The organism is Mesorhizobium sp. AR07 (assembly GCF_024746815.1).
Taxonomy (GTDB): Bacteria; Pseudomonadota; Alphaproteobacteria; order Rhizobiales; family Rhizobiaceae; genus Mesorhizobium.
This window is the reverse complement of record NZ_CP080526.1, coordinates 228,665-285,159: the sequence shown is the minus strand read 5'-3', so window position 1 is coordinate 285,159 and position 56,495 is coordinate 228,665. Positions and strand designations below refer to the sequence as shown.

48 protein-coding genes and 9 pseudogenes (1 of these 57 cut by a window edge) are annotated in these 56,495 nt (G+C 60.3%); 30 read left to right on the top strand and 27 right to left on the bottom strand.

The genetic code is table 11. The features are described 5' to 3' along the window. The first annotated feature begins 3 nt into the window (after positions 1–3). Entirely contained in the window at positions 4–522 is a 519-nt protein-coding gene (locus BPNPMPFG_RS34075; RefSeq protein WP_258597231.1) for an acyl-CoA thioesterase, read from the top strand. A 7-nt stretch (positions 523–529) separates the two neighbouring features. Here the strand turns inward: BPNPMPFG_RS34075 and BPNPMPFG_RS34070 are convergent, their stop codons facing one another. From BPNPMPFG_RS34070 to paaG, 4 genes are all read right to left on the bottom strand, one after another. Next, positions 530–1,126, bottom strand: coding sequence for a TetR/AcrR family transcriptional regulator (locus BPNPMPFG_RS34070; protein WP_258597229.1), 597 nt, complete (start codon positions 1,124–1,126; stop codon positions 530–532). A 105-nt stretch (positions 1,127–1,231) separates the two neighbouring features. Then, positions 1,232–2,542 (bottom strand): phenylacetate--CoA ligase PaaK, encoded by a 1,311-nt coding sequence (gene paaK / locus BPNPMPFG_RS34065; RefSeq protein ID WP_258597228.1) that lies wholly within the window; start codon positions 2,540–2,542, stop codon positions 1,232–1,234. A 34-nt stretch (positions 2,543–2,576) separates the two neighbouring features. After that, positions 2,577–3,017, bottom strand: a complete 441-nt coding sequence (paaI, locus tag BPNPMPFG_RS34060; RefSeq protein ID WP_258597227.1) for a hydroxyphenylacetyl-CoA thioesterase PaaI — start codon at positions 3,015–3,017, stop codon at positions 2,577–2,579. After that, entirely contained in the window at positions 3,014–3,802 is a 789-nt protein-coding gene (gene paaG / locus BPNPMPFG_RS34055; RefSeq protein ID WP_258597226.1) for a 2-(1,2-epoxy-1,2-dihydrophenyl)acetyl-CoA isomerase PaaG, read from the bottom strand. Before paaG ends, paaI begins: the two co-directional genes overlap by 4 nt. A gap of 102 nt (positions 3,803–3,904) precedes the next feature. Here paaG and paaN point away from each other — a divergent pair, with 102 nt between their 5' ends. The 8 genes from paaN (at position 3,905) to BPNPMPFG_RS34015 (ending at position 13,189) form a co-directional block, all read left to right on the top strand. Next, positions 3,905–5,566, top strand: a complete 1,662-nt coding sequence (paaN, locus tag BPNPMPFG_RS34050) for a phenylacetic acid degradation protein PaaN (RefSeq protein ID WP_258597225.1) — start codon at positions 3,905–3,907, stop codon at positions 5,564–5,566. A gap of 49 nt (positions 5,567–5,615) precedes the next feature. After that, positions 5,616–6,755, top strand: coding sequence for an ABC transporter substrate-binding protein (locus BPNPMPFG_RS34045; RefSeq protein WP_258597224.1), 1,140 nt, complete (start codon positions 5,616–5,618; stop codon positions 6,753–6,755). Positions 6,756–6,823: 68 nt separating this feature from the next. After that, the gene (locus tag BPNPMPFG_RS34040; protein ID WP_258597222.1) at positions 6,824–7,696 is read left to right on the top strand and encodes a branched-chain amino acid ABC transporter permease; all 873 of its coding nucleotides are present in this window, start codon (positions 6,824–6,826) and stop codon (positions 7,694–7,696) included. A gap of 2 nt (positions 7,697–7,698) precedes the next feature. Beyond that, a complete protein-coding gene (locus tag BPNPMPFG_RS34035) occupies positions 7,699–8,655 on the top strand; it encodes a branched-chain amino acid ABC transporter permease (protein ID WP_258597220.1) in 957 nt (318 codons plus the stop codon). Then, complete coding sequence (locus BPNPMPFG_RS34030; RefSeq protein ID WP_258597219.1) at positions 8,652–9,437, top strand: ABC transporter ATP-binding protein; 786 nt, start codon at positions 8,652–8,654, stop codon at positions 9,435–9,437. The genes BPNPMPFG_RS34035 and BPNPMPFG_RS34030 overlap by 4 nt, the downstream gene beginning before the upstream one ends. Continuing rightward, positions 9,424–10,125 (top strand): ABC transporter ATP-binding protein, encoded by a 702-nt coding sequence (locus BPNPMPFG_RS34025; RefSeq protein WP_258597218.1) that lies wholly within the window; start codon positions 9,424–9,426, stop codon positions 10,123–10,125. Before BPNPMPFG_RS34030 ends, BPNPMPFG_RS34025 begins: the two co-directional genes overlap by 14 nt. 4 nt (positions 10,126–10,129) lie before the next feature. Next, on the top strand, positions 10,130–12,214 hold the full coding sequence (locus BPNPMPFG_RS34020; RefSeq protein ID WP_258597217.1) for a 3-hydroxyacyl-CoA dehydrogenase NAD-binding domain-containing protein: 2,085 nt from the start codon (positions 10,130–10,132) through the stop codon (positions 12,212–12,214). A 48-nt stretch (positions 12,215–12,262) separates the two neighbouring features. Continuing rightward, positions 12,263–13,189 (top strand): helix-turn-helix domain-containing protein, encoded by a 927-nt coding sequence (locus BPNPMPFG_RS34015; RefSeq protein ID WP_258597216.1) that lies wholly within the window; start codon positions 12,263–12,265, stop codon positions 13,187–13,189. Between the two features lie 100 nt (positions 13,190–13,289). On the opposite strand, the pseudogene BPNPMPFG_RS34010 reads toward BPNPMPFG_RS34015, so the two are convergent. Then, positions 13,290–13,433: pseudogene (locus BPNPMPFG_RS34010) on the bottom strand (ISKra4 family transposase); the annotation flags it as partial. Between the two features lie 118 nt (positions 13,434–13,551). Here BPNPMPFG_RS34010 and BPNPMPFG_RS34005 point away from each other — a divergent pair. The 3 genes and pseudogenes from BPNPMPFG_RS34005 (at position 13,552) to BPNPMPFG_RS33995 (ending at position 15,676) form a co-directional block, all read left to right on the top strand. Beyond that, the gene (locus BPNPMPFG_RS34005; RefSeq protein ID WP_258597215.1) at positions 13,552–13,938 is read left to right on the top strand and encodes a hypothetical protein; all 387 of its coding nucleotides are present in this window, start codon (positions 13,552–13,554) and stop codon (positions 13,936–13,938) included. A gap of 8 nt (positions 13,939–13,946) precedes the next feature. After that, the gene (locus tag BPNPMPFG_RS34000; RefSeq protein WP_258597213.1) at positions 13,947–14,921 is read left to right on the top strand and encodes a LysR family transcriptional regulator; all 975 of its coding nucleotides are present in this window, start codon (positions 13,947–13,949) and stop codon (positions 14,919–14,921) included. A 59-nt stretch (positions 14,922–14,980) separates the two neighbouring features. Then, a pseudogene (locus BPNPMPFG_RS33995) lies at positions 14,981–15,676 on the top strand (IS6 family transposase). A gap of 242 nt (positions 15,677–15,918) precedes the next feature. On the opposite strand, the gene BPNPMPFG_RS33990 reads toward BPNPMPFG_RS33995, so the two are convergent. Continuing rightward, positions 15,919–16,083 (bottom strand): hypothetical protein, encoded by a 165-nt coding sequence (locus BPNPMPFG_RS33990; protein WP_258597212.1) that lies wholly within the window; start codon positions 16,081–16,083, stop codon positions 15,919–15,921. A gap of 83 nt (positions 16,084–16,166) precedes the next feature. On the opposite strand from BPNPMPFG_RS33990, the pseudogene BPNPMPFG_RS33985 reads away from it, so the two are divergent. After that, a pseudogene (locus BPNPMPFG_RS33985) lies at positions 16,167–16,361 on the top strand (IS110 family transposase); the annotation flags it as partial. Positions 16,362–17,952: 1,591 nt separating this feature from the next. Here the strand turns inward: BPNPMPFG_RS33985 and BPNPMPFG_RS33980 are convergent. From BPNPMPFG_RS33980 to BPNPMPFG_RS33950, 7 genes are all read right to left on the bottom strand, one after another. Further along, positions 17,953–18,357 (bottom strand): c-type cytochrome, encoded by a 405-nt coding sequence (locus tag BPNPMPFG_RS33980; protein WP_183455384.1) that lies wholly within the window; start codon positions 18,355–18,357, stop codon positions 17,953–17,955. Positions 18,358–18,408: 51 nt separating this feature from the next. Then, a complete protein-coding gene (locus tag BPNPMPFG_RS33975; protein ID WP_258597210.1) occupies positions 18,409–19,995 on the bottom strand; it encodes an NAD(P)/FAD-dependent oxidoreductase in 1,587 nt (528 codons plus the stop codon). Between the two features lie 537 nt (positions 19,996–20,532). Next, positions 20,533–20,958, bottom strand: coding sequence for a hypothetical protein (locus BPNPMPFG_RS33970; protein WP_258597208.1), 426 nt, complete (start codon positions 20,956–20,958; stop codon positions 20,533–20,535). Beyond that, entirely contained in the window at positions 20,955–21,506 is a 552-nt protein-coding gene (locus tag BPNPMPFG_RS33965) for a recombinase family protein (protein WP_183454862.1), read from the bottom strand. Before BPNPMPFG_RS33965 ends, BPNPMPFG_RS33970 begins: the two co-directional genes overlap by 4 nt. 144 nt (positions 21,507–21,650) lie before the next feature. Then, complete coding sequence (locus BPNPMPFG_RS33960) at positions 21,651–23,216, bottom strand: Y4lR C-terminal helical domain-containing protein (protein WP_258597205.1); 1,566 nt, start codon at positions 23,214–23,216, stop codon at positions 21,651–21,653. Between the two features lie 15 nt (positions 23,217–23,231). After that, a complete protein-coding gene (locus BPNPMPFG_RS33955; RefSeq protein WP_258597204.1) occupies positions 23,232–24,833 on the bottom strand; it encodes a Tn3 family transposase in 1,602 nt (533 codons plus the stop codon). Further along, the gene (locus BPNPMPFG_RS33950) at positions 24,830–26,140 is read right to left on the bottom strand and encodes a DUF4158 domain-containing protein (protein ID WP_258597202.1); all 1,311 of its coding nucleotides are present in this window, start codon (positions 26,138–26,140) and stop codon (positions 24,830–24,832) included. The genes BPNPMPFG_RS33955 and BPNPMPFG_RS33950 overlap by 4 nt, the downstream gene beginning before the upstream one ends. 233 nt (positions 26,141–26,373) lie before the next feature. On the opposite strand from BPNPMPFG_RS33950, the gene BPNPMPFG_RS33945 reads away from it, so the two are divergent. The 5 genes from BPNPMPFG_RS33945 to BPNPMPFG_RS33930 all read left to right on the top strand — a co-directional run bounded on the left by BPNPMPFG_RS33945 (position 26,374) and on the right by BPNPMPFG_RS33930 (position 28,171). Next, the gene (locus BPNPMPFG_RS33945; RefSeq protein ID WP_183465778.1) at positions 26,374–26,775 is read left to right on the top strand and encodes a TrbM/KikA/MpfK family conjugal transfer protein; all 402 of its coding nucleotides are present in this window, start codon (positions 26,374–26,376) and stop codon (positions 26,773–26,775) included. Positions 26,776–26,902: 127 nt separating this feature from the next. Beyond that, the gene (locus BPNPMPFG_RS33940; RefSeq protein ID WP_183455380.1) at positions 26,903–27,328 is read left to right on the top strand and encodes a TA system antitoxin ParD family protein; all 426 of its coding nucleotides are present in this window, start codon (positions 26,903–26,905) and stop codon (positions 27,326–27,328) included. After that, the gene (locus tag BPNPMPFG_RS43280; RefSeq protein WP_413776901.1) at positions 27,325–27,597 is read left to right on the top strand and encodes an AAA family ATPase; all 273 of its coding nucleotides are present in this window, start codon (positions 27,325–27,327) and stop codon (positions 27,595–27,597) included. The genes BPNPMPFG_RS33940 and BPNPMPFG_RS43280 overlap by 4 nt, the downstream gene beginning before the upstream one ends. A gap of 5 nt (positions 27,598–27,602) precedes the next feature. Continuing rightward, positions 27,603–27,764, top strand: coding sequence for a zeta toxin family protein (locus BPNPMPFG_RS33935; RefSeq protein ID WP_258597200.1), 162 nt, complete (start codon positions 27,603–27,605; stop codon positions 27,762–27,764). A 77-nt stretch (positions 27,765–27,841) separates the two neighbouring features. Beyond that, complete coding sequence (locus tag BPNPMPFG_RS33930) at positions 27,842–28,171, top strand: KfrB domain-containing protein (protein ID WP_258597198.1); 330 nt, start codon at positions 27,842–27,844, stop codon at positions 28,169–28,171. Positions 28,172–28,305: 134 nt separating this feature from the next. On the opposite strand, the gene BPNPMPFG_RS33925 is transcribed toward BPNPMPFG_RS33930, so the two are convergent. Continuing rightward, positions 28,306–29,646: an IS1380 family transposase gene (locus BPNPMPFG_RS33925; RefSeq protein ID WP_258597197.1), complete on the bottom strand. Its 1,341-nt coding sequence runs from the start codon at positions 29,644–29,646 to the stop codon at positions 28,306–28,308. Positions 29,647–30,185: 539 nt separating this feature from the next. On the opposite strand from BPNPMPFG_RS33925, the gene BPNPMPFG_RS33920 reads away from it, so the two are divergent. Next, positions 30,186–30,446: a hypothetical protein gene (locus tag BPNPMPFG_RS33920; protein ID WP_258597196.1), complete on the top strand. Its 261-nt coding sequence runs from the start codon at positions 30,186–30,188 to the stop codon at positions 30,444–30,446. 489 nt (positions 30,447–30,935) lie between these two features. Continuing rightward, positions 30,936–32,564 carry an IS1634 family transposase gene (locus tag BPNPMPFG_RS33915; RefSeq protein WP_258597195.1) on the top strand — a complete coding sequence of 543 codons (1,629 nt, stop codon included), beginning with the start codon at positions 30,936–30,938 and terminating at the stop codon, positions 32,562–32,564. Positions 32,565–32,896: 332 nt separating this feature from the next. Here the strand turns inward: BPNPMPFG_RS33915 and xopAI are convergent. From xopAI to BPNPMPFG_RS33870, 9 genes and pseudogenes are all read right to left on the bottom strand, one after another. Further along, a pseudogene (gene xopAI / locus BPNPMPFG_RS33910) lies at positions 32,897–33,772 on the bottom strand (type III secretion system effector XopAI). A gap of 256 nt (positions 33,773–34,028) precedes the next feature. Then, on the bottom strand, positions 34,029–36,116 hold the full coding sequence (xopAA, locus tag BPNPMPFG_RS33905) for a type III secretion system effector XopAA (protein ID WP_183455378.1): 2,088 nt from the start codon (positions 36,114–36,116) through the stop codon (positions 34,029–34,031). 44 nt (positions 36,117–36,160) lie between these two features. Continuing rightward, a complete protein-coding gene (locus tag BPNPMPFG_RS33900; protein ID WP_183455377.1) occupies positions 36,161–36,859 on the bottom strand; it encodes a recombinase family protein in 699 nt (232 codons plus the stop codon). A gap of 46 nt (positions 36,860–36,905) precedes the next feature. Continuing rightward, positions 36,906–37,187 (bottom strand): annotated as a pseudogene (locus BPNPMPFG_RS33895) (group II intron reverse transcriptase/maturase); the annotation flags it as partial. 541 nt (positions 37,188–37,728) lie between these two features. After that, a pseudogene (locus BPNPMPFG_RS33890) lies at positions 37,729–37,971 on the bottom strand (IS6 family transposase); the annotation flags it as partial. 59 nt (positions 37,972–38,030) lie between these two features. After that, positions 38,031–39,053, bottom strand: a complete 1,023-nt coding sequence (locus BPNPMPFG_RS33885) for an ATP-binding response regulator (protein ID WP_258597192.1) — start codon at positions 39,051–39,053, stop codon at positions 38,031–38,033. Positions 39,054–39,107: 54 nt separating this feature from the next. Further along, positions 39,108–40,727 (bottom strand): IS66 family transposase, encoded by a 1,620-nt coding sequence (tnpC, locus tag BPNPMPFG_RS33880; protein WP_258597191.1) that lies wholly within the window; start codon positions 40,725–40,727, stop codon positions 39,108–39,110. A gap of 76 nt (positions 40,728–40,803) precedes the next feature. Beyond that, positions 40,804–41,148, bottom strand: coding sequence for an IS66 family insertion sequence element accessory protein TnpB (gene tnpB, locus BPNPMPFG_RS33875; protein ID WP_258597190.1), 345 nt, complete (start codon positions 41,146–41,148; stop codon positions 40,804–40,806). Continuing rightward, entirely contained in the window at positions 41,145–41,531 is a 387-nt protein-coding gene (locus BPNPMPFG_RS33870) for a transposase (protein ID WP_258597189.1), read from the bottom strand. Before BPNPMPFG_RS33870 ends, tnpB begins: the two co-directional genes overlap by 4 nt. Before the next feature lie 290 nt (positions 41,532–41,821). Here BPNPMPFG_RS33870 and BPNPMPFG_RS33865 point away from each other — a divergent pair, with 290 nt between their 5' ends. Together BPNPMPFG_RS33865 and BPNPMPFG_RS33860 are read left to right on the top strand one after the other, a co-directional pair. Further along, the gene (locus BPNPMPFG_RS33865) at positions 41,822–42,847 is read left to right on the top strand and encodes an IS110 family RNA-guided transposase (RefSeq protein WP_258597186.1); all 1,026 of its coding nucleotides are present in this window, start codon (positions 41,822–41,824) and stop codon (positions 42,845–42,847) included. A gap of 327 nt (positions 42,848–43,174) precedes the next feature. Next, positions 43,175–44,148: pseudogene (locus BPNPMPFG_RS33860) on the top strand (IS5 family transposase). A 259-nt stretch (positions 44,149–44,407) separates the two neighbouring features. Here BPNPMPFG_RS33860 and BPNPMPFG_RS33855 read toward each other — a convergent pair. The 3 genes and pseudogenes from BPNPMPFG_RS33855 to BPNPMPFG_RS33845 form a co-directional block, all read right to left on the bottom strand. Then, a complete protein-coding gene (locus tag BPNPMPFG_RS33855) occupies positions 44,408–46,096 on the bottom strand; it encodes a UbiA family prenyltransferase (RefSeq protein ID WP_258597185.1) in 1,689 nt (562 codons plus the stop codon). 209 nt (positions 46,097–46,305) lie between these two features. Beyond that, positions 46,306–46,784 (bottom strand): annotated as a pseudogene (locus tag BPNPMPFG_RS33850) (recombinase family protein); the annotation flags it as partial. After that, positions 46,771–47,046 carry a hypothetical protein gene (locus tag BPNPMPFG_RS33845; protein WP_258597183.1) on the bottom strand — a complete coding sequence of 92 codons (276 nt, stop codon included), beginning with the start codon at positions 47,044–47,046 and terminating at the stop codon, positions 46,771–46,773. The pseudogene BPNPMPFG_RS33850 and the gene BPNPMPFG_RS33845, both read right to left, overlap by 14 nt. A 542-nt stretch (positions 47,047–47,588) precedes the next feature. On the opposite strand from BPNPMPFG_RS33845, the gene BPNPMPFG_RS33840 reads away from it, so the two are divergent. Together BPNPMPFG_RS33840 and BPNPMPFG_RS43625 are read left to right on the top strand one after the other, a co-directional pair. Next, positions 47,589–48,074: a hypothetical protein gene (locus BPNPMPFG_RS33840; protein ID WP_258597181.1), complete on the top strand. Its 486-nt coding sequence runs from the start codon at positions 47,589–47,591 to the stop codon at positions 48,072–48,074. A 210-nt stretch (positions 48,075–48,284) separates the two neighbouring features. Continuing rightward, a pseudogene (locus BPNPMPFG_RS43625) lies at positions 48,285–48,452 on the top strand (ISL3-like element ISAzs13 family transposase); the annotation flags it as partial. A 485-nt stretch (positions 48,453–48,937) separates the two neighbouring features. Here BPNPMPFG_RS43625 and BPNPMPFG_RS33830 read toward each other — a convergent pair. Beyond that, complete coding sequence (locus BPNPMPFG_RS33830; RefSeq protein ID WP_258597179.1) at positions 48,938–49,528, bottom strand: phosphoenolpyruvate hydrolase family protein; 591 nt, start codon at positions 49,526–49,528, stop codon at positions 48,938–48,940. A gap of 128 nt (positions 49,529–49,656) precedes the next feature. On the opposite strand from BPNPMPFG_RS33830, the gene BPNPMPFG_RS33825 reads away from it, so the two are divergent. The 6 genes from BPNPMPFG_RS33825 to BPNPMPFG_RS33800 all read left to right on the top strand — a co-directional run. After that, entirely contained in the window at positions 49,657–50,868 is a 1,212-nt protein-coding gene (locus BPNPMPFG_RS33825; protein ID WP_258597177.1) for a Tm-1-like ATP-binding domain-containing protein, read from the top strand. After that, on the top strand, positions 50,858–51,715 hold the full coding sequence (locus BPNPMPFG_RS33820) for a phosphoenolpyruvate hydrolase family protein (protein ID WP_258597175.1): 858 nt from the start codon (positions 50,858–50,860) through the stop codon (positions 51,713–51,715). The genes BPNPMPFG_RS33825 and BPNPMPFG_RS33820 overlap by 11 nt, the downstream gene beginning before the upstream one ends. 22 nt (positions 51,716–51,737) lie before the next feature. Continuing rightward, entirely contained in the window at positions 51,738–52,367 is a 630-nt protein-coding gene (locus BPNPMPFG_RS33815; protein ID WP_258597174.1) for a cupin domain-containing protein, read from the top strand. A 37-nt stretch (positions 52,368–52,404) separates the two neighbouring features. Next, entirely contained in the window at positions 52,405–53,493 is a 1,089-nt protein-coding gene (locus BPNPMPFG_RS33810) for a Gfo/Idh/MocA family protein (protein WP_258597172.1), read from the top strand. 22 nt (positions 53,494–53,515) lie between these two features. Further along, complete coding sequence (locus tag BPNPMPFG_RS33805) at positions 53,516–55,345, top strand: phosphoenolpyruvate hydrolase family protein (RefSeq protein ID WP_258597171.1); 1,830 nt, start codon at positions 53,516–53,518, stop codon at positions 55,343–55,345. A 730-nt stretch (positions 55,346–56,075) separates the two neighbouring features. Further along, on the top strand, positions 56,076–56,495 hold the beginning of the coding sequence (locus tag BPNPMPFG_RS33800) for a transporter substrate-binding domain-containing protein (protein ID WP_258597170.1). 618 nt of this gene lie beyond the right edge of the window; 420 of the gene's 1,038 nt are visible here — the first part of the coding sequence; it begins with the start codon at positions 56,076–56,078; its stop codon lies off the right edge, out of view.

Sequence of the window (56,495 nt, the reverse complement as noted above, 5' to 3'; positions counted from 1 at the left end):
CGCATGACGCCGATCGAGCAAGACCCGCGCCGCTTGGAAATGACCGTCTTGATGACGCCCGACATGGCGAATTTTTCCGGAAAGGTTCATGGCGGCGCGCTGCTCAACCTGCTCGATCGCGTCGCCTTCTCCTGCGCGTCCCGCTATTCGCAGCAATATGCGGTGACGCTTTCGGTCGACCAGGTGATGTTCAAGGAGCCGATCAACGTCGGCGAACTCGTCACCTTCCGCGCCTCGATCAACCATACGGGGCGCACCTCCATGGAAGTCGGCATCCGCGTGGAGGCGGAAAACATCCGCACCGGCCACCGCCGGCACACCAATTCCTGTTATTTCACGATGGTTGCTGTGGACGAGGCCAGCCGTCCGGTGCGCGTGCCGGAACTGGAGCCGAAGAGCACGGTCGATATCCGGCGCTACAAGGCGGCCGAATTGCGTCGCACGTTGCGGCGCGAGTTCGCGGAGCGGCTGGAGTCGGTCGCCGCGACGGGCAAGGATGTCGAGCGGCCAGAAGACGGTTAGTTAAAACTTACGTAACGGCTTTGACGCCCTCAAGGATCAGGGTTGTCGCGATATCCGCATATTCGTCGCGCGTAATCGGCCCGTTCGGGCGGAACCACATGTAGACCCAGTTCATCATGCCGAAGAGCGACATGGTGACGGGCATTAGGAGCGGCCGGTCCTTGTTAAGATCCGGGTTGATGTCGCGGATAACGCCGGAGAAGCGCTTGACGATCTGCCGCTCGATCGCCTGCAATTCGGCGAGCTGCGCCTCCGACAGCGCGCTGGTGCCGTTCAGCTGCACCTTGTGCTCGTTGTCGCGGCCCTCGTAGTTCGCCAGCACGGCCTTGACCAGCAGGCGCAGCCGCTCTTGCGGGGTGACGTCGGTGCGGTCGGCCGCCTCGACTGCCTCTTCCAGCTCGGACAGGTGCGTGCGCACGATGTCGAAGATCAGCGCGTCCTTGCTCGGATAATAGTGGTAGAGCAGGGCCTTCGAGACGTTGCTGTGCGAGGCGATCAGCGACATGGAGGCTTTCTCCATGCCCATCTCGGCGAACACCGCCGCGGCACTCGACAGAATGCCCCGCTGTTTTTCCTCGAAATCCAGTGCGCGCGTGCGTGCCATGTCGTCCTGCTCTGCTTATTTCGGGCTGACACCCGCCATGGGAGGGCGATTGCCTTCCCTATACACAGTCAACCCGGTGCCGGGCTATACCGGCGCTGCGTTCGTTCATTCTTTCGGGCGGTTGTCGACCACCCGCTTTGCCTTGCCCTCGGAGCGCGCCACGCCGCCCGGTTCATGCACGAGGATCTTGGTGGAGATGCCGACTACGCTCTTGATGTGGTGGGCGAGTTCCTTCGCCGATCCTGCGCGTGCGCCCTCGTCGGTCGCTTCCAGTGTACATTCGACATGCACGGTCATGTTGTCCATACGGCCGGAACGGGTCAGCTCGATCTGGAAATGCGGGGCAAGACCGCGACATTTCAGGATCTGCTCCTCGATCTGCGTCGGGAAGACGTTGACGCCGCGGAGAATCATCATGTCGTCGGAGCGGCCGGTGATCTTTTCCATGCGGCGCATGGCGCGCGCGGTGCCGGGCAGAAGCCTCGTCAGGTCGCGCGTGCGGTAGCGGATTATCGGCAGGCCTTCCTTGGTGAGCGTGGTGAAGACAAGCTCGCCCATTTCGCCATCCGGCAGCACGTCGCCCGTCACCGGATCGATGATCTCGGGGTAGAAATGGTCTTCCCAGATGTGCAGGCCGTCCTTTGTCTCGACGCATTCGTTGGCGACGCCCGGGCCCATGACTTCCGACAGGCCGTAGATGTCGACGGCATGCATGTCGAAGGCCTGCTCGATCTCTTCGCGCATGGCGTTGGTCCAGGGCTCGGCGCCGAAGATGCCGACGGCGAGCGAGCTTTCGCGCGGGTCGATGCCGTGCTTACGGAACTCATCGAGGATGGAGAGCATGTAGGAGGGGGTGACCATGATGATGCGCGGCTTGAAATCCTGCATCAGCGTGACCTGGCGTTCCGTCATGCCGCCCGAAATCGGCACCACGGTGCAGCCGAGCTTTTCCGCGCCGTAGTGCGCGCCGAGGCCGCCGGTAAACAGGCCATAGCCATAGGCGACATGCACGATATCGCCGGCCCGGCCGCCCGAGGCGCGGATCGAGCGGGCGACGACGGTCGCCCATGTGTCGATATCGTTCTTGGTGTAACCGACGACGGTCGGCTTGCCGGTCGTGCCGGAGGAGGCGTGGATGCGCGCGAGCTTTTCGCGGGGTACGGCGAACATGCCGAAGGGATAGGTATCGCGCAGGTCCTTCTTGGTGGTGAAGGGGAATTTCGCGAGGTCCGACAGGGTCTTCAGGTCGGAGGGATGCACGCCGGCCTCGTCGAAGCGCTGGCGATAGAAGGGGGAATTCTCGTAGGCGTGGGTCAGCGACCACTTCATGCGCTGAAGCTGTAGCGCGGAAATCTCGTCGCGCGACGCTGTCTCGATCGCTTCGAGGTCGCCGGGGCGGGGGGACAGGTCTTCCATGAAATTCTCCTCCAAGAATGCGGGATGGTCTGCCTCACTCCGGCAGGTGCGTACCCTTGACTGTTCGCGAGTGGCCGCGGAACTCCGCGACGTGCTCGCCCTCCTGATTGGTGATGCGGATATCGTAGATGCCACCGCGCCCCCGGCGCGACACTTCTTGAGCTGTCGCCGTCAGCCGGTCGCCCCGGAACGCCGGTGCGATGAATGTGACCGAACAGTGCTGGGCGACGGTGCGCTGGTTGTAGGTGTTGCAGGCAAAGGCGAAGGCCGAATCCGCCAGCGTGAATATGTAGCCGCCGTGACAGGTGCCGTGGCCGTTCGTCATGCTGTCCGCGATCGTCATGGTGATCGTCGCTTCGCCGGGGGCGACGGAGATCAGTTCCATGCCGAGATGGCGGGTGGCATTGTCGTCGTCCCACATGGCCTTGGCACAGGCTTCGGCCAGCGCTTGGGGGGAAAGGTTGGCAGCGCTCATTTGCCTGAAAACTCCGGCTTGCGCTTTTCGAGGAAGGCGGAGACGCCCTCGGCATAGTCGGCACTGCGGCCGGCCTCGCGTTGCAGGTCGCGTTCGAGGTCGAGCTGTTGGTCCAGCGAATTGGTGGCGGCGGCCTGGATGGCGCGCTTCGTCATGCCGAGGCCGCGGGTCGGGCCGGCGGCGAGGCGGGTGGCAAGTGCCATTGCCTCGTCCATCAGCGTGTCGTCGTCGACGGCGCGCCAGATCAGGCCCCAGTCGGCGGCGGTTTCCGCGCCGAGCGGTTCGGCGGTGAGCGTGAGCGCCTTGGCGCGGGCCTCGCCGATGAGGCGCGGCAGGCTCCAGGTGCCGCCGGAATCCGGCACGAGGCCGATCTTGGCAAAAGCCTGGATGAAGCGGGCCGAGCGGGCGGCGAGCGTGATGTCACAGGCAAAGGCGATGTTGGCGCCGGCGCCGGCGGCAACGCCGTTGACGGCGCAGATCACCGGCTTTTCGAGGCTGCGGATGAGGCGGAGCAGCGGGTTATAATAGGTCTCGATCGTGTGGCCGAGGTCTGGCACACCCTTCTTGGAATCGCGGTCGCCGAGATCCTGGCCCGCGCAGAAGCCGCGGCCGGCGCCGGTAAGCAGCACGGCGCGGACAGTCTCATCCGCATGGGCCCGCTCGAAACCGGCGCGCAGCGCAAGGTGCATCTCTTCGTCGAAGGCGTTGAGCTTGTCCGGGCGGTTCAGCGTGAGGCTCAGAACGCCATCGGCAATCGCCGACAGAATGGTGTCGGATGTGGACATTTTTCCTCCCTGTCGCCCTTCCCAGCGGCGACCGTAAAAAAAACTCTTGCATAAACCGAACGGCCGGTCAATTATAAAATCACTGACTGGGAGGAGCCAGAGATGACCGAACTTTTCGAGCGCCATCGCCCGACGCTGGATGCAGCTTTGCAAGCGGCCACCAAGCGTGACTTCTGGTCCGCCTATCCCGAAGTGCCGAGCGGCAAGATCTATGGCGAGACCGCCAAGGACGACGGGTTCGTTGCCTACAAGGCTCGGCTCGGCAAGGCCTTCGTTCTCGCCGATCATCCGGCAGAGGGCTCTGTGGGTGCGGAAGTGTCGCCTTACGGGCCATCTCTTGGCATCACGTATCCAGCAGCCTCCGTCGACATGCTGATCATGGCTTCCCGTGCCGCCGCTCCGCAATGGGCCGCGGCCTCGCCGGAGGTGCGCACCGGCATCTGTCTCGAGATCCTCGCCCGCCTCAATGCTCGCAGTTTCGAAATGGCCAATGCCGTCATGCATACGACGGGCCAGTCTTTCGCCATGGCCTTCCAGGCTGGCGGCCCGCATGCGCAGGACCGCGGCCTCGAAGCCGTCACTTACGCCTATGCCGAGATGACCCGCACGCCGGCCCAGGCGATCTGGACGAAGCCGCAGGGCAAGGGCGAGCCGATCGTCATGGAAAAACACTGGCGCGTCGTGCCGCGCGGCGTTTCGCTGGTCATCGGCTGCAACACTTTCCCGACCTGGAACAGCTATCCCGGCCTCTTTGCCAGCCTTGCCACCGGCAACACCGTCATCGTCAAGCCGCATCCGGCAGCCATCCTGCCGCTTGCCATTACCGTCGAGATTATCAGGCAGGTGCTGGTGGAAGGGGGTTTTGCTGCCGATATCGTGCTGCTCGCTGCCGATGCGCCCGGTTCCGAAATCACCAAGGATCTCGTGCAGCACCCGGCGGTCGCCATCATCGACTATACCGGTTCCAACACATTCGGCAGTTGGGTGCGCGAAAATGCCGGCGGGGCCGACGTCTATACGGAAGAGGCCGGCGTCAACTCCATCGTCATCGGCGCCACCGATGATTTCGCCGGCATGTGCAGCAACATCGCCTTCTCGCTCTCGCTCTATTCCGGCCAGATGTGCACCGCCCCGCAGGATATCTTTGTCCCACGCGACGGCATCGAGACGAACGGGGGCCGCAAGACATTCGACGCGGTCGCTGCCGGCATCGCCGCGGCTGTCGATAGCCTGCTCGCCGACCCGGCCCGCGCGGCCGGCGTCTGCGGTGCCATTGCCAACCCGGCGACGCTCGCACGCATCGCGACAGTCCGTTCGCTCGGCCGCGTCGTGCGGGACTCCGCACCCGTCGAGGGCCTTGACGACGCGCGCACCGCAACGCCGTTGATCCTCGCCGTCGACGCGGCGGATAGCGCGGCCTATGCGGAAGAACGTTTCGGTCCCATCGCCTTCGTTGTCGCGGTCGATGACGCGACCGATGGCGTAGACCGCGCGGCCGAGCTCGCCGAGCGCAAGGGCGCGATCACCGCTGCCCTCTACGCCACCGACGAAGCGCAGATCCTTGCCGCCGCCGAGCGGTTCGCCACGGCCGGCGTCAATCTTTCGGTCAACCTGACCGGCGGCATCTACGTCAACCAGAGTGCCGCCTTCAGCGATTTCCACGTCACCGGTGCGAACCCGGCAGGCAATGCCAGCCTGACGGATGCGGCTTTCGTCGCGAACCGGTTCCGCGTGGTGATGTGGCGCCGCCCCGTGGTGGCGTAAGAGGAGTTTTCGCTTTAACCCTTTGTCTTTGTTGGGAGGAGAAACCGACATGAAATTTGCGCTCACCACCACAGCACTTGCCCTGGTCCTGGGCCTTGCGGCGCCCGCCTTTGCCGATATCAAGATCGGCGCAACCATTTCCGAAACCGGCCCCGCCTCCTTCCTTGGCGATCCGGAAGCCAAGACGCTGAAGCTGCTGGTCGAAGAGATCAATGCGGCCGGCGGCGTCAATGGCGAGAAGCTGGAACTCGTCATCTATGACGACGGCGGCGACCCGAACAAGGCGCGCACCTTCGCGACCCGCCTCGTGGAAGACGACGAAGTGGTGGCCGTGATCGGCGGCACGACGACCGGCACTTCCATGGCGATCATCCCGGTCTTCGAGGATGCGGAAGTGCCCTTCATCTCGCTTGCCGGCGCCATCGAGATTATCGATCCCGTAAAGCCCTACACCTTCAAGACGCCCCACACCGACCGCATGGCCTGTGCGAAGATTTTTGAAGACATGAAGAAGAACGCCATCACCAAGATCGGCATGATCTCGGGTTCCGATGGCTTTGGTGCTTCCATGCACAAGCAGTGCCTTTCGATCGTCGGCGACTACGGCATCGAGGTTCTCGCCGACGAGACCTATGGCCCGACCGACGCCGACATGACGCCGCAGCTCACCAACATCAAGGGCAAGGACGGCATCCAGGCTGTGCTGAACCCCGGCTTTGGCCAGGGCCCGGCGATCGTCACGCGCAACTACGCCCAGCTCGCTGTCGGCTTGCCGCTCTACCAGTCGCACGGCGTCGCGTCGGATGGTTTCATCGAGCTTGCCGGCGCGGAAGCCGCGGAAGGCGTTCGCCTGCCGGGTACGGCGCTGCTCGTGGCAAAGCTGCTGCCGGAAAGCGATCCGCAGCGCCCTGTCGTCACGGCTTACAAGGACGCCTATGAGAAGGCGACCGGCAAGCCGGTCTCGACCTTCGGCGGTTATGCCCAAGATGCGCTGCGTATCCTTGTCGATGCCATCAAGCGGGCGGGCAGTGCCGAGCCGTCGGCGATCCGCGATGCGATCGAGGGCACGAAGGGTCTCGTCGGCACAACAGGCACCGTCACCATGACGGCCGAGGATCACCTCGGCCTCGATCTCTCGGCCTTCCGCATGCTGCAGATCGAAAAGGGCGGCTGGAAGATCGTCGAGTAATCGAACCGCCAGCCTGCGCCCTCGTGGCATGGGCTGGCGGAAACGTCGTGCGCGAAGCGGAGGCCTCCATGCCCGAACTGCTGCAATTCCTTCTGTCCGGGATCACGGTCGGCGCCGTCTATGCGCTGGTCGCCCTCGGCTTCACGATCATCTATAATGCGTCCGACGTCGTGAACTTCGCGCAGGGCGAGTTCGTCATGCTCGGCGGCATGATCACCTTTTTCGCGCATGCCGCCGGCCTGCCGCTGCCGCTTGCGGCGCTCATCGCCATCATCGTTACGGCGGCGATCGGTGTCGCGCTCAACAAGCTGGCGATCGAGCCCGCGCGCGGTGCGCCGGTCGTCTCGCTGATCATCATCACGATCGGCGCCTCCATCTTCATCCGTGGTGCGACGCAGCTCGTCTTCGACAAGCAGATCCACCGCTTTCCGGCCTTTTCCGGTGACCAGCCGATCCTTATCGGCGGCGCGACGATCCTGCCGCAGAGCCTGTGGGTGATTGCCGGCGCGCTCGCCGTCTTCGTCTGTCTGTGGCTGTTCTTTACACGCACGCTGATCGGCCGCGCGGTGCTGGCAACGGCGAACAACCGCGTCGCCGCGCAGCTCGTCGGCATCAACACCAACTATGTGATGACGCTCTCCTTCGCCATGTCCGCCGCCATCGGGGCGCTCGCCGGCGTGCTGGTGACGCCGATCACGCTGACCAGCTACGATGTCGGCCTGGCGCTGGCGCTGAAGGGCTTTGCCGCCGCCATGCTCGGCGGCATGGGCAACCCCAAGGGCGCGCTGGTCGGCGGGCTGCTGCTCGGTATTCTTGAGGCGATGACGGCCGGCTATATCAGCTCGCAATACAAGGATGCCGCCGCCTTCATCGTCATCCTCGCCGTGCTCTTCGCCATGCCGCAGGGCCTGTTCGGCCGCAAGTCGACGGATCGGGTGTGACCATGCGGCTCTCCAGCAAGGCAACCACGCTCCTCATCCTCGCGGCGGTCATCGCGATTGCGCCTATCTTCTTCCCATCGTCCTACTATTTCCGCGTCGGCTCGCTGATTTTCGTCAACGGCCTCGCTGTGACGGGTCTCGTCATCCTCATCGGTTATGCCGGCCAGATTAGCCTCGGCCATGCAGGCTTCGCCGGCATCGGCGCCTATGCCTGCGCGCTGGCACCTGTTCATCTAGGCCTGCATCCGGCGCTCGCCGCCCTGCTCGGCGCGCTTTTGTCCGCCGCCATCGCCTATCTCGTCGGCCGGCCGATCCTGCGGCTCAAGGGCTATTATCTCGCGGTCGCCAGCCTCGGTTTCGGCATTCTCGTCTCCATGGTGCTCTCGAACGAGGCGCAGCTGACCGGCGGGCCGGATGGCATGGCGGTGCCGGAACTGGGCTTGCGCGCCGTGCTGAAGGCAATCGGCATCGATCTTTCCAACACCGAATTCTGGTATGCCTTCTCCGGCCTCGTGCTGGTGAGCGGCGCATGGCTGGCGCTCAACCTCTACCATAGCCCGACCGGCCGGGCGCTCAGGGCGCTGCACGGTTCGGAAGTCGCGGCTCGCACGGTCGGCGTCGACGTCGCGCATTACAAGCTTGTCGCCTTCGTTATCTCGGCGGTCTATGCCTCGGTGTCCGGCTCGTTGCTGGCGCTGCAAAACAAGTTCATCACGCCGGATGTCGCGGGTTTCATGCATTCGATCGAGATGGTCACCATGACGGTTCTGGGCGGGGCTGGCTCGGTGCTCGGCGCCATCCTGGGTGCTGCGATCCTGACGACCCTGCCGCAGGTGCTGACGATCTTTCAGGAATACGAACAGCTCATGCTCGGCCTCGTCATGATGCTCGTCATGATCTTCATGCGCGAGGGCCTGTTGCCTTCGATCGCGCGCCGCATCCGGGGGAGGGGAGAATGAGCCTGCTTCAGATCGAAGGCCTCGGCATCGATTTCGGCGGCCTGCGCGCCGTCAATGATGTCGGATTCTCCTTGAAACCCGGCGAGATCGTCTCCGTCATCGGCCCGAACGGCGCCGGCAAGACGACGCTGTTCAACATGATCTCCGGCGTCTATGCCCCGGCCCGTGGCCGCGTCGTGCTGGATGGCGAGGACGTCACCCGCATGCCGCCGCATCTGCTGGCGCGGCGCGGTCTGTCGCGCACCTTCCAGAATTTGCAGATTTTCCAGTCGATGAGTGTTCTGGAAAACGCCATCGCCGGCCATCACCTGCATGAGCGCGGTTCGGTTTTTGCCGATCTCTTCTCGCTGCCCGCCGCGCGCCGCCGCAGCCAGGCATCGGAGGAAAGCGCTCGCGCGCTTCTCGACCGCGTCGGCCTCGGCCGTGCCGCCGAGCAGGAGGCAGGCTCGCTCTCCTACGGCGCGCTGAAGCGGCTGGAAATCGCCCGCGCGCTCGCGTTAAAGCCCCGCGTGCTGCTGCTCGATGAACCGGCGGCCGGCTGCAACGCGGTCGAAACGGAAGAGATCGATCACCTCATTGCACAGGTCGCGGCCGAAGGCGTATCGATCCTGCTGGTGGAGCACGACATGAAGATGGTCATGCGCATTTCCAATCATATCGTGGTGCTCGATCACGGCGAAAAGATCGCCGAGGGGGAGCCGACGGCGATTTCACGCAACCCGCGCGTCATCGAAGCCTATCTCGGCGTCCAGGCAACGGAGGCTCAGCATGCTGATGGTTGAGGGACTGCGCTCGCGCTACGGCCGCATCGAGGTGCTGCATGGCATCGATCTCGACGTGGCCTCCGGCGAGATCGTCACGGTGGTCGGCGCGAACGGCGCCGGCAAGACGACGCTGCTCAAATGCCTCTCCGGCATCCAGTCGGTTTCGTCCGGCTCCATCGTCTTCCGCGGCGAGACGCTGACATCAGTGCCGGCGCATGCCCGCGTTCGGCGCGGCCTCGCCCAGTCGCCGGAGGGACGGCAGATTTTCACCAACCTGACGGTGGAGGAGAATCTCCGGCTCGGCGCCTATCTCTTCGCCGACGACAAGGTGGAGCGCGACATGCAGGACGCCTTTGCGATGTTCCCGATCCTCAAGGAGAAGCGTAATTTAGCGGCGGGCGGTCTTTCCGGCGGGCAGCAGCAGATGCTGGCGATTGCCCGCGCGCTGATGGCGCGCCCCTCCTGCCTGCTGCTCGACGAGCCGAGCATGGGTCTTGCGCCGATACTCGTTGGGCAGATCTTCGACGTGGTCAAGAGCTTGAAGGCGCTCGACGTCACCGTTCTTCTCGTCGAGCAGAACGCGTTTGGCGCGCTGTCCGTCGCCGATCGGGGCTATGTCATGGAGACGGGGCGCATCATCATCTCCGGCCCCGCCACGGAATTGATCGCGGACGAACGCATCCGCGCCGCATATTTGGGAATATGAGTCCATGACCGTCACCATCGCCCGCGAAGGCGCCATCGCCGTCGTTACCGTCGACAACCCGCCCGTCAATGCCCTGTCGCAGGCGTTGCGCCAAGCCCTGGTGGAGGCGGTGGCGGAACTCAACGCGGACGAGGCTGTAAAGGCTGTCGTCCTGATCTGCGCCGGCCGCACCTTCATCGCCGGGGCGGATGTCAGCGAATTCGGCAAGCCGCCGCGGCCGCCGCATCTGCCAGATGTGGTGGCATGCATCGAGGACGCTAAGCGGCCCTGGGTCGCGGCGATCCATGGCAGTGCACTCGGCGGCGGTCTCGAAGTGGCGCTCGGTTGTGCCTACCGGGTTGCCGTAGCCTCAGCCAGCCTCGGCCTGCCGGAGGTGAAGCTCGGCATTATTCCCGGCGCCGGCGGCACCGTCCGCCTGCCCCGCCTGATCGGCCCCGCCGCCGCCGTCGATATGGTGACGAGTGGCAGTCCGGTCGGTGCAAAAAAGGCGGAAATGTTAGGCCTCATCGATGCTGTGATCGATGGTGATCTGCGCACGGGTGCGATTGCCTTCGCAAACGATGTCGCTGAAAAGCCTCTGCCCGAGCCGATCTCCCGCCGCGCCGTACCGGCGGTCGAAGCCGGATTCTGGGAAAGTGCTGAAACGGAAGTGACTGCAAAGGCGAAACGCGAAGTCGCTCCCCTCAAGGCGCTCTCCTCCATCCGCAACGCCAGCGAAACGGATTTCGCAGACGCCATGGCCTTCGAGCGCGAGACCTTCCTTGAGCTCCGAGGCTCCTCTCAGGCAGCCGCACTGCGCCACGTCTTCTTCGCAGAGCGCGCCGCCCCCCGCCCCCCCGAGCTATCCGGTGTCACGCCGCGCAACGTCCGCTCGGCCGCTGTCGTCGGCGGCGGCACGATGGGCGCCGGCATTGCCGTCGCACTCCGCGATGCCGGCTTGCCGGTCGTTCTCGTCGAGCGCGATAAGGCGGCGGTCGAGCGAGGCCTGGCCAATATCCGCGCGATCTTCGACGGCTCAGTGAAACGCGGCCGCATCACCCAGGAAGCCGCGGTCGAACGCATGGCCGGTGTGACCGGCAGCGAGGACTATGGCCTGCTTTCCGATACGGATCTCGTCATCGAAGCGGTCTTCGAGGATATCGCCGTCAAGCGTACCGTCTTCACAAAGCTCTCTGAGGTCTGCCGGCCGGATGCTGTACTGGCCACCAATACCTCCTATCTCGATCCGAACGTCATCAGCGGAGGCGCAAGCCATCCCGAGCGCTTCCTAGGCTTGCATTTCTTCAGCCCGGCCAATGTCATGAAGCTCCTGGAGATCGTTCCGACGGCGACCACAGCGCCGGACGTTCTGGCGACCGGCTTCGCACTCGCCCGCCTGCTCGGGAAAATCCCGGTCCGCGCCGGCATTTGCGACGGCTTCATCGGCAACCGCATCCTGAAGGTCACGCGAGCACAGGCCGAGCGCCTGCTGCTCTGCGGTGCGACACCGTCCGCTGTCGATGCCGCCATGCGCGCCTTCGGCCTACCGATGGGACCGTTCGAGGCGCAGGATCTCGGCGGCCTCGACATCGCCGCCTTCCAGCGCAAGGCGGCCCGCGAGCGGGGCGAAGCGCCCTTCGCGCCGGTCGCCGACCGGCTCTGCGCGATGGAGCGCCACGGCCAGAAATCCGGCGGCGGCTGGTACGATTACCACCCGGGCGACCGCACGCCCAAAGCGTCCGACATCGTGGCGGCGATTATCGCCGAAGAGTCGGCGGTCATGCCGCAGCGCAACTGGGCACAAGGCGAGCTTGCCGATTGCATCGTGTTGCCGATGGTCAACGAGGCGGCAGGGATCCTGGAGGAAGGCGTCGCGCTCCGGGCCTCCGACATCGATCTCGTCAAGATCCACGGTTACGGCTTCCCGCGCTGCCGCGGCGGGCCGATCCAGTATGCGAAACACCGGGGGCTTAAAACAGTCGTCGCGTTGCTGGAGCGTCTCTCCGTCGAAGGGTTGGCAGACGCGCCGTGCAAGCTACTGCGGCGTGCCGCTGAATCCGGCGGTTTTACGACTGTCGCGGGTGGAACGGTGATAGGCAACGGGTCATAGCGTTCGAGGATAATTGACAAGCAGTCAGCAAAAGCTAGGGAGGCCAGGATGCAATCACTTATGACGCCAGTGCACAAGCCGACCGCGGTGGAGGTGCTGCGGGAGGAAATCCGTAAGGCCTGTGGCGCTTTCGATCTGGAGCCGATGGCACGAGCCCAGATGGTGGCCGGCGACGTCACCACGCGCCGCATCAGCTTTTTCGATACCGCGATCGTGGCGCTGGATGCGCGCTACGTGCAGCGCAGTGCCCGATCGATCCGTCAGGACCCCGGCGAACATCTGTTCCTGCTCATTCAGGACGAGGGCCATTGCCGCGTCGAGCAGGGCGAGCGTTCCGCCCAGCTGGCGCAAGGTGATATGTTTCTGGTCGATTCCGTCCGTCCATCCTCCTTCGTTTATGACGGTAAGCGCTCCAACCAGGTTTCCATCCACATGCCGCGCGCCGAAATGCTACATCGCCTGGGCAAAGGCTGCACCAACGGCGTGCCCATTAGCCGCAACGATCCCCTCTGGCTGGCGATGCGGGCGGTGATCACCAAGATGGTGGCGGAACCGAGTGCGCCATCCCAGCTCGGCGAGGCCTTGTTGTGTCTGCTCGGGGCGTATTTGCATGGCATCGAAGAGAACGGCGCCGTGCAGCACGCCGAAACGCTGCTGTCGCGCGCGCTGGCCATGATCGACCGCAATTGCGCCGATCCGAGCTTCGGCCCCGGCGAACTGGCGCGGCGACTAAATGTATCGGAACGCATGCTGCAGCGGCATTTTCAGCCGCTCGGTGAAACGCCCGGCCACCGGCTTATCAACCGGCGGCTTGAACTTGCGCACGCCCGGCTGGTGGCGCCGAGACAGGCACAAGCGGCCGAGGGCATCACGGCAATCGCCTACGACGCAGGCTTCAACGACCTATCCTATTTCTATCGCGAGTTCCGCAAGAAATACGCGGTCACGCCCGGCGCCGTCGCCCGCTGCCACTGACGGATTTGTCCAACGACGCCGACGGTCTCGTCCAAGTCGAAGGACCCGTGTTGGTCTATTCTCCGCGCTAATTAGGGGAGCATGAGGAGCTGTGGGGCGGTTATGCGGCGAGAGCTGTTTCGTCTGGTTCGTGATTGTCGTTCGCCATACCGGGATACCATTGCTTGAAGGTCGAGCGCAGGGAGCCGTCGAGGGTCTGCGTGCGGGTTTGCAGCAGAAGATGCGCGCCGATCCTGCTCCACTGCCTGGCCGACATGCTGATCGCGAGGCGGGCGCGGCCGGACCCTCGGAACTGATGTCGCCCGACGTGAAACTCAAGACGTTGCTGGCGTCATGATCGCGCAAAATGTGAGGTGCAGCCGATGAGCAGGAAGAGACCCACGGTAGCGGATATCCGCGCCTTGAAAGACAAGTATCAGTTCACGATGATCCGCGTGGAGACGCTGGACGAGTTGGAGGCTGCCGAGAGGGCCGGCGTCGACATGGTTTCGGTGCCGCCTGAGATCATGGTTCTTCCGCATTTCCGCGAGGTTGCGCCAAGCCTGTTTGCGGTGCCGGGCGTCAATTTCTTCGAGGTCGGCATGGCGGACGATTTTGTGCGCTGGGCTTTCGCGCTCTACAAGGCGAGCGCCGACGCCGTCTATTGCAGCGCCAGTCTGGCGACCGTGGAGCGGCTCTCCGACGAGGCCATTCCGGTGATCGGCCATGTCGGGTTGATCACATCGCGGGCCACCTGGACGGATGGATAGCCGCAGACATGCGTTTCAAAGGGCTTGATCTGAACCTTCTCGTCGTGCTCGACGCCCTGCTGGCCGAGCGCAATCTCTCGGCGGCGGCACGACGCATCAACCTCAGTCAGCCGGCCATGAGTGCGGCCGTCGCCCGGCTGCGCGATTTTTTCGGCGATGAACTGTTCAGCATGAGCGGCCGAGAACGTATTCTGACATCACGTGCAGCAGCACTTGGCCCCGCAGTCCGCGAGACTCTCCTAAACATCCAGTCCTCGATTATGTCGTCGGATCCGTTTGACCCTGCTCGATCCGATCGCCGCTTCAGGATCATTATTTCCGATTTCGCCACGCTCGTGTTTTTTGAAACGGTCGTGGAGCGTGTTGCCCGGGAAGCCCCCGCCGTCAGCTTCGAATTGATGCCTCTCCACGGCAGCCCCGATGAGGTCCTCCGGCGTGGCGAGGTCGATTTTTTGATCACTCCGGATGTGTTCATGTCGAAGGCGCATCCAAGTGTGGCGCTTTTCCACGAGAGGCTCGTATGCGTAGGCTGTCCCACGAACAAGCAGCTGCCACGGCACCTTACATTCGAGAGATACATGTCGATGAGGCACGTCTGCGTCAGGTTCGGACGTTTGCTGAAACCCTCCATCGAGGAAGGGTTCTTGCTTGAGCATGGTCTTAAAAGACGTGTCGAAGTCGTCGTGCAGAGCTTCAGCATGATCCCGCCCATGGTGTCCGGCACAGCTCGTATAGCGACCGTGCCCCTCCGGCTGGTCAGGCATTTCGAAAACACGTTTCCCCTTCAGGTCGTCGAACTTCCGCTGCCGCTTCCCGGTTTCACCGAAGCCGCCCAGTGGCCGGCTCTCCACAATAGCGATCCGGCAAGCATCTGGATGCGAGAGATAATGATGCAGGAGGCATCTCGGCCACGGGAGGCTCCCGGTGCTCCTGGATTTACTCCGGCTGTGACCGCCCGCGCTCATGTTCTCTGTCAAGAATGAGGCAGGACGGTGCTGTCACATTGATTGAGGGGTAAGGAAATTGAGGTAGCAGCGCGCCCATGACCGTGAGTGCACCGACCTACAAGAACCACCGCTATCCGATCGAAATCGTGGCCCTGCTGTCTGGCTCTAATCCGCTTCAATCTGAGCCTGTGCGATGTCGAGGAAATGCTGCTCGATCGCGGGATCGTCGTTTCCTACGAGACCATCCGCCGATGGTGCCGAAAGCACGGCCCTGATTATGCGCGCCGCATACGCCGCAAGTCGCCGACGAAAGACGATGTCTGGCACCTGGATGAAGTCGTGGTGCGCATCAACGGTCAGAAGTGCTGGTTGTGGAGAGCGGTTGATCAGGACGGATATGTGCTCGACGAGATTGTCCAGACGCGTCGCAACACCAAGGCCGCCAGGCGCCTGCTGACGCGACTTCTGAAGAAGCAGGGTCTGCCGCCAAAGCGTATGATCACCGACAAACTGCGCTCCTACGGGGCGGCCAAACGCCAGCTCATGCCAAACTTGGAACACCGCTCGCATAAAGGCTTGAACAACCGGGCGGAGAATTCTCACCTGCCGTTCCGAAAACGGGAACGAACGCGACAGGGTTTCCGGTCGGTCGGCAGCATTTCGTGTCGATCTTCTCCGCCGTCCGAAATCTCTTCGTCCCATCCCAGACCAACCGCTCCGCCGCACAAATTCGAACCCATCGACGCCAAGCCATGGCCGCGTGGGAGGCCGTGAGTGCACGGCCTGCCTGAAAAGCGCGGTATCGGCCTCACGCGGCCACATTTCAAACAACGTGACAACGCCTCCTGTTCAACTGCCGCTATCTCGGTCGCGTCGTCGAAGCGATGCGCCGGCGCGGAACGGCATTCGATGAGCGCATAATCCCGCAGCTCTCGCCGTTGGGCTGGACCATATCAACATCACGGGCGATTACGTCTGGTCAGACCATCTCATGGTCGATGGCGAAGGGTTCCTGCCGCTTAGGATTGACGCCTCATGACCGCGCCGACATGCCTACCGTATATCTGTGTCCCAATAATGCAATGGGGCCGACATAATGTTTCATGCTGCGCTTCTCCTTCTGATGCTTGTGGCTGCGGGCATGCAGACCACGCTTGACCATCAGCTCGAAGGGCAGCACCTTCAACCTATCCACCATGCATTGTCGCCCGAAGATAGGGCTCAAGCCGAATACCCCATCTCGGGCGGGCCGAGCCGATCCGCATCGCAGGAGGACGAGCCGTGGCAGATTATAGGGAAGCACTTGTCGGAATCGATGTTGCGAAGCAGAGGAATGCCGTGGCGATTGCGGACGCCGGCCGGGAAGGAGAGGTTCGCTACTTCGGTGAGGTCGATGCATCGGACACAAGCATGCGCCGCGTTATCCAACGGATCGCCGCCAAGTTCGATCGGATCCACCTCTGCTACGAGGCGGGCTCACACCTGCGGCCCTATGCTGCCACGCTAACAGCAACACACGGCTGCGCAACTCGACCGGCCCCGGCGATCGCCTGTTGCCCAATCCGCCCTCAGACGCGCAATTGTCAACCGAGGACTCTGGCGTCAGCCGGTGCCAAAGCTGGTCACAGCATTTTGTCCGAGTCCGATTGACGACAATCTGTGTTCAGATCCAGACATGCTAGGGGTTAGGATCAAGCCGGCCAGGGGGCGACTCCTCCGATTTGTGGTCGCTGCTCACAAACCGTTTGGTGGCATGCCAATTGCATATTCATAGCCATGATACGTGTTCCGACATGGCCCGTCGCGCAGTCTTTAGCCCAGGAGTTCACATGACATTCGTCCGAACGCAATACAGGCTGCGCATCCCATGGGACGCCCCGGCTCCATTGGATCTCGCTGCGATCGGCAGACAGGATTGCCATCCCGAAGACCGCTTTCAGCCTGTTGTCAGCTAGGGCTGCCATAAGGGTTCTCGTAAAACAAACATTCAGGAGAACTTATGACTCGACCACATGAATATCGGCCGCTTCGCCGGCTCTCCCAACGGGACATAACACCAGATCCTCTTCAAATCCGTGATGATCCAAAAGGAAAACGAAAAATGCCTACCTCAGAAAAAGACGCTGTGGGGCGCTCGAGGCTCCAGAAATTGCGGTCTCACTGGCCACGAACGATACTTGCTGCCACGGCGTTGGCCATTGTAATGACCGCTCCAGCTCCAGCCGTCACCCAAGACGCTGACAAGCACTACTCCGACCAAAGCTCGGGTATTGAAAGCTGGAGTTGTATACTTCGGGCATTGTGCATTGGCCCTCCACCGGTGGAATGATCGCTGTCGCAGGGCGTTGGACTGCTCTCGAAGGAGAAGCTACTCGCAGGTGATATCATGCCAGGATTATCCGACGACGAGGAAGAGCATGCTTAGCGTCGGCACTGATGAATAATACGCTGCCTGGCCGGTGGCCGCAGTTCGCGGCGTCCTCAACGTGATCTACGACTCGGGGTTCGCGAGATGACGTGAGGAGACGCTGTCGGGCGTGGGGCGTTGCCTAGAAAATGGTGGGGGAAATATGCCTGGATGATCGATCCCGCGGTCGCATCGGTCAAGACCACTGACGTTCCGCGCCTTTCGGTTGCCCGACTTTTCGATCTTAGGGCGTTCCTGGACTCAGGCCTAGCCTGCAACCTTGGGGAAGAGAATCCCGAAGGAGGCGCTTGAGGACCTGCACTACGTCCTGCTTCAGTGTTTTCATGAAGTTTTCCGCCTCGGCATTGTCCTAGTGCCAACGCGGCTCATGCTTGGCTGGGTGCCGTGCAGGTTGAGAAGACCGGAATGGGCAGCGCACGAAAATTGGGCGGATTCAGGCCGGTCGTCGCAACACCAATCTGTTTGACCTACCGCAACCACTCGTCAAGCGCCTCAGCGGGCGTTTTCCAGCCCAGTGCTTTCGTGGCCTGGAGTTTAGAGCGTAGCGGCACCAACTCCTGTTCGAGATAGCCGCGGAGCCAAGGAAGGTCAGCGTGCGCCCGCCGGTAATGCGCCTGCAATGACCTGTTCAGGCCGGGTTTACGGGCGCGCCGCCTGCACGTCTTCGACAGTCACCGCATCCGTGTAGTTGTTGCCGAAATTGGTACGGATGTAATTAACCACGGCCGTCACCTGCTCGTCATCGAGATAGGAGCCGAGCGGCGGCATCGCCTTCTGACCCTTGACCACCATGACGACCGGATAAGCGCCCGCTTCGAGCTTCTCGTTCTTGGCGAGCGCCGGATATTTGCCGGCCCCGACTGCGCCGACGCCTTCCGGCATGTGGCAACCCCGGCAGATCGCCGCGTAAATGCCGGCGCCATCTCTGGGTTGGATCTTCGAGGCATTGCCAAAACCGGTCGAGTCGGACGATTGCCCAAAAACAGGAAACGCAGCGAAAGCCGCAACGGCAACGGTGGCGGCGAAAGAGGTGATCCGGTTCATGTCCAAAAGTCTCCAGATTGCGATCAGGGCGAGCTGGCTGGCGGCGGGCCGTCAGCCGCTGACCACGCGTTGGTGGAGACGCCCGATCGCATCGAGCGAAGACAGGATCGCTCCTTCCATCCAGGCCGGCATGTAGGAGATGTGCTCGCCGGCCATGGCGATGCGCCCGTCGATCGAGCTTGCCGCATGATAGTGTTCCTTGCGCTTCTCCTCGGTCCATTCGCCATAGCAGCCGAGCGTCCATGGCACGCGGTGCCAGCCGACGGCAACGCCGTTGTCGAACTCGTCTTTGTATTGCGGATGGATCTGAGCCCCGTACTCCAGCGCCTTCTGGATGCGCTCTTCCGGCGGCAGCGACGTGAACTCGTAAGCCCAGGCCTCCAATGAAAAGGCGCCGAGAAGCACGCCCTTGCCCGGGCTGTGATAGTCGGTGCTGGGATAGGAGATCAGCGTGTTGGGCAGATCGGTGTAGGTGATGCCGCCGTAGATGTGTTCGTCCTCTTCCCAAAAGCGGCGCTTGAACTGCAATCCCACCTTGATCGCGGCACCGTAAGGCAGGTTGTCAATCGCCGCCTTCGTTTCGGTCGACACCTTGGTTTTGATCTGGCTGAGCACGGAGAACGGCACGGTGCAGATACACCAGTCAGCGGTGGCGGTCTGCGCCTCGCCGCCCTTTCGCGCATCCTCGTAGCGGATGGTGACGCTTTCGTCGTCCTGGTCGATCTCCGTGACCTTCACGTTGTATTTGGTAAGGCTGCCGACTTCCCTCTCGAACGCCCCGGCTATCATGTCCATGCCGCCGACCGGCTGCAGCATCGTGGTCTGGTAGTCATAGAGACTGCCAGTGCTAAGGCTGCTCCACAGGCCGGATTGCACGATGTCGGAGAGCCCTATCGGCTGCGATGGCTTGGCCAGCGGCATCTGGCCGCCGCCCGGTTCAATATCAAAGCCTCGCCGCTCGCTGCTGTGAGTGCCAGCGACGTAAGCGTAGTTTTCGTCAAGCGCGCCCCAGCTCTGCAACGCTTCCAGCAGCTTCTCCCGGTCCTCCGTCGAGACCGCCTGGTCGAGTCCACCCTGCTTCGTCACCTTGGAAAGCAGCTCGGCGACATGGCCGTTGAAATCCGCGCTGACATGGCGGTAGCGCTGCGGCTTGCCTTCGAACGCCTTGACCGAATGCAAGTAGGCGTTGTGGTTCACCTGCACGAACGCCTCGAGTTTGACGCCGAGCCGCTTGCAGTAATCCAGCACGGCATGGTGATGGTAAGGGATACGCCACGGGCCGGGATTGATATAAAGACCCTCGTCGAACTTGCATTCCTGCTCGAAGCCGCCGAGCTCGGTGTAATTGTCGCCGCCACGCAGCGACCAGCAGCGACCGCCGGCTTTTTCCCTGTACTCCAGAACCTGCACCTTATAACCGACCTTGCTGAGTTCGTACGCAGCGACCATGCCGGCCAGTCCGCCGCCGAGTACGAGAACGGAAGCCCCTTTCGGATCGCCGTCCAGCTTGATCGGACCCTTGTAGGGCGACTCCTGCGCGAAGCCCAGGGTCGTCATGGCCTGATACATGGCCTCACTGCCGGCAAGCGCGCCGATCATGGTCAGGAGATCGCGGCGGCTGAGTTGGGGAGGAAGCATCGGAACTACTCTTTCAGGGGGATCGCAAGGACGAGAATAACCGGGCGGGGGCAGCGGGTCAGGGGTAGACCGGCCTCAGACGATTGTCTACCGGCCTGCCGACCGCCGGGCGTCGCTGTTAAGCGATCACCCATCGATCGCGTGACGCCGAGCGCCGGATTTGCAAGAGAACGCTCGCGAGCGGCTTCGTAACCACCGAGCTACACCACCTGATGAGACACGACCCGTAATGATGATGATCGACGGGTAAAAATGACCAGAAAACAAATGATTACATATCTCTAAAGTCTCGTAATCTTAGCCGATGGGCGCTCCGAAGGAAGGAGTCATGCGTTCGAATCGCGTCGGGTGCGCCAGTTTTCTCAACTAGTTAGTTTTCGTCCACAAACGCTTCTTTTTGCGAGCATTTGCAATGGTTTGTTGGCCGTTGGTGTGCGTTGAGTGGTATGGACAGGATCGAGGGCTGGCGATCGAGCAGAAAGGCCCTGTCGGCTCGAAGCCGGGATTTTGGCCAAGTTGAAGAACGATTGGTGAACGTCAGGGTTCGACCTGAGCTTTGAGCAACATGGCAACATTGTCGGCGGTGAACTTGAAGCCGCGGCGATCGGGGATACGCTCGACGGAGATGGGATATTTAGGTCTTCGTGGATCAATGCCGGTGATCCGGAAACGCTCGCCACCAGCGATAAACTCGCGTTTGAAGTCAGCAGCCTCCAGGCCGTACTGTTCGGCCAGCAGGGCGAACATCTCCTTATCCAGATTGAGCGTCTTGCCGTCTGGCGCGGGAATACTGATGCGGAATGCTGGTTCGAATGAGAAGCCAGGTTCCAGGCCACGCCACCCGGTACTTTCGATGACCAGTCCGTGATCTGAGGCGATCTTTCTGCAAGCCTCAAGCATGCGGGCCTGAATCTGCTCGCAGGCGGCGGATGTTAAACGGGTGATGCGGTTGGCCTTGCTCATTCGGAAGCACCGTTGCGTACCTGATAGACCGTGCCACGTGATATGGCGAGATCGCGGGCGATCTTGCTGGGTCCCTGACCCTTTTGGAGGCGAAGCAGGATTTCTGCGCGGTCAATCTTCGGTGGGCGACCTTTGTAGATGCCACGTTTCCTGGCGGCGGCGATACCTTCAGCCTGCCGCTCGCGCCGCAGGTTAGTTTCGAATTCCGCGAAGACGCCGAGCATGTCGAAGAACGCCTTGCCGGCGGCTGTGGAGGTATCGACGGGCTGCTCGGTGGCCACCAGATGCGCGCCCTTGGCCTTGAGTCGGTCGACTATCACCTGAAGATCTCGCAACGATCTGGCCAGCCGGTCGATGCGGGTGATGACAAGAGTTTCGCCGGCATGGATGAAGTCGAGAATGGTCATCAGTTGCGGACGACCTTCGAGCGATGCACCACTTTTCTGCTCCTCGCGGATGACCTCGCAGCCGGCGTTCCTGAGCGCGGCGATTTGCGCGGCGAGGTTTTGGTCTGTTGTGGATGTACGGGCATATCCGATACGAGCCATGTCCTAACCATGCTAACTGTTCAATTTGCGTGTGCTGTCATGCCGAGTTGTTCAATATCTCGTTTCCGACCCACAATAAACAGGATTCAACGGCCGCAACCCGTTCATTGACGATGTTCTCCATGGGTATACCAAAAATATTCACTACAAAGGTGCACCGCCTGCATCCAGTGTGGTCATAACGATATCTTCCATGAGCGGGATGCCCTGTAGGGGATGCTTGTGTATCAGTGCAAAGGCTGCGGCTGCCAGTGCTTTTGACAGTCGCTCCTTTTTAGCCGATTTGAGAATGATCGCGGTTTGCAGAAATCGCCTTGCCCAGATGTCTCGTCGGCCTTCGAGAAAGGCCCAGATTCTTTTTTCAACAGTCCGCGCCGAGCGGGATCCCCGAATGATATCGCGTGTTTCTCCTGTGTCTTCAAACCAGCTGTCGGTGAACGGGACAAGCGCATCCAGTGCGGGCTCATTGCGGAGCATCCGATCCAGTTGTGCCGCTGTCGCATTCTGGATTTCCTTTTGCGGATCGACGTGATCCAGCAAAGCCTGCAGATCCCTTTCCTGGGGCCGCAATTGGCTCAAGCTACAAGCCTCCATGACGTCAATGAAGGCCGGCGCTGGTGGATGGCCGTTTTCTATCCCATCCGCCAGAGCCGCTTCCAGCAGAAGCTCGGCAGACATTCGATCTATTCGGACGCTGTTTGCTTCCTGGCGGGCATAAGAGACGATGCTGGTTGCTTCGCGCTTTGAACGGCAACGAATGACAAAGGCATCCTTGATGCCGTATCCGGTCTTTAACAGGATCATCGCGACAAATGTCTGGGCTTGCAGTTTTCCCACAATCGTTAGGCCTTGCGCTCCGACCCCGTCAGCGGTGGTCGCCAGGATGTCGCTGACGATCGGCTCCGCCCTGTTTTGTTTGGAAACATCAGCGAGACCTTGTCGCAGCGCCAGCTTGCCAATGTCATCGATAGCCGCCCGGGCGGCGCTCGCCGACAGCCAGCCGCGAATGATCGGCAGATAGGATAAGGTTTCAGGCTCCAGCTTCCCGCGCATGAGCCTTTCTCGTAGGCCGGCGGCCACGGCCTCTCCCGTCAATGATGTGCCGGATACCAGCCAATAGAGTGCACAGCGCTCCAGAAAGGGATTGTCGAGGCTCAACAGATGATGGACAAACTCGGCTTTGAACTCCTCCGGCATTCCTGCCGACATCTCATCCAGGCCACTGAAGAACTCATACGCGCCGCCGCCTTCAGCTTCAACTTCTGCCGCTAAAACGGCAAGCGCGCCATCAAGATCCGGCATCGGGATCTCCTCGGCGGGGCTTTCCCCAACCGGGTCAAGCATCAGTATGTCTGGTACGGGCAGACTGGCACGCCGATACAAGCCAGCAATTTTCAAACCGTGAAGCGGCTCGCCAGCGCCCGCAGCAATGCGAGCCTTGATCGCCTTCTCCGCATTTTCCAGGAAGGCCTTTCCATATGGGCTGTCATTCTCGATGCCCATTCGTGCCTCATCCAGCAGCAATCCGAACAAGGTTGCCACATCCGGATGATCGTCCATGGACTGCATAACCTCCGCAACGATGGCGTCGCAGGCCATGTCATTGGCCAGAAGATCATGCTTTGCTCTCTCGAAATAAAACTGGAACTGCGCCGACGACAGCCCATGTTGGTAGAGAACATTCAGGCATGATTCAGCAATTTTAACCATTGGTATCTCCAAAAATTATGCCGCCAGCCGATCAAAATCGATCCGACTATTCAAGTCGAGATCGAAACGGCCATAAGGATTGACGTGACTGTAGATCAGAGGCGTGAGGCCGCGATAGTCTTCCGGCGCCATCCGTGCGGCCCATTTCGGTTCCACCAGCACGGTCTGAAGCATGCGTGTGTTCACATAGACCAGTGACGCCTGCAGCAGGTGCAAAGCCAGAGCGGAAATCTCCTGCTCATCGATCCGGTTCGTGGCGAACTCGCCGCCCTTGCCGAAAAACACGAAGCCATTAGCGCTGTTCCAGTTTTCGACGACATTCAGCCCCTCGTGGATTTCCCGGCGGAATGCCTCCTGGCGAAGGTAGCGGCACAAGAATATCGTCTTGACCGCGCGGCCGAGCTCGCTCAGCGCCTTGTAGGTCGGGTGCATCACTTCGGCACGGGCGAAACGGCGCAGGATGGCCTCCGGGTCCGCCGTTCTCGTCTGCATGGCGGCGGTGTATTTGACCATCTCGTCATATTGCTGCTCGATCTCCTCCCAGTCGATCGCGCTGGAAAGGATCGGCAAGAGATTCGGCAGCCTTGTGCGCAGCGAGGCTTCCGGGATGGCAAGCTTCTGACGGGCTATCGCCTTCAGGCGTGGGGCGAGTTCAAAGCCGAGAAGGCGGCAAAATGCGAAACCGACTGCGCTCTGACCATGACTGTCGACATACTGGCGCTGGATTTCCATATCGGTGCAATGACGCAGCACGCCCTCGATCATGGAGGCGACCTCCGAGGACGAGCACCGTTTCAATTGCGAATAGACACAGGTCGCACGTTTTTCGACATGCCAATAGATCATGACACCACGGCCGCCGTAGCGGGCATGCCATTCCGTCATCAGATTGCGATCCCACGCTCCGAACTTTGTCGAATCAGATGCGCACGCCGTACCCGCGTCACCCCAGACTGCTGCGTTGCGGATGGCCAGGGTCGCGTTTGCAACCCTCGCGCACGCCTCCCTCAGCGCCGGCGCGTGGATAAAGCGGCGGTGAACATGCAGCAACTCGTCGTAGCTGACATCAGGTGTTGCGCCGGCGATCCGCTTGAGCCCGGCATTCGTGCCGAGACCATAAAGGCACAACAGAAGCCGCCGATCCAGCGCCTCGCGCGACAGGGCAACTCTCGACGCCGATGTTTCGAAGGACTCCAGCAGACCGGTATCGAGTGCGGCTTCCTTCAGCACGTCGAGCAATCCTGTCATCGACCAGCGCTGACCGATCTCGCCCTTGATTGCTTCCAGCCCCTTCGGTTCCGGCAGAGGCTTGAACGGTGTAATCGATATGCGGTTTTCGCCCCGCCACAGCAGCCGGACCTTGCCGTTTCGTGGGATCGTTTCGTTCAGAAGCAGTAACTCATGCTCAAGCTCCTTGCGAATGCCGGCTGTGAACGCTCGCGCGTTCGGGGTCAGGTTGAGGACTGTGTAATAGGCGTCACGCCGGATTTCGAAGTCCCTGGGAAGATCGTCGTCAGGATTGCGATAGCGGTCCGCGCCGACAACCCAGATCTCCTTGGAGCGGATGCGATCACGCAACTGGGTGAGGACGCAAAGCTCGTAGCTGATCCGGTTCACACGCCATCGTCATTGACCGAACTGCGCCATCTGGCCGGAATAACCTCGTCAAACGGCACATCCTGCATCGGCACAAACCGGCAGCCATCATCCACCTTGCTCCTGATCCAATCCAGCGCCACTAGCACCGGACGCCACGCGGTATTGTTCGACCGGAATTCCAGAACCGAAAGCAGACTGGGCAGCATGCGCCGGTAATGATTGGCCCAGGACGAGCGCATCACCTTATATATGCGCCGGTCGAGAGCCCCTTTCGCCTGGCTCTCCTTGACGATCGCCGCCAGCTTGTCCTTGCCGACGATCGGGAAAATGACATCGCAGACGCGCCCCGCGGGCTCGTCGATCGAAGCACTGGCAATCTCAACCAGCAATCTTTCCTTGCCATAAACCCGCTCGATATCCTTCGCGATATCGCCGACCACCTTGCGTTTCGAGCGCGTCCCGATCTTGTGGACCGTCTCGAGCAGCAAATCGACCATCGCGTCCGTGAGCTGCGCTTGCCGTGACGAAAGATAAATTGCGTACAGTCCGATTTGTTTGGCCGAAGGGTGCCGCCGCATCTCCCAGGCCTTTTCGCCGGCGACACGGCGGACAATCTGTTCCACCCATGCCTTGCCGGTCGCCGACAGCATATCCCGTGGCAGATCAAGTTTCTGAATGAAGGCAAGTTTCGCCGTCATGCTGAGGATGTTGTCGAGCGACGCTTGGCCAGCATCACCTCTCATCGTATTGAAGCCGGTCTGGCCGTCTGCCTCAGCAATAGAAGCTTCCAGCAATGCGACCGTGCTTGCTGAAAGGCGAGCGCTCACCCCGGTCAACCAGTCGTCGAGATAGTGTTGCCGTTGCGAACGCACCAGGCGTTCCAGTTCCTTGTGCGACGGGCCGTATATGCAACGGTCCCGGCACCACAGAAAAACCTGCTCGAGCATGGCGCCGACCGATTGCCCGGTCGGACACAGTTCGCCAGCGATCCATAATGTCAGCTCTTCCCGATCGCACCGTTTCAGGCGCCGAAAGCCGAGGTACTGCAAAATCTCGGCACAATGCCGGCGCGCAGTCCGACCGGAGAAATCATACTCGGTCATGGCGCCAGATCCGACGCCAAGCTGCTCGGCCAGCCAGGAAACGCTGTCGGCCGGGATCGAGGCATGGTCCTGTACAAAGAAGCCGTGCGCGGCGAAGAACTTAAGCTGAACCGCCAATCCCAGTCGCGCCGGGACCGGCTTGCCGTTCACAAATTCAATATCCGAATAGCTCAGGCTCCAGCGCCCGATCAAATCCTCTCGCGAAATATGCAAACCCGTCACTCCAATCCCTAAAATTGGAGCAGACTGTCATTCCCCAGCAAAGCACTCGTCAATTAGCGAGACAATGTTCCCACAACGTTCTTCAACTTGGCCAAAATCCCGGCTTCGAGCCGACAGGGCCTAGCTTCGCTGCGTGAGAATATCGAGCGCGGCTTGGCTAAGGGCAATTCTCTGCCGGAAGTCCGTAAACGGCAGGAAGCAGAACGCCGGCAGGATCGCGGCGCGGAACGATAATGACCAATCAGGTGACGACTATGAAAAAGCTTTGGATCTTAATGGTGGCAAGCTTCATCGCCGGCGGCACAGGAAGCGTAGCTGCGCAAGAGACGATGCAGGGAGACCAGAAGGACGCGTGCGAGGCACTTCTGTGCCTGGTGGCTGGATCAGCTCCATCGGAATGTACTCCGCCGCTGAGACGTTATTTCAGTATCAGGGCGGACAAGCCCAGCGACGAGCGCAAGAAGAGGCGCAATTTCCTCAAGATGTGCCCGTCCGGACAAGATGACCTGGTGGAATCGATCGTCAAGGGCAAATGCAATTCGGCTTACCAGGATTGCAGCACCCCCGGTGGCAACAGTGGTGGAGGCGCAGCGGGCACGCAGCCTGGCAACGGGCAGCAGACACAGGCGCGGTAATTCCCACCGATGTAGGAACGAAAGCGCGGCTCAGGCCGCGCTTTTTGTTTGAGTGTCACTTTGCCACCCGGCTTGATTTTAGGCAGCATTTCGGGTAGCATTTTGCTACTCAAATAGGAGCAACGTGATGCCCACAAAGACCAAACCTTCGCCAAACTCCCCTGCCCGTCAGCCTAAGATCGATTTCGCGTCGGTGAAACTGTCAAGCGCCCTCGTCAACCTGGCGCGGGAAGATGCACCGGTGTTCTCGCGTTCCATTGGTGGCCAGCTCGAGCACTGGGCGCGGATCGGGCGCGCCATCGAGCAAGCGCCAGGGTTTACCCTCGATCGCGTTCGCGCCGCATTGGAGGGTCGCTTTGATCCGGCTTTGCTGGCCGACCAGGAACGCACGCACTACTACGACCTGCTTGATGACGTGATGCTTGCACCGAGCAGCGAGGAAACAGCTGCGATGGCCTTGTTGGGTCGCTCTGCCGGTGCTGCAGGGTATGACGCGCATGGCCGGCTTGTTCGGGTTGCGGGCGACGGGAACACTGTGGTGATCGAAGAGTGACTGACGAAAGAACGCCGACACTGCACGTCATTGCTGGGCCTAACGGCGCAGGGAAGACAACGCTTTACAGGAATCGACTGGAAAAGCGCTATCCGGACGCCGAGTTTGTAAACGCCGACGAGCTGGCGTTGCGAGAGTTTGGTCACCCAGCGCAAACAAAGTCGGAGTCTGCACGTGGCCAGGAATTGGCAGAGGAACGTCGCCGGCAACTCATGGCCGAACAAAGAGCCTGGTCACTGAATCCACGTTCTCACATCCGTCGAAGGTAGACCTGGTGCGTGACGCCAAAGCTGCCGGTTACGAGGTGGTGCTTTACCACGTCAACGTCCGAAGCCCGAACCTGTCAGTGATGCGTGTCGCCGATCGCGTCAACAAGGGTGGGCATCCCGTCCGGAAGACAAGATCCGTCAGCGTTACGACCGCAATCAACCGCTGATCCGCGAGGCTGCCAAGCTTGCTGACCGGGCGTACATTTTCGACAACTCGCAGCTGGGCAAGCCCCACGAACTGTCGGTGATATTGGAGCGCGGCAAGGCAATTCGCGCCAGCGAGAATGTGCCGGCCTGGGCTCGGATGCTCTACAAGGACGAACTGCAGAACTTCTCACAGAGCCGCCAACATCGGGATGCTGCGAGCTTTGCGGATGCCAAGGCGATCGCGGAGCGGGCCTTGGGACAGGAGAGCCGGACATTCATTCCACGGCCGATCAGCGAGTACAGCGGTAAGGTCATTGGCGAAACCGACCTGCACCTGGTGCAGCAGATCGGTGCACGCTCTGCCATTGCGCATTTCAGAGACAAGTTAGCCGCCTTGATGCACAGCGATGAGTTGTCGGCGGCCTGAAGCTACGATTTGGTCGCGATGTGGGTGCATTTTGACAAGCCTGGTCGGGCGGCGGGGCTGATCCGTCGGTGATGGGAGGCGGGGTTTGCGGGTTGATGTTGGCGGGTTCGGTTCGGGGCATCTTGGCCCCGTCGCTATGTCACGAGTTGGGGGATGCGATCGAGGACGATGCGCAGAATACGCTGGTCGGGGCAGGATGTCGGCAGGTGCAGGCGGATTTGCGTTTTCATCTCGACCACCCGCGCGGCGATTTTGATGAGGCGCAATCGCAGCGTGTCAAATTGGGCGACGGCAAAGCTCGAGCGCCTCGGCATCGCGGCCCGCAAGCCCCACATCAACCAGTAAGCACCGGCATGCAGGAATAGCCGGAACTGGTTGGCCGTCGCTCTGGTGCAGGATGTGCGGTCGGCGGCAAGATGCGTCTTCCACGACTTGATGTGGTTCTCGGCCGCGCCGCGCCGGCAGTAGACATCCTCGTAGAGCGCCTTGGCCTTCCCACCGGCAAGGTTGGTGACGACGAAGCGGGTATCGGCACCTTGGGCGCCGACCTCGACCCGCGCGATGATGCGCTCGACGCGGCTCCAACTAGCGGCGCCGTCAACGAACTCCTTGAACCTGCGGACCTTGCCTGTCTTGGCCGACGCTTCGAAGCGCGCCGTCGTGCTGGCCTCCAGATCCGCGACATGCTTGCGCAGGGTCGTGGTGGGCGCGAGGCCAAAGATGAAGTCGACGTCGTTGGCGCGGCACCAGTCGATGACCTGCGGGCTGCAATAATGGCTATCGCCGCGGAGCAGGATTCGAATGTTCGGCCAGTTGATCCGGATCGCCCGCACCAGACGGCGCAGGTGGGGGCGGATCTCAGCCCCACTCGGCCGCTTGGCCGGTCGCAGGATCGCGCTGACGAACCGTCCCGCACCATCGAACACTACGATCGGCTGGAAGCCGTACTCGTCATGGTGGGCATTGAACAGGCGAAGCTGTTGGCCTCCGTGCACAGCGTCGAAGGTGTCGTCAATGTCGAGTACGATCCGCTTCGGCACCTGCCGGAACGAGGCGCAATAGAGATCGACCATCGCCCGCCCCATCGCAACCAGCTCCCGCACGCCGGGCAGGTTCTCCAGCCGGCACAGCGTCGATTGCGACGCCAGATCCCGACCCGACGGCAGCGCATCCTGGGCCATCTTGAAGACCGGATCGCGGCGCAGCCGGTTGGCGTCGTTGCCGTCCTCGTAGCCGGCGGCAATCATCTTCATGCGAAAGCCGATCATGTCCGCCAGGCTGTGGACGACCTGGTCCGGGCAGCGCGGATCGTCGATGCAACGCGCCAGACGCTCGGCCACCCGCAACCGCTTTTCCACCTCGGCCAAAGCCAGAACGCCGCTGTTGGACGACAGCATGCCGCCGTCGAAACGGGCGACGACGGACTTGCCGCCGACTGATGACAAACCGCTCAGCGGCAGCGTAAGATCGTTCATGGTGGGTGTGGTCTCCGGGAAATGGTTCGGATCGGCTTAAGCAACCAAATCCTAAGTCATTTCAACGGCTTGCGCCACATCCACCAACCCCCATGAATTTTTCAGGCTAGGTCGCCCTCCACGTGTCGGCGATGACGTTGAAATTCGCTATGGCAAAGATGGAGCCGCCACACTTCGCTCTGCTAGGGAAGCGTCGGAAGCGAAGGACAGGGCTGACGCGTTCCGGTCCCTGCCCGCCAAACAGGCCGTCGCGAAGTATCCCGACTTAGCTCCCTCCTACGCATACGTGAGGGCCGTAGAAGCGCGCGTAGCGGCCTCCCAGCCTGCGTCGGCTGCTGGGGTAGCCAAAAAGGTGCGCGAAGACTTGGCGGGCCGTATAGAGCGTGGTGAAACCCTCCCGGATATACGCCGCAAGGATCAGGACCGCGAACAGGATCAAGGTAGGTAGCTGAGACGTTCAGGCCTCGTTGCCCACACCCATTGAAACCCACCGGCTATCGCGGTAGCATAATGCTACCTAAAGTGCACGAGGAGGCAACATGGAAACGCTGACCTATATCGCGATCGCTGTTGCAGCCTTCCTTGGGCTGGGCGCAGTAGTGCAATTCAACACTCTTGCTCAACGACGCTACGGGTTTCGGTTCTTTGCCGTCTGGCGGATCGTAGTTGGAGCGATTTCCGTTGGCGCGATTGTTGCCGGTTCGGCGGGCCTGAACGCAGCAGGTAGTGAGTACCACGTGCTCGCTGGGGTCAGCATGTTACTACATACAGCCAAGCAAGTGGACGCCGGCACTAAATAAACTGGACAAAGCTATCAGTCAAACTGGACGGCGGCGTCATTTAGGCTGGACGGTTGTGAATTGGCAAAGTCAGCGCAGCCAGGCAAGGAGGATGCAACTCGCACAGCGCCGCTGGCCTGCTGCTGGTCAGAGGCAGCACTTACAGAGCGCCCAGCGGGCCTGCGGGAGGGCTGGCCGGCTGCGATGTCGCTAGCGAGGGATTCTCACGGAGCCTATGGGCGATCGCCGGCAGCCGTTGGTGACCTGGTCGTAGATCTGTACGGCGGTGGCCATCGCCGCTCTTAGTGCGCGTTGCCTGCGCCAGGGACGTACGGGTGCTGTCATGCCCAACTTGAACAGTTGGAGGTGAACGGATGGCGAACACTGTCCGTTAAGCTATTGAATTCACTTGCCTTGGATTTCCGGCACGAAAATGTGTGGTAACAACATTTGTGCTGTTGTCCCTGTTTTGTATGGATTTTACGGCATTTATTCGCTAACAACGCTGGCATGTTTGTCGTTGAGAGAGTCGCGCGCGGCCACCGCTATCTTTACCTCGTGGAAAGTGTCCGCGACGGCAAAACCGTTCGCCAGCGCACGATAAAGGCGCTGGGCCGCAAGGATGCGCTGGTTGCCAGCGGCGAACTTGACAGATTGGCGGCCTCGATTGCGCGCCATGGCGAACGCAGCCTCATCCTGTCCGACATTGACGCGGGGCGAATTGCCTCTCGCCGCATCGGCGGTCCGCTGTTGTTCGGGCGGCTGTGGGAGCGGCTCGGGATCGGCGAGGTGCTGGAAGAGGTGCTGGAAGGGCGCCAGTTCGGCTTTGCGGTGGAACGGGCGGTGTTCGTTGGCACGCTGCATCGGCTGTTCGTCTCGGGCTCGGACCGCGACTGCGCGAACTGGATGGCCGATTATGGTATCGAGGGCGCCGAGGGTCTGGCGCTCCATCACTTTTACCGGGCAATGGCCTGGCTGGGCGAGGAACTCGGCGAAAAGGCGCAAGGCGCGCTGGTGGCGCGCTGCGTGAAAGACGCGATCGAGGAAAAGCTCTTCGCGCGCCGGCAGGACCTGTTCACCGACCTCAGCCTTGTGTTCATGGACACCACCTCGTTGTCCTTCTACGGCGCGGGCGGCGAGACGCTGGGCAAGCGCGGGCATTCCAAGGACTTCCGCCCCGATCTGGCGCAAATGATCCTGGCGCTGGTCGTTGATGCCGAGGGCCGGCCGATCTGCACCGAGATGGTACCCGGCAACACCGCTGACGTGACCGTCCTGTTGCCGGTGGTCGATCGGCTGCGAACGCGCTTCGGCGTCACACGCGCCTGCGTTGTCGCCGATCGCGGCATGATCAGCGCCGATACCATCGCCGCGCTCGAAAAGCTGGGCATGGAATACATTCTGGGGGCCCGCGAACGCTCGAGCAGCGTGATCCACAACGTCGTGCTCAATGACACGGCACCGATGGTTCCGCTCGTTCTCGAGCGCCAGCGTGGTGAAACTCAGTTGTGGGTCAAAGAGGTCAAGGTCGGTAAAGACCGCTACATCGTCAGCCGCAATGACGCCGAGGCCGAGAAGGACAAGGCCGACCGCCAGGCGATCATCGCCGGCCTCGAGGCGCAGCTCAAGAAGGGCGACAAGGCACTGGTCGGCAACTCGGCCTACCGGCGTTACCTCAAGGCCAGCGGCAAGAACTTCAAGATCGATGTCGGCAAGCTTGCCGAGGAAGCCCGGTACGACGGCATCACCGTGGTGCGGACCAACGCGAAGGTGACCCCGCTCCAGGCCGTGCTGCGGTATCGCGATTTGCTCGAGGTCGAGAGCCTGTTCCGCGCCGCCAAGGCAACCTTCAATACCCGGCCGATCTTCCACCAATCCGATGCCGCCATCCGCGGGCATGTGTTCTGCTCGTTCCTGGGGCTCGTACTCAGCAAGGAACTGCGCCGCCTCTGCCGGGCCAAAGGCCTGACGCCCGAATGGCAGCCGCTCCTACGCGATCTCGATCGCCTCCAGGAAGCCACCATCGAAAAGGATGGTCGCATCGTCACCACCAGAACCCACGTTACGGGCCAAGTGGGCAACGTCTTCAAGGCATCTGGCATCGCTCTGCCACACAACCTCGACGAACAACTCGCCTGAGATCACCCCAAAAATGTAGTGGTAACACGCGCCGGCGCGCGCCTAACATGCTGACTTAATGACATATTCTTACAGGCGGTGTTTAAGTCGGGTCATGGCGCAGCGCTGCGACTGGCACAAAGTGACCGCAACTGACAGGCAAGCGCATTGCCTGTCAGCAGCGCGCTTGGCCTGTGAACTGAGAACCCCTTGTCGAGCCGTCCGTTTGCCGTTTCGCGTGGCAGATGATTCTTCAGCAGCCTGTTGCTGCGAAGTTCAGTCCGCTCGAACACCATCCACACCGCCCACATCCGTACTTCTGGTGAATACTTCTCCAGGGCGATTCAGAATGCCTACGCGATCTGGCTTTGATAAATCTTCAGGCGGGGATGAGTCTCGTTCTCTTCAATTCGTGTTACCTGAAAGCGGGTGCCAGGAGGGAAGAGAACTTCCTGCTCATTCGGGCGCTCTGAAAACATGGAGATGCGTTTTCCAGTTGTTGAATTGCTTTCCCACTCGACTGCCATTCCTTGCCAGGATGCATTCTTGGTTTCTGAGGTCGCGAAGAATCGGCGGTCCGTGGTGATGCTTCCTTCTTGGTATCGCTCCGACACCCAGTCCGGCAACTGATCTTCGCCGGTGAAGACAGTCCCTTGATATGAATATTCTTCGGGAAGCGAGTGCAGGGCGGAAATGATGCATTTTGCAAATGCAAGGCCATGAGCAGTGGGCGTCGCTTCTTTCTCCAGAACATCCTGTACTACTTCATAATCGTCCGTCGTCCATGCCTGCAGCGCCACGAGATCCTCGGTTGCCATGTGTTCGAGTTCTGGGTGGTTCCTCTTCATCTGTGCCATTCTTTGCATCATCCCATTCCACTGCTGCTGCCTCTGTGGGCGGGATTGTTAGCCCCAAAGAGTTATGAGCGCAGTCTTGAACTGTTTTCGTTCTTCAGGTGTGGTTCGGAACTGCGACCCATCGTGTTGGATCCGCTGCCAAAGTCGCTTTTTTTGCTTTACCAGATCGCTGGTATTCAACTCCAGCAGTGGACTTAATGGACGGCGGCTCGAGCTCGCTCCGGGAGACCCGAGTGACGCCAAGCCATACAGGCTGGGTGACATGGACGCCTCGGGAGATGACGGCGTAGAGGGCGTGGCCTGCTCTGTGGCGTGGGCTGCATAATGCTCAGGTGAGCCTGCCACGCTCGGCTTTGAAACGCATAGACCCATGTTGATCTCCTACAGTGACTGTAGGAGCAAGTTTGGCGAGAAACTCTCCGATTCGCGCTGGCTCACCGAAGTCATAGCTGGGACGACGAAGCATTGACGCGCGGGATTCTCGAGCCTCTATAGAGGCTTGGCAGGGATTTGTGTACAAAACAGCCAAAAGTGAGCTAACTCGCTGTCAGTAAAGGTTTCTTACACGAATCCCTACCGACCCTCCCGCTCAGGAATCCCGCCCGACCCCATACGCGTGCAGGGCTGCTTATTCCGACTGAGGCGCCGGCTGCATGGGCAGCTCCGCCGGTGCGTCGACCCAGGGGTCGTCCCTACCCGCCGTCCCCTCCGATTCGCCTTCCCATTCGTCGCGCGCCTCGTACCACTCGTCGCCGATCTGCTCAAGCGTGCCGACCAGGGTGCGTTCGGCGGACGCCCGCTGTGAGGGGCTGAAGAACAGCGGCTCATGCGGCACACCCGCCATCTCGACCCCGGCTACGTCGTGCACATCCGCTGCAGCCGGCGAGCGGTGCCCGGCGACCAGCTCGAAACCCAAGGCCATCGCGCTCCGGCCGAGTCGGATCGCCTGCTGTTGGCCCCAGCCGAGCGCTCCGCTCGTAGCCATGAGGCCCTTGGACATGACGTCGCCGGCCACCCGGCCGAAGAGCAGGTAGGCCGCCGTGTAGCCGACGGTCCCGGCTATGAAGCCCGATGGGTTGGCCCTGGGGTCGTCCATGTAGCCGCTCATCACAGCGGCTACGGAGAAGGGCAGGCCGATCGTCATACCGCCGACGGTGTCGCTCACGCTGTCGTTCATCCCCGCGTGCGTGACGTGCGGGCTCAGCGCTTCACGGAGCAGGAACGTCGACGAGACGACCGCATCGGCGATGAAGTCAGGTAGGGCCAGCCCGTTGTTGCGCATCAGGGCGATGTTTGACCCGAGGACGGCGAAGGCTACGGTCGCCAGCGCGAGCTTTCCCTTCAGGTCGGGGTTGTTTGCGAACGATGCGTCCAGGGTCCGGCGCACCGCCTCTAGGGGGCCTGGTGGGTCATCGCTTGCGGCGACCGGGCTCTCCTGCCGCGTCCCGGTCGCTACGAGCCGCTCAAGGCCCGTCACGATTCTGGACAGGTCCTGCTTGAAGAAGGTGAGCTGCCGATCCATGTGCGGCGTGATCCGCCGGTCCTTCTGGAATTCGCCGACGGAGCGGTTGACGTTGCTCAGACCCGCGCGCAGATCGCCCACGACTCCCTCAATGGCGTCCCTGAAGCCGTCGGGAAGATCACGCCTGCGGTTGAAGGCGCCGTTGAAGCGCAGCCGCATCGAGTCCATCAGGTCCTGCCCCAGCCGCAGGCCGAACATCATCGCCCCTTGCGCTGCCGCTGCGCCGGCGACGAAGCCGGCGTTGCGCTGCAGCGGCGCGGCCTTGGCGTAGAAGGTGGGTACGGCATAGATCAGCGAGATGAAGAAGACCAGGCTGTGCCGGTTGATGGCGTGCTTCATGAACAGCTTGGCGTCCGTTGTCGGGCGTCGCATAAGCGAGACCAGCTGTATCGCCGTATAGGTGTAGGAAGCAATGTTGAACGCAGCGTAGGTGCCAGTCTTCTGGGTGAACAGCGTGGCGAGCGGCAAGGGGTAGAGCAGAAGCGTCAGCGCTCCCTGGTATATCCGCTTCGCGGCACTCGCGTCGTGCTGCAAGGTGTGGATGTCGGTCTCGAAGCTGGTCATGACCGGCTCGAGATAGCGCCGGGCCTCTGCCAGGAACTCCGCCTCCTCTGGTGTCGACGCCTGCTTGTCCAGGTGCGACCGCAGTTCATCGACCTTCTCGCCCATGGCGGCCAGCAGCGTCTTCGGCTCTCGACATCCGGGCTCGGTGACCAGTTCGTTACGCAGCTTGCCCACGAACTCGCTGTCATCGAACTGCCGAAGCTCCTGGACGACCGACAGGTTGCCCAGGAAGGCGGCGATCCGCGACGAGCAATCGCGCATGAGCAACCCGCTCTCGACGTCCCTCGCTTCGCCGGGATTGGCCAGGCGCGGCTGGCTCGCCCCGGAACGGGCCGGTTGCGGAAGCAAATCCGGGACGCCTTCATCGTCCCCGGCTTGCACAATGGCCGGTATGACTTCGGGCCTCGAAGGCCGCTGGCTGGAGATCGACAGCAGGTCCGCGAGGCACATCGTGGTTTCCGAAGCCGGTCTCGGGCACGCGCGTGCTTGCGTGCCGTCCGTGGGCCACAGAGTGCCGCTGCCGTGTCCCGCTTCGATCTCGATGCTGCGGTCGGCGGGTGACGATCCGTCGCCCGCAACCGGGTCGTGCGGATGCGCGTTAGGGCCAAGGCTTGCGGTTTTGATTTGCATGATGGAGTCCTTGCGGGGGTAGATTGAAAGTACGTGTAAAAAGTTCACCCGGTCGACGCTTTTGCCGATCGGACGCGTTTGACGATTTCACCAACGCGGCCTCGACTGGCTTTTCCTCCGATTTTCTCTTGAATCTTTCGAATGCTCAGATCGGCTGATGCGGCAAGCACCTCGATCTCTTCAACCAACAGAATTGGGAGACTTGGCCGTCCGAGATGCTTGCCGCGCGATCGCGCCGCCTGCATTCCAGCGGTGACGCGCTCGCTAATCAAAGAGGACTCCAATTCTGCCATGGCTGCGATGATGGTGAACATGGCCCGCCCCATGGGGCTTGCGGTGTCTATCTGATCCTGAACGCTGATAAAGCGCACGCCGAGGTGATCGAATTCCTCGAGGGCGATCAGAAGGTGACGTGTGGAGCGGGCGAAACGGTCGAATTTCCAGACCAGGACACAATCGACCTCACGGTTACGAACACTCGCCATCAAGGCGTTGAGCCGGGGGCGTCCCTCGCGGCGGCCTGACACCGCAATGTCGCAGTAGTCTCCGACGATCTCCAGTCCGGCGCGCGCAGCGTAGCCATGCAACCCATCATATTGCAGATCGGGCTTCTGCTCCGGCGTGGAGACGCGCAGGTAAAGTGCCGTGCGGTTTTTGGCATGGAAGTGACGATGATTGCGTCCCAGAATGTCTTCCTTTCCGGACGGCGAATCGCTATGTCCTAACGCCTTCAATTCATACACTTTCCGTCGCCCCTTCGGCGGACCCTTTTCTGGACATCTCATGACCTCGCGCAATCCGGTCTGAGACCGTGGGAATGCCCAACGGCCTTGTACCACCTTGCCGCTTTTTGATCGCGACCCGTTTGACTGGCGGCGGAAAGTAGCTGCCAGATGACAATCGGTTCCAGAGCTTGAACAGGTTGTTCTTCACATCCCGCTCAAAATCTTCGATCGACTGATCATCGACCCCGGCTGCACCCCGGTTCGCCTTTACCCGTTGATAAGCCTCCCAAACAGCCCGTTTAGGAATATCGAACGGCTTTGCTTTACCCAAAGGCTCCTCCCGCATGACGGTTGACCTTTCGATAAAGCTGGACAGTGTTGCGCCTTCGCTCCAACGCCATTACAGCACCTTCTTCACTACTACACGCAACTCCGTCCCTGTGCCCCGCATCGGTACTCGGATCCTCATGGTGCTTCCACTTGGATGTCTCCCTTCGCATCGGGGCGACAGGTTCCCACGTTCCACACAAGAGCCTGAAGCAAGGTCACGCCGCCTTCATGCCGGACGCCATCTGGGCAGTAGACAGGTATCTCCCAGACTTCTCCCGGGTTAACGAAGCCCACCCGGTTTTGACGCCATCTATGCACTTTTCGACACGTCGTCAGCGGTTCGCTCCCGCTCGTCTCCTTGCATCTTACCTGACCGGATCAAGTCCGGCCTTTTCCTCAACGCTCACCACCATCGCTCTTTACGACAGCAGCTTGAGGTGGTTTGAAACCCGCTCCTGCAAGCCGGCTTCGAGGGGCCAGCCCTCATCTCCTGTGCAGCATGGCTGCTTGGGAAGTGCCTAGATCATAGCTCCTCCTTCGCGCCTTCGTGGCGCACCTTCATCCAGGTGCCAGACGTCATCTTTCGTTGGTGCCTTGCGGCGTATGCGGCGCGCATAATCAGGGCCGTGCTTTCGGCACCATCGGCGGATGGTCTCGTAGGAAACGACGATCCCGCGATCGAGCAGCATTTCCTCGACATCGCGCAGGCTCAGATTGAAGCGGAAGTAGAGCCAGACAGCACGGGCCACGATTTCGATCGGATAGCGGTGGTTCTTGTAGGTCGCTGCACTCACGGTCATGGGCGCGCTGCTACCTCAATTTCCTTACCGCTCAATCGATGTGACACCACCAACCAGTGTCATTGAGGGATTCGAATAATCGTCTCAAAACCATCCTCGCGACCTGGGGCAGGCGAGGCAAATTCAAGGCTGCCCTTGACGTCCTTGATAGCTTGGTTAGCGAGGGATAGATCAAAGCCTGAGTCCGCCTCAGTCCTACGACGATGTCGCTCTTCTAATTCGTCAGGGTCTGGGAGGGGCACCACCGGTCCTCCGTTTACAATGGCGATAGTTCCATTAGCTCGGAGGGAAACTGTTGCCGGGGTATCGGGCAGTCCATGTGTGAGTGCGTTTTCGATTAGGCAATGAAGCGCGACGGAAACCGCAAGGACGTCTTCAAATTTGCGCACCAAAGGGGGGCAGCCGTCGTCGTCAAGGATTATCCGTCCGGTAAACCACGGCTTTTTCAAGAAGTAATTAACGATTGACCGAACCTCTCGGACAAGATCGACGGGGGCTGTGTCCGATTCGGGCACGAAACTGTACCCGACGCCACGCACTGTCGCTATTCGGTCCCGGCCGATCTTTTTGCGGAGCCGGCTAATATAAACCTCCACGGTATTGCTCTCAATTTCCGAACCTAAGGAAGAGAGTTCTTCCTCGATCGTCGCCTTCGAAACTACCGCTCCGGGTCGGCGCCGAAGGCAGGTGGTAACTGTCCATTCGCATCTAGTCAGGTAGACCCGCTGCCCGTCGCGCTCGCAGCACCGCTCGGCCTCGTTTATGTACAGCCTCCCGACACAATATGGCTCCGGGAACTTCTCATGACGACGCCCCACGGCATGAATGCGCGCGAAAAGTGCGCCGAAAATGAACGGCTTGACCAAATAGTCGGCGGCACCAGCGTTGAGCCCCTCGATGCCGTCCTGTTCGCTGCCTGCCCAGATGATGACCGGTACCGGCCACTTCATCATCTCCCGCAGGTAGTCGATGCCGTTGCCGTCTGGCAGATCAATGTCGAGCAGAACAAGGTCGTAGACGAACAGGCCTGCTTTATCCCGCGCTTCGGACAGGTCCTTGGCCCAGTGGATCGCGTGGCCCATCGTATGTTCACGTACATCGCTGACAAAGCCCTCGTTGTGTTCAATCGTAAGCGGTCAGCCGATAACGTCAGGCTTAAAGTTCCAAGGCATGAGCATTTCGATTTCGGATGCCGGCCAGCCTTGAGCGATGCGGGTCAAGGCCTGCGAGAGCCAGTCGAGCGGATCGATGTTGTTCATTTTGCAGGTTTGCAGCAAGGTGGCTACGGTCGCCCAGGTTTGTCCACCGCCGTGGCTACCGGCGAATAGACTATTCTTTCGCGTGATCGTCTGGGGCCTGATTGCACGCTCGACGATATTGGAGTCGATCTCGATGCGACCGTCCATCAGAAAGCGTTCCAGCGCCTCCCGCCGGGTGAGCGCGTAGCGGATCGCTTCGGCGGTCTTGGATTTTCCGGAGACCTTGCCCAGTTCCGCTTCCCATAGATCGAAGAGGCTCGCGACAATGGCCACGGACTTTTCCTGACGCAGCGCGGCGCGGCTTCCGGCATCCTTGCCGCGAACCTCGTCCTCGACCTTCCACAATTCGGTCATGGCGATGATCGTTACCGTCGCGGCCTGTGAGACCCCGCTGATGTGCAGGTCGTAGAATTTGCGCCGCAGGTGAGCCCAGCACCCGGCGAGCCGGATTGTTTCATTGCTGCTGGCTTTGGCCCGTGCCTTGACCAGATTGGTATAGGCCGAGTAGCCGTCAACCTGCAGGATGCCGCTGAATCCAGTGAGATGACGCGCCACGCAATCGGCGCCTCTGCTGTCTTCAAAACGATAGGCAACCATTGGCGGACTGGTTCCGCCATAGGGTCGATCATCCCGTGCGTAGGCCCATAGCCAGGCTTTCGTGGTTTTCCCGGAACCGGGGGCAAGGGTGGGCAAGGTCGTCTCGTCGGCGAAGACCCTTTCGCCCTCCTTGACGCGCTCAAGGATGTAATCGGCGAGCATCCGCAGTTCGAAGCCCAGATGCCCCATCCACTGCGCCATCAGCGATCGGCTGAGCTTGACACCGTCACGCAGATAGATCGCCTCCTGCCGGTAAAGCGGGAGGCCATCGGCATATTTCGACACGGCGATATAGGCGAGCAGCCGCTCCGTCGGCAGGCCGCTTTCGATAATGTGTGCCGGCGCCAGAGCCTGGATCACGCCGTCACGATCCCTGAAGGCATACTTTGGACGGCGCGTCACGATGACCCGGAACTTCGGCGGCACGACGTCCAGCCGCTCGGAGCGGTCCTCGCCGATCAGAACCTTTTCCAGCCCCTCGCAGTCGGCCGGGATTTCCGGCTCGACGACCGCTTCGATGCGTTCGAGATGAGCTGCAAAACCCTTGCGTGGACGCGCCGCGCGCTTTGGCTTGCCCTTGACCGTGTGATCGAGTTCGCTGCGGATCGCAGAAAGGCCGGTCTCGACCTCTTCGAAGGCAAAGGAGGCCTGCTCGGCGTCGATGGCCAGGCGTAGTCGCTCGGAACGCGTGCCATGTTGCGTGCGCTGCAAAACCTTCAGGATCGACGTGAGGTTGGTGATCCGCTCGTTGGCGCTCTTCTCGACGGCCCTCAGCCGGGCGACCTCCGCCTCGGATGCTGCGATCCGGGCCTCGCTCGCAGCCTGCTCGCGAGCCATGGAAAGGATCATCGCCTTCAGCGCATCAACGTCGTCAGGAAGGGCAAGACCCGGTAGAACCATGGCAAGCAGCAAAGCACAAAAACAGCCGCTTTCCCAACCGTTCCAGCCGCATGATTCATCTTGCCGCAGGCCGGTTTCAGCCCGTCGATAACGGCCGCCTGATCCTGGCCGGACGGATCTTTTTCCAGTCCAGCCCGGCCAGAAGCGCCATCAACTGGGCGTGGTCGAGACGCATGCGCGCGGCCGATATCGCAGACCAGCAGAAGCTGTGATCTTCCAGAGTCTTCGAATAAAGACAAACCCCGCTGCCGTCCCACCACACGATGCGAACCCGGTCCGCACGCTTCGAACGGAATACGTGAAGCGCCCCCGAGAACGGGTCCAGGCCGCCATCCCTGACCAGCGCCATCAAAGATGCCGCGCCCTTGCGGAAGTCGACCGGCTGGCACGACACGTAAACCACCACACCGGAAGCGATCATGCCTTGCGAACCGCGCGGATGATCCTCGCCAGGCGATCGGGATCAACATCGCCGCCGGCGCGCACCACTGCATCGCCAATGACGATTTCCACCGTGTCGCTGCCCACCGCTTCAAAGCGCGTGAACTTCGCCGGCTTGCTCGCTGCCTCCGTCAGTGGCGCAACCATGCCCGACGAAAGCGCCTTGCGACGCCACGCATAGAGCTGCGAGGGGTCCAGCCCCTCAGAACGCGCAACCACCGACACATTGCCCCCTGGCGAGAACGCTTCGGCGACAAGCCGTGCCTTCTCTTCGTCCGACCGATGGCGCGGCTTGCGTCGGGACGGAACAGGCTCCGCCCTCAAAATCTCGAATGTTCGAGGATGACTCATACTGTCGCTCATAGGATTCTCCGCATGATTCATGCCGAAAATGAGCGATCATCCGCCTGCACGCTACGTGGGGATGCCTACGCGCTTACGTTCAATCAGTAAAATAAACATGCCGAGCTCCATTAATATTGTAGGGCTCATGCCTAATGACGGAACCTGACGCTATGCTGAACGCCCGTGGGGGTGCTGTCACATTGATTGAGGGTAAGCGGTCAGGGGTGGCGTTGATGGTGTAGACGCCCGCGACGACCGCAGTGTGTGGCAAAGTGGAGTTGTTTAAACCACCATTGGAGATGGGCATCATGAGCGAAGTTCGTACGATCGGTTTGGATTTAGCCAAGAACGTGTTTCAGGTCCACGGGGCTGACGAAACAGGTGCTGTTGTGTTTCGCAAGCAATTGCGGCGCGGGCAGGTTTTGAAATTCTTTGGTGGCCTGCCACGGTGCCTGGTTGCGATGGAAGCCTGCGGAAGCTCGCATTTCTGGGCGCGTGAGATAGGGCATTTGGGACACGAAGTCCGTATGATCCCACCGGCCTACGTGAAGCCCTTTTTGAAGCGGCAGAAGAACGACATGGCTGATGCTGAGGCGATCTGCGAGGCAGCGCAACGACCAACGATGCGCTTTGTTGCCGTGAAGAGCGAAGAAAGACAAGCCGCAGCAGTGGTGTTGCGCACCCGCGATCTGCTGATCCGGCAGCGCACGCAGACCATCAATGCGCTGCGCGGCCACCTTGCGGAATTTGGTGAAGTCGTGCCGCAGGGTTTAAGCTTCGCTTCGAAACTGATTGCGATGATTGAGGATCCGCAAACGGCTCTTCCAGAAACTGCGCGGACTGCTCTGCGGTTTCTGACAGCAAGCTTGTCCCAACTGAATGATCAGATTCGCGTGCTGGATGCACAGATTGTGCGCCGGGCTCGTGAAGATGAGACCGCACGCCGGTTGATGACAGTTCCCGGAATTGGCCCATTGATTGCCACCGCACTGGTGGCTCTGGCGCCATCGCCTGAAACCTTCAAACGTGGGCGGGACTTCGCCGCATGGCTTGGGCTTGTGCCGCGACAACATTCGACAGGCGGCAAACAGCGTCTCGGCTCCACGACGAAGATGGGGGATCGATCTCTGCGGCGGCTCCTGATCATAGGGGCCAATAGCGAGCTTGTGTGGCGCGCCCGCAAGGGTGCAACACCAGGCACGTGGCTGGCCAAGATGCTGGCGCATAAACCCCCGATGCTGGTGAGGGTGGCGCTTGCCAACAAGATGGCGCGAATGATCTGGGCTATCATGGCCAAGGGAGGAATATACAGAGCTCCGGTTGCTGCGGTCTAAAGCCAACGTAACCGAGGGGACGTCGCAGCGAGAGAGGTCATCGGAAGTATGGCGCAACGGTCGTGAGACGGGATCAGGAAAACCAGTGTGCACCAAAGTGTCTCAAGAGCACGCGGCGTTGATTTGGACCTGACCTGCGAACACCATAAGGGCCCGCGGCATGTGTGAAAGCCGCATCACAGGCCGGACACATGTCAGCACCCGACAACGCGCAATGCCAACTAAAGATTCCTCTTGCCAAACGGGCGTCTACACATGGTGCATGGATCCTTTGTCAACGGTTTGGCGATAGGCAGGCAGGATCGAAATCAGCTTGATGCGAGTGCCATGCCGTACAAACACAACGCAGATCGTCGTCATCACGTCGGAAAGATGAAATTCAGGGTGACGAATTGGCGTGACTACGAAGCAGGTCTGCGCCGGCGTGGTAGCCTGACCTTATGGGTAACGCCGGAGGCACTGGCGGGATGGCGCGCTCCGCGACGCAAGACCCGCGGCGGCCAAGCCCGGTATTCCGATCTCGCCATTGAGACAGCGCTGACGCTGGGTTGCGTCTTCGCAATGCGGCTGCGCCAGACCGAGGGATTGCTTCACTCGCTGCTGGATCTCATGGGGCTGAAAGTCCCAGTTCCAGATCATACGACGCTGAGCCGTCGGGCACAGAAGTGGGAGCCATCAGCCCGACGAAACCCGCCGCTGCCGGACGGCCCGCTGCATGTGCTTGTCGATAGCACGGGATTGAAAGTCTACGGCGCCGGGCAATGGCTGGAGCAGAAACATGGCGCCAGATCACGTCGCAACTGGCGCAAGCTGCATCTGGCAGTGGATGCCAAAAGTGGCGCGATCATTGCCCAAAGGCTGACAGATCAGGACACGGATGATCCTTCCCAGGTGGCACCGCTGCTCGATCAGATCGACGGCGAGATCGACCAGTTCACAGCCGACGGAGCCTATGACGGCAAGCCAACCTATCGGTCTATCCTGCAGCATAGCGCAACCGCGAACATCGTCATTCCACCGCGTTCCACGGCGGTGGAAAGCGGTGATACCGGACCGCCTGGTCAAAGGGACAAGCACATTGCCGCAATCGCAAGCGACGGTCGGCTGAAATGGCAGGCAGCTACCGGCTACGGCAAGCGGGCGCTGAGCGAAACAGCCATCGGACGATACAAGGGGCTGATCGGACGGCGCCTGCGAGCACGCTCTCTTCCGGCGAGGTTGCCATCGGTTGCATCGTTCTCAACCGCATGCTGGCATGGGCACGCCCGGAGTCTATCCGGCGTCAAGTCACGCAGGCATAACCAACTACATTAAAGATCGAAATGCGTTCGATTTCATATCCGCGCACCAACGCCCATCACCGCCAAACGATGAGGCTCAAGCCGAATACCCCATCTGTCGATGACACCGGCCGTGGGGCTTGCGAGAAGTCCTGCTTCCGGCAAACCAGTCGTCAGCGCCGCGGCGACGCGCCCGCCGAACCAACCGGTGGCTCCCGTCAGGAGTACGAGGGGCGCATTCAGGTTTATCAAGTTCGCCCCTGTCATAAATCGCGTTGTTTTACAAAGCCAGCGCAAACGCCATTGTGATAATGGCGCCGATCAACAGGCTGGTCTTATCCTTGAGCGCAAAGACGATAGGATCGTCGTGCAAATCCATGCGATGGCTCAGGAGCCAGATCCTTTGCAGCCACATGAACACGCCGGCCGGCGCAACATAAAGCCATGCTGGATTGTGATATGCTTGCGGCCCCCTGGTTTCGAGTGCGACGAAAAGCAGCATGATGACGATCGAAGCCGAGGCGGAAGCAAGGCCATAGCCCAAGGTGAGCGGCCAATCGTCAGGCAAGTATCCGCGCCCTTTGATGGCGTCCTTCCCATTTGAGCACGCGCGCATTGTTTCCACATGGCGCTTTGCCAGCGACAGCGAAAAGAAGAACATGGCTGAAAAGGACAAAAGCCAAGGCGAGAATGCCAGATCGTTCAGCACTTGGCCCATGACAATCCTCAGTGTGAACAACGCTCCGATGACCGTCACATCGAGTAACGCGTAGCGCTTCAAGCGGATTGAATAGGCCAGTGTCAGCAGTAGATAGACTGCAACAGCCAGTCCGAATTGAGGGTGCAAAAAGTTGGCCACCCCAAGGCCTGCAACCAGCAGGAACATGCTAGCCAGAAAGCCGTTCATGAGGCCTATCCTGCCCGCCGCGATCGCCCTGAAGCGCTTGGTCACATGCGCCCGGTCTGCTTTCAAGTCAGCCAGATCGTTGATGATATAGGTTGAAGACGCCACGAGACCGAAAGCAAGGAAGGCGATTGCGGTCTTCAAGACGGCATGGAAGTCGCCCCAAACATGGCCAAGAAACAGCGGAACGAAGATCAGTACATTCTTCGACCACTGGTGTATCCTAAGTTCAGATAGCCAATCCTTCACCGGCTTGGTTTTTTCTGGGATAATTGTCTTAACCTTGGCGCCCGCGTTGCGGAGTTGGCTTGCGTACCTTACTCCGTTGCCAACAAGAATGACTCCGGCCGCCTTCTCCCAGATTGGAAGGTCCGCGGCACCGTCGCCTGCATAAATGAACCCGTTAGGGAAGCTTTCCTGAAGCCATTTCAGCTTGTTCCGGCTCTTCAAGTTCAACGCGCCGTCGCTGCCCTTCGCTCCGCCGAATCCACCAAGATGAGAAATGACATTGTCAGCTATGCTCTGGTCAGCTGCCGTGACGAGATAAATTTCACGCCCGTCAGCTTGCGCACCATGTATGAGATCCAATACCTCTTCGCGATAAGGAAGCGCCTGGACTTCAATCGGACGAACGCTTGCCAGCGATTCTTTGAGGGCGGCGCGGCCCTTAAGCCAGCCTGGAACGGAGCGAAGCAGGCGCTGCGGCGAATGAAAGAAGGCTTCAAAGAAGTTCTCATGGAGGCTGTTCGACTTTATCAGAGTGCCATCCAAGTCACAAACCAAAGGCAACTGACGGTCAAAGCCGCCCAGATCAACCATCATCATCTCATTCCCGAAAGAGAAATCGAGTTTGTTCAGCTTCTCGCTGCGGCTCGTACGGTATTCTGCGCCCTTAGGGCGCTCGCCGACGATCAAGGTGCTCTGCCCGAGAAGGCCGACACGTGCTGCGAGCGTATTTTGGAGAAGTAGTACATCTGCCAACAATTGCTTTCTCATAAAATGTGAGCGGACGCGGACCTGACATGTTGCATCTTCCTTCTTTCCATCGATGGCGACGTCACCCACGAGAAGACTATAGGTCGCACTCCCAGCGCGTCGCGACAAAGGAGCATCAAAAATCGTACCAACTCTGCAAAAAGAGCCTCGAAAGATATTTTCTACATTCTATTCAATGCCGTGCCTGAGATTGGGACAGGGATCCTGCCAAATTGCGCAATGTCGGCGACTCGATGAAATCGACAGCAGGTGTCGGTTGTTTGACGTTTCCCAGGCGTCTTCGATCTGGCGGCCTCGAGCATCAGTGCCTTCAGCACCCCAGTTCGAACTCGCTGATGCTTCCCGTCATGCCCAAGAGCAGAAGATCATTAGGCAGGCAGGGGTTGTAGACGCCATCGTGGTCGATGACGCGGGCTTCGACAAGTCACACAACTCGAGCAGATGATGCCAGTCCCGCCCATTGGGTGCGAGCCTCGATGCGTCCAGGCACAACACGGCGCCGATCTTGCCCGCACACAACCATGCAACCAGCCGATCGAAGCCGGGGCGCGCCACTATTCCGCTTGCTGATCGGCGCCGAGATCCTCGTCGATGACTTCGAGATTGGCGAAGCCGCGCTGTCGCGCAATGTCGACCAGATCAGATTGCCGTCGCTGGCTCTCCAGGTTGTCATGACCTGGGTCTGCGTCGACTGGCGTACATAGACGACGGCGTTGCGCTCCAGGAGCGCGGTTGGGATCAGATCAGTGCTGGTCATCATCGAGCTCCTTGATGACCAGACCGGCGGCCTGCAGGAGGATTTGGGCGAACGTCAGCAAGGCCTTCGCCCGCTTCACTTTGCTCATCCCCTCCAGTGTCGATCCAGCCTGCGGGGTTCGAATATCAGGCTCATCTGCCTGTCCGAGGTCGGTGCAGGCACGTCGTGCTGTTTCATCGACTTTCTCCCGTGCGGATCCATTCTCGCTCGGGAAGTTTGTGGAAACAGCGGCCGGCGTGACCAGCCTCTTCAGATCAGACAAGGCCGTGAGATCAACCTGTGGCGGGCCAAAAGTCATGCCCGCGCAAGCGGCCGATTCACCATCCGGCTTGGAATCGATACGACAATGCCCGAAGGGTATTGCACCTTGAGAAACTGGCCAGTTACCCGCTGCTCCGCACGCCGCACGCCGCACGCCGCACGCCGCACGCTGACCTTTCGGCCAAACTATGCATGCCAGCGATAATGAACTTCCAGTTCGTCCTCGGGCACGATGAACGGGTGATGGCCCTCAACCGCAAGAGTTGCTCTTCGCAGGCTCTGACGGCGGCGCGGAATACTGGCTATGTAATCAACAACATGTCACCTAGACTTAGACTAGTTAATCATAGTCGAGAACGGCGAGAGACGTGCTCGCGTCCAAAATCGGTGACAAGGGGGGGTCCATCGCTAGTCGATCAACAGCGCCGAAGGTGCAACACCTCTCCGCTCGCCCGCGTAGAGGGAGACAAAGCGAGCCGGCGGAGCTATTCCTCACTGGGTGCAATTCGTGACACTGAAACTGCAACGCGGAGATGCTTCCCAATGATTTTGAGCACACATGCAGTCGTCGGCGGCGCGATCGCCAGTCTATTCCCTTCCGATCCCATACTGGCGGCCGTGGCTGGCTTTGCGAGCCACTTTGCGATCGACGCCATACCGCATTGGGACTACCCGCTTCGGTCGATCTCGGTTGGGAAAGGCGCCGACAATCGGCGCCTTAGGTTGAACCGAGACGTGGTGATAGATCTGTTCTGCGTCGGTGTTGACGCCTGCGCAGGTCTGGCGCTTGCGATCTGGCTGTTTGCTACACCGGCTTCAGCTTTGGTTGTCTCGCTCGGCTCTATCGCTGCTATCATGCCGGATCCGCTGCAGTTCATGCATAGCATCCATCAACGAGAGCCGCTTATGTCACTCCAACGCTTTCATGAGTGGATCCACTCCGACCGTAAGGTGGGTTGGAGGTTAGGTGTCAGCTCTCAGATAACCTTCGCCGCCCTGGTGTCTGCGGTGGCGCAGGCGTTCAATTGAGCAATCAGTTCCGTCCAAACGGGAAGTAGATTCCAATATGAAAGGCCGGCGGTCACGCCGCCGGCGTTTCATCGCGCTACCGGGACCTGGGCCTGATTTCGCTGCGTGCACCCGACCATGGCAATCGTGGCGCGCGCCGAATAGCAGCCGTTTGACCATTTGAGCAAGCTTATGATGGATCGAGGATGCCACGAACAGTGGGCCTCCCTTGCAGCAGGCATCGGCCGTGACATTGAGGCTGTCCGGGCGGCAATCACCCAGCCCTGGAGCACGAGCCCGGTAGAAGGCCAGATCAACCGCCTCAAGACGATCAAGCGCCAGATGTACGGGCGCGCCGCCTATCTACTCCTCCGGAGGCGACTGCTGGCAGCCGCTTGACCCAACCGGACGAAGTACGAAGAGACTCTCCAACAGTGATGCGCTCCGTTTGACCCAGTCCGATCTTCGCGAGTGATCGGAAAGGATGACGATGTTCAAATTGCCCGGGGACAAAATTATGACTCCGTTACGGTGGGTAGAATTGTAAAGTGTGCGGCCGGTTAGAGTGACGAAAATATGCGCGAACACGTGCAATATTGGGTAAGCCAGCCTGCCTGCTTTGCAGAAAGATGTTATGGGCGGTGGAGAAACACAAACTGAGCGAGCTCCAAGGCGAAGAGATCATGAGCCTGAGCGTTGTGGCAGGGCGGTCGGAATAAGAAGCCCACTTACCGAGGATCGCTCAAGACAAGCTCATGCGCCAGGGTGGTCAATGCAGATCAAGTGGGCCAGTCAAATACCAAAATACTTCTGGAATTAGAATAAAGTTATCGCCTTGATGAGTGGGAGAAACCGTGGACTTCGACTAGAGCCACTTATCTTGTTCAGGCCTGGTCAACGGCGTCAGGAAGTCGAAACAGCCCTAGCTTGGTCACATGCGCAAGCTCCAACAGCTCGGCGAGCATGGCGTCGTTGACGTGCCGCGCCGCAATCAGTCCGCTGACGCCAACAGTGACAGCTTCTTGCGCCATGCCGAAGCTGTCGATCACGGCCAGGGAGCTGAAACCCTTCGCGACCGCCGTACGCAGCAGACTGATTTCGGTTGTTGTCCCGTATCCGAAATTCTCAAGGCTGACGCGCATTTCTCCGTCAATCGCTGTCACGCTCGGAAAGTTGACGACGCCGGGGCATCCGGCGGTCTCAAGGGCCCTGAAGATGTCGACATGACGGCGAAATGGATCGAGCGCAAGTACCCCCGCGAATACTTGGTTCGGGCGTGCCATTCTGTTTCTGAGCGCGGACAGGAGACGACCATTGGTGTCATGGATAGGAAGCAGCACGAGGCTGTCATAGGCGTTGCCGTCCAACCCTTCGCAAGAGGGGCAATAGAGCCTAACGGACTGAGGCGGGTCGTCGGAGATGGCGCCGAGATCCGTGACGATCTGGATGGAGCGGAGAGTGGAAGAAGAGTACATTTTGTCCCTTCGAGCTTTTACACAATTCTACCCAAAACATCGGCCTGCGCCAATTGATTCGCTGTTCGCGCGGCGACTAAGGTTGGGGAGGCGAGTAGGGCCGACTGAGCAATGGCCGGGAGGAAAGAGTGAAAACAGTCTATGTGGTTGGCACCTGCGATACCAAGGGCTGCGAACTGCGCTATCTTCGCGACCTTATCCGGGACGCGGGTTGTAACACCGTTCTGGTCGATGTGTCGGTGTCGGTGATTCACAGCGAAGCCTCGGATGTCGACGTGCAGTCATCGGAGGTGGCCCGCTTCCATCAGAACCCGCCGAAGGTCGAAGAGCTCAAGGACCGCGGCAAGGCAGTCGCCGCCATGTCGCAGGCGCTGGTGGAGTTCATCCGATCGCGCCCGGATGTCGACGGCATCATCGGCGCGGGCGGATCCGGTGGCACCGCGTTGATCGCACCCGCCATGCGCGCTCTTCCAATTGGCACTCCGAAGGTGCTGGTTTCAACCGTCGCCTCCGGCAACGTTGCGCCCTATGTGGGCCCGACCGACATCAGCATGATGTATTCGGTGACGGACGTATCGGGGCTGAACCGCATCTCGCGGGTGGTCCTGGCCAACGCTGGACATTCCATTGCCGGAATGGCGCTCAACAGGCTGACCGCCTCCGCAGCCGACGAGAGGCCGGCAATCGGGCTGACAATGTTTGGTGTCACGACACCGTGCGTCCAGGCGGTCACCCGGGCGTTGGAGGCAGACTTCGATTGCCTGGTTTTCCATGCCACAGGCACGGGCGGACAGTCGTTTGAAAAGCTCGCCGACTCCGGCTTGCTGGTTGGCGGCATCGATGTGTCCACCACCGAAGTATGCGATTACCTTGTGGGCGGAGTCTTCCCCTGTACGCCCGATCGCTTCGGGGCCTTCGCCCGGACCAAAATGCCCTATGTCGGCTCCTGCGGCGCACTCGACATGGTCAATTTTGGGGCCGTGGAAACGGTCCCGAGCCAGTTCCGTTCGCGCCGGCTGCACGTCCATAATCCGCAGGTCACGCTGATGCGGACTACCCCGGAAGAATGCAACAGGATTGGCGAATGGATCGGAGAACGTCTGAACCTCTGTGAGGGGTCCGTTCGCTTCCTGATCCCGGAATTGGGTGTCTCGGCAATCGATGCGCCCGGCCAGCCATTCCACGATCCTGGAGCCGATGCCGCCCTGTTCGCAGCCTTGGAACGCACGCTCCGTTGCACTGACAAGCGACAGCTGACGCGCGTCGCCCTTCACATAAATGATCCGCAATTTGCGGAGCACCTTGTTACCAATTTCAAAGAGGCCCTTCGTGAGCACTGATCCCGCCATCAAATATCCCACCCGTTCGGAGCTGATCGAGCGTTTCCAGAAAAAGATCAAGGCCGGTGAGCCAATCATCGGTGGTGGTGCCGGCACGGGCCTTTCCGCCAAGAGCGAGGAAGCCGGCAATATCGACCTTATCGTGATCTACAATTCGGGCCGCTATCGCATGGCCGGCCGCGGATCCCTTGCCGGACTTCTTGCCTATGGCAATGCCAATCAGATCGTCGTCGACATGGCCCGCGAGGTTCTGCCGGTCGTTACGCGTACCCCGGTGCTTGCCGGAGTCAACGGCACGGATCCGTTCGTGGTGATGTCGACCTTCCTGCGCGAACTGAAGGAGATCGGCTTCGCCGGCGTGCAGAATTTCCCGACCGTGGGTCTGATCGACGGGCTGTTCCGTCAGAATCTCGAAGAGACGGGCATGAGCTATGCCCAGGAAGTCGAGATGATTGCCGAGGGCCATAAGCTCGATCTCTTGACCACACCCTACGTGTTCAGCCCGGAAGATGCGGCAGCGATGTCGAAAGCCGGAGCTGATATTCTCGTCTGCCACATGGGACTGACGACGGGTGGCGCGATTGGTGCGCGTTCGGGCAAGTCGATGGACGATTGTGTCTCGTTGATCAACGAGTGCATTGAAGCCGCTCAAGCGATCCGCGACGATATCATCATTCTGAGCCATGGCGGCCCGATCGCCAATCCGGAAGATGCCCGCTTCATTCTCGATTCCTGCCAGGGATGCCACGGGTTCTACGGCGCAAGCAGCATGGAGCGGCTTCCGACCGAAGAGGCAATCAAGTCTCAGACGCTCGCCTTCAAGGCGATCCGCCGCCAGGCAGTCTGATTCCAAAAGGGAAGAAAAAAAGATGTCGGTTTTTAGAAGTGGAGATCAGCCGCCGAGCTGGTGCGAGCTCACCGGGTTTGAATTCGTCGAACTTTCCGGCGAGCCCCTGCCCCTGCCGATCGAAGCCGAAAAGCAGCGCTTACTGGTTGCACGCGGATCCTGCCGCTTGACAAGTGCAAAGGGTGCCCAAGTCCTCTGCGAGGGCCAGTTCTGCGATATGGATGGCGCCGATGGTCCCTTTACAGCGGATGCCGGCGATCGCACGGCACGGATTCTCATCTTTTCCGGTAGATGGGGCACTGAACTTGGCGGATGCGGCGTATTCCAGGTCACTCCCAGCAATACTGTTGATACGAGAGGCGATCCCGTCAGTTATCCAAAGTCAACCGACTTTGACTCGCACTATCACGACTGCGACGAATACTGGGTGATCATTGACGGGGCAGGCACGGTCATTGTCGGTTCGCGCAGCTTCGATGTCGAGGTTGGTGATTGCGTTGCAATCGGCATGGGACACCATCATGATCTTCCGCAGGTATCGGCCGACGTGAAGGGGGCTTATTTCGAGACGACTCTCGAAGGCAAAAAACGCTTCGGGCACCTTTGGGAGCACAGGCACGGCCCTGCCGATATTCAATCCGAGCGGATGTGAAAGTTGCCTAACTTCTACTCATTTAAAGGTAAAATCCATGACCTATAAGGTCCTGCAAATTGGAGCTGGTGGTTTTGGGGCGTCCTGGTGCAGCACGTTCCTGCCGCCGAACATCGCGGATGGAACGATCAAGGTGGTCGGTCTCGTAGATATCGATCCCAAAGCCCTGGAAACCGGTCGCAAGCACCTCGGTCTGGGGACGGAGCAATGCTTCAGCTCGGCTGACAAAGCCTTCCAGACTGTGGACGCCGACTTCTGTTCTATCGTCATTCCGCCCGCATTCCACGAATTAATTGTCGATCTGGCCCTTGCTCGCGGCATGCATATTCTGTCCGAGAAGCCGATTGCTGACACGATGGAGGCCTCCGTGCGTATCGCCGACAAGGTGAAAGCCGCCGCGGGCCTCAAGATGGCAGTAACCATGAGCCACCGGTTCGATCAGGACAAGTCGACACTGAGAGCGCTTGTCAGTGATGATGCCCTCGGTCGGATCAACACTGTGTCATGCCGCTTCGCCGATGATCGACGCGTTTACGATTCCTGGGGACGCTTCCGCCACGAAATGGTCCATCCGCTGCTGATTGAGGGTGCGGTCCATCATCTCGATATCATGGCCGATCTGGCCGGCGCGCCCTGCACGTCCATTTATGCCCGTACCTGGAAACCGGAATGGGCGGAGTACAAGGGCGATACCGACGTCATTGTGATGATGGACTTCGCCAATGGCGCCCGTGGTGTATATGAAGGGACGTCAGCACACGGGACTGGACTGAACGTTTGGGGATGCGAATATTTTCGGGTGGACGCGGCGTCCGGAACGGCCATCCTTGAGCATCGAGAGGTGGAGGTGTTTCATCGGGACGCGAAACGGCACGTACAGCAGAACCGGCAGGGCAAAGGCCAGCAGGTCTCGTTGCTTCCCGGCAAAAAGTGGAAGAATTCACTGCTGATTGAGCAATTCTGCCAGTGGCTTGATGGCGGCCCTCCGATGGCCACTAACGTGCAGGATAATCTCCAGTCCGTGGCGCTGGTGTTCTCAGCAATCGAAAGCGCGCGTCTCGGCGAGCCTGTGAAAGTACAGGATTTCATGCAATCCTTCACAAAAAGCACTCCGATCGAGACTTAATAGGATGTAGATTGGCCTCACAATGGCTAATCCAATCGTGCATCCTGGGCTCTCGCGTTCCACGTCCTCCGCTCCCGCACATGCCAGAGCGGAGATCGTTGCGGCACTTAAAGCTACGCTTGCCAAACCCAATTCGACGCTGGTCGGCGCTGCGATCGGCACAGGCATGGCCGCCCAGGCGGCCTCGCGCGGCGGGGCGGACTTTATCCTCGCACTGAATGCCGGGCGTTTGCGGAGCATGGGCGCGCCATCCATCTTTTCCCTTCTCGCATTGCGCAAGAGCAATGACTTCGTCCTGGAATTTGCCCAATCGGAAATCCTGCCCCTCGCCAAAGTCCCGGTCTTCTTCGGCGTCAGTGCCTTTGATCCCAGATGCTCGATAGAGACTGAACTGGATAGAATTGCGGATGCGGGCTTCGGCGCGATCGTGAACTTTCCCACCTCCATCTTCCTCGATGGACGCTTTCGGGCCGACGTCGAGAAAGCAGGACTCGGCTTTCAGCGGGAACTTGAAATGCTACGGTCCGCTGAGAACAGAGGCATGGCGACGCTCGCCTATGTTCGGACGGGCGCAGAGGCTCAGCAGGCCGCTGAGGCCGGCGTGGACATTATCAATCTCAACTTGGGCTGGAATGTCGGAGGAACGGTGGGAAGCCGTTCCGGGCTCAGCCTGCCGCAGGCGGCCGAGTATGCGAAAATCGTCTTCCGTCAGATACGCGGGATTTCAGATGGAATCCTGTGCGTTCTGGAGGGTGGTCCGATTGTAAGCCCTGATGAAATGTACGAGGTTTCGGCGGTCGCCAAGGCGGATGGTTATATAGGCGGCTCCACCATCGATCGGGTGCCACTTGAGGCCTCGATGGAGCAGATTACGTCGGCCTTCAAATCCGTCGGCACCTTGCAAAAGCGGATTGATGAACTGGAACGCCAACTGGAACATGTGCAGCGCGAATACTCGATCATCGGCCGGTCACCGTCGGTCCAGCAGGTCAAGCAGCGGATCGTGAAGCTTGCGGCCTCTCCACTACCGGTTCTGATTACTGGGGAGATCGGGACGGGCAAGAAGCTTCTGGCACGTGCAGTTCATGAAGCTGCCAGACGACCGGGGAGCAAGTTGATCAGCGCGAGCACAGCGGACGTGAGCGGAGAATCGCTGTTCGGCTCTGCCCTGAGCAATAGCGGTCGCAAGGTGCTTGGACTGCTTCAGTACCATCCCAAGGCAACCCTGTTAATCGAGAATGTCGAATGCCTGTGCGTCAACGCTCAGGAACGGTTGCTCGAAGTCATTGAAACGGGTGTCTACCGGCGTCTGGGCGATAACGACAGGGGGCGGTTTGAAGGCCGCCTGATCCTGACATCGGAGCGGCCGCTCTCGGAATTGGGCTCAAGCGAGCTACTCATCCCTTCGCTGGAACAGCGTCTCGCCCCCGGACATGTCTTGCTTCCCAATCTCCGGGATCGCCTGGAAGATCTTCCCCTTCTTGCGGAACACTTCCTCCAGGCCCTTAGAAAGGATCGCCGCAGCCGAAAACTGTTGGTAGACCACTCCGCCTACCGCGTTCTCATGACCCATGGCTGGCCTGAAAACATCCGTGAGCTGCGATCTGTGCTCGAAACGGCCGCCATTCGCTGCGAAGGCGACTGGATCGGGGCCGAACATCTGCCGCCGCTCGGCGACACGGACGTACCGGAAACGCATCCGGCAGACGAAAAAGAATGGATACTCGACGCGCTCCAGCGTCATCGTTTCCGCCGCGGAGAAACCGCTCGCTATCTCGGGATTTCGCGCAAGACCCTGTATAATAAGATGTGTGCTTATGGGCTGCCCTTACAGTCACGTTCAAGCACCTAAACGGAAATATCTTGGGTCAGCGATATTTTGGCCAAACACAGGCTACCGTTGCGCCGGGACCCGGGGCCGAATTTATCGGATTGTCAGGTCCCTTAGGTCGTAAGCGCGGCCTCGCGCCTCATTTGTTAAATATGTTTCCATATTGTGACCTGAAGCGTCGGCTTTCGAATTTTGCCGATCGGCGGAAGCAAACCGTCTCTCCGATGAATGAAAAGAGGCAGCCATCGTTAGGCCCGGAGCTCCAGCAAGAAGTATCCAACCAGATAGGACGAAAGGCCTGGAATTGCACTGCAAGGTTCTTGCAGGCCGCATTGGGAACAATTCGGAGTTCTACAATCCAGCAATGCACGGGAATTTCATCACGATAGTCTTCGAGCCTATGCAGAGGCCGGTCGCGGCCCCAGGCGAACTTCCGATCTCGCAGGCTTCAATAATGTGCGGTCACACGGGCGCGGTCGCAACGACACAGCTGGCCAATGTCCGAAAACGTCAGGACTTGGCCCCGCTATGGCTTTCCCCACGCACCCCTCGGCGCAGCCGGTGAGCACTTGCTCACTCATGCCCTCGTCTTAAAAATTCTCAAAAATCGAAAAGATAGATACCTATTTTCGATAGCAATTGTGGACACGCACAAAAGGCTGTGCTTTCGTCAACGCGCTCTTTGGGTCTCCTCGAAGAGCTCGGCACCAAGGTTTGGGCCGTTAACTAAAAAATAGGGGAATTAACGACCATGCGTGTAAAATTGACGGTTGGTTACTTCTGCACGGCGCTTGCCCTCGCTTTTGCGGCAACGCCATCTGCCCACGCCTCGGTACTTGACGATGTCAAGCAGCGCGGCATTCTCAACTGCGCGATCGACAATACGATCCCGGGCTTCAGTTATCTCAATCCCAAAACGGCAAAACTGGAAGGATTAGATATTGATTTGTGCCGTGCTACGGCAGCAGCGGTTCTGGGGAGCCCGGACAAAGTTAGCTTCATAATCGTCACCGCCAAGAGCCGTTTTAACGCGGTGACAACAGGTCAAGCAGACGTCGCGTATTTGCCTACAACCGTTTACCCTGTTCGCGAATCGGCGATCTCAATCGATTTTCTGCCGATTTATTTTTACGACGGGGGCGGATTTATGGTGAAGGCGTCATCCGGTGTG

Excerpts from the sequence above, each read along its gene's own strand:
- BPNPMPFG_RS34075 (WP_258597231.1), top strand. The coding sequence starts at position 4 with ATGACGCCGATCGAGCAAGACCCGCGCCGCTTGGAAATGACCGTCTTG.
- BPNPMPFG_RS34070 (WP_258597229.1), bottom strand. The coding sequence starts at position 1,126 with ATGGCACGCACGCGCGCACTGGATTTCGAGGAAAAACAGCGGGGCATT.
- paaK (WP_258597228.1), bottom strand. The coding sequence starts at position 2,542 with ATGGAAGACCTGTCCCCCCGCCCCGGCGACCTCGAAGCGATCGAGACA.
- paaI (WP_258597227.1), bottom strand. The coding sequence starts at position 3,017 with ATGAGCGCTGCCAACCTTTCCCCCCAAGCGCTGGCCGAAGCCTGTGCC.
- paaG (WP_258597226.1), bottom strand. The coding sequence starts at position 3,802 with ATGTCCACATCCGACACCATTCTGTCGGCGATTGCCGATGGCGTTCTG.
- paaN (WP_258597225.1), top strand. The coding sequence starts at position 3,905 with ATGACCGAACTTTTCGAGCGCCATCGCCCGACGCTGGATGCAGCTTTG.
- BPNPMPFG_RS34045 (WP_258597224.1), top strand. The coding sequence starts at position 5,616 with ATGAAATTTGCGCTCACCACCACAGCACTTGCCCTGGTCCTGGGCCTT.
- BPNPMPFG_RS34040 (WP_258597222.1), top strand. The coding sequence starts at position 6,824 with ATGCCCGAACTGCTGCAATTCCTTCTGTCCGGGATCACGGTCGGCGCC.
- BPNPMPFG_RS34035 (WP_258597220.1), top strand. The coding sequence starts at position 7,699 with ATGCGGCTCTCCAGCAAGGCAACCACGCTCCTCATCCTCGCGGCGGTC.
- BPNPMPFG_RS34030 (WP_258597219.1), top strand. The coding sequence starts at position 8,652 with ATGAGCCTGCTTCAGATCGAAGGCCTCGGCATCGATTTCGGCGGCCTG.
- BPNPMPFG_RS34025 (WP_258597218.1), top strand. The coding sequence starts at position 9,424 with ATGCTGATGGTTGAGGGACTGCGCTCGCGCTACGGCCGCATCGAGGTG.
- BPNPMPFG_RS34020 (WP_258597217.1), top strand. The coding sequence starts at position 10,130 with ATGACCGTCACCATCGCCCGCGAAGGCGCCATCGCCGTCGTTACCGTC.
- BPNPMPFG_RS34015 (WP_258597216.1), top strand. The coding sequence starts at position 12,263 with ATGCAATCACTTATGACGCCAGTGCACAAGCCGACCGCGGTGGAGGTG.
- BPNPMPFG_RS34005 (WP_258597215.1), top strand. The coding sequence starts at position 13,552 with ATGAGCAGGAAGAGACCCACGGTAGCGGATATCCGCGCCTTGAAAGAC.
- BPNPMPFG_RS34000 (WP_258597213.1), top strand. The coding sequence starts at position 13,947 with ATGCGTTTCAAAGGGCTTGATCTGAACCTTCTCGTCGTGCTCGACGCC.
- BPNPMPFG_RS33990 (WP_258597212.1), bottom strand. The coding sequence starts at position 16,083 with ATGGTGGATAGGTTGAAGGTGCTGCCCTTCGAGCTGATGGTCAAGCGT.
- BPNPMPFG_RS33980 (WP_183455384.1), bottom strand. The coding sequence starts at position 18,357 with ATGAACCGGATCACCTCTTTCGCCGCCACCGTTGCCGTTGCGGCTTTC.
- BPNPMPFG_RS33975 (WP_258597210.1), bottom strand. The coding sequence starts at position 19,995 with ATGCTTCCTCCCCAACTCAGCCGCCGCGATCTCCTGACCATGATCGGC.
- BPNPMPFG_RS33970 (WP_258597208.1), bottom strand. The coding sequence starts at position 20,958 with ATGAGCAAGGCCAACCGCATCACCCGTTTAACATCCGCCGCCTGCGAG.
- BPNPMPFG_RS33965 (WP_183454862.1), bottom strand. The coding sequence starts at position 21,506 with ATGGCTCGTATCGGATATGCCCGTACATCCACAACAGACCAAAACCTC.
- BPNPMPFG_RS33960 (WP_258597205.1), bottom strand. The coding sequence starts at position 23,216 with ATGGTTAAAATTGCTGAATCATGCCTGAATGTTCTCTACCAACATGGG.
- BPNPMPFG_RS33945 (WP_183465778.1), top strand. The coding sequence starts at position 26,374 with ATGACCAATCAGGTGACGACTATGAAAAAGCTTTGGATCTTAATGGTG.
- BPNPMPFG_RS33940 (WP_183455380.1), top strand. The coding sequence starts at position 26,903 with ATGCCCACAAAGACCAAACCTTCGCCAAACTCCCCTGCCCGTCAGCCT.
- BPNPMPFG_RS33925 (WP_258597197.1), bottom strand. The coding sequence starts at position 29,646 with ATGAACGATCTTACGCTGCCGCTGAGCGGTTTGTCATCAGTCGGCGGC.
- BPNPMPFG_RS33920 (WP_258597196.1), top strand. The coding sequence starts at position 30,186 with ATGGAAACGCTGACCTATATCGCGATCGCTGTTGCAGCCTTCCTTGGG.
- BPNPMPFG_RS33915 (WP_258597195.1), top strand. The coding sequence starts at position 30,936 with ATGTTTGTCGTTGAGAGAGTCGCGCGCGGCCACCGCTATCTTTACCTC.
- xopAA (WP_183455378.1), bottom strand. The coding sequence starts at position 36,116 with ATGCAAATCAAAACCGCAAGCCTTGGCCCTAACGCGCATCCGCACGAC.
- BPNPMPFG_RS33885 (WP_258597192.1), bottom strand. The coding sequence starts at position 39,053 with ATGGGCCACGCGATCCACTGGGCCAAGGACCTGTCCGAAGCGCGGGAT.
- tnpC (WP_258597191.1), bottom strand. The coding sequence starts at position 40,727 with ATGGTTCTACCGGGTCTTGCCCTTCCTGACGACGTTGATGCGCTGAAG.
- tnpB (WP_258597190.1), bottom strand. The coding sequence starts at position 41,148 with ATGATCGCTTCCGGTGTGGTGGTTTACGTGTCGTGCCAGCCGGTCGAC.
- BPNPMPFG_RS33870 (WP_258597189.1), bottom strand. The coding sequence starts at position 41,531 with ATGAGCGACAGTATGAGTCATCCTCGAACATTCGAGATTTTGAGGGCG.
- BPNPMPFG_RS33865 (WP_258597186.1), top strand. The coding sequence starts at position 41,822 with ATGAGCGAAGTTCGTACGATCGGTTTGGATTTAGCCAAGAACGTGTTT.
- BPNPMPFG_RS33840 (WP_258597181.1), top strand. The coding sequence starts at position 47,589 with ATGATTTTGAGCACACATGCAGTCGTCGGCGGCGCGATCGCCAGTCTA.
- BPNPMPFG_RS33830 (WP_258597179.1), bottom strand. The coding sequence starts at position 49,528 with ATGTACTCTTCTTCCACTCTCCGCTCCATCCAGATCGTCACGGATCTC.
- BPNPMPFG_RS33815 (WP_258597174.1), top strand. The coding sequence starts at position 51,738 with ATGTCGGTTTTTAGAAGTGGAGATCAGCCGCCGAGCTGGTGCGAGCTC.
- BPNPMPFG_RS33810 (WP_258597172.1), top strand. The coding sequence starts at position 52,405 with ATGACCTATAAGGTCCTGCAAATTGGAGCTGGTGGTTTTGGGGCGTCC.
- BPNPMPFG_RS33805 (WP_258597171.1), top strand. The coding sequence starts at position 53,516 with ATGGCTAATCCAATCGTGCATCCTGGGCTCTCGCGTTCCACGTCCTCC.